The organism is Acinetobacter sp. SM34, assembly GCF_022012365.1.
Lineage (GTDB): Bacteria > Pseudomonadota > Gammaproteobacteria > Pseudomonadales > Moraxellaceae > Acinetobacter.
In genome coordinates this window covers 1-57,671 of the sequence record NZ_JAKLTP010000009.1, presented here as the reverse complement: position 1 = coordinate 57,671, position 57,671 = coordinate 1, and the positions used below count along the sequence as shown (strand labels likewise).

Genomic DNA, 57,671 nt, shown 5'->3' with positions numbered 1-57,671 from the left:
CAAGGCGATTAAAATCTCATCAATTTTTTTCTTGGCCATCACTTTTAATGCAGTTTCAGCATCATAGACTTTCAGTCTGCCCAACTGCTGTCCCGACAGAGAAGGGTCATCGTCGACAAACAAAACCGGCAAATGTTCATTGGAACGATACAGCGCGGCAGCGACTTGTTGTCCGGCATTACCTGCACCATAAATCGCCACACGTTTTTTCTGAATATCAGCCTGTAAATAGGAACGGATAATAAAACGGATAAAGCCGCGACTAAACCAGACCCAGGCAAACATCATGAAACCGAACATCAACGGAATAGACATCGGAATAAATGCATGAGTCAAATAGGCCAAAACATAAAGTCCAACCACAGACAATGAGGTGGCTAAGCCCAGTTTAATCATAAAAACTTCGTTGTAGGTCCGTACAATAAAGCGATAAATACCCAAAATAAACAAGGACGAAACAGCAATGATACTGACCCAGATTGAACCAAAAGGAAGATTGGGAACAACTTCTGCACCCAAATCAAATTTACGGATGGAATAACATAACCAGATGAGTACGGGGAAAATACAAAAGTCTAGAATAACAAGAAATGCTAATTTTACTGATCGTGGTGATTCTACAAATGGATGAATTATGGATTTCACTGGATGCGCCGTCTCATTCTAATGAATTTTTAATGAATCACGATTCTATTCGTAATTTAAATTGATATCCTATGGAGCAATGCACCGAATTCGGTGCATTGCTCTTGCAGAATTTAAACCGCTATTCTACAAATGACCTGTTCAATTGTGGTGACCGTTTTATCAATACTGACATCACTCAATGTCGGATGCACTAAAAACATTAAGCTGGTTTCACCCAATTGCTGGGCGTTGACTAAACGCTGTTTTGGTCGCCATGCTGTATCATCAAAGGCATGTTCCAAATAAACTTCAGAACATGAACCACTAAAACAAGGCACATTTAGAGCATTGATTTCCTGCATAATCCGGTCACGTGACCAGCCTTCAGGCAGTTGCTCAAGATTGACTTGTACATAACACTTATAATTGGCATGGGTATAATCATCATTTGGATAATGCACCTTAAAATAAGGGCTGTCTGCAAATGCGGCCAAAATACGTTTCGCATTATCGGTACGTTTTTGAGTCCATTCGGCCATACGTTGCAACTGAATCCGGCCAATCACAGCCTGCATTTCCATCATGCGCCAGTTGGTGCCGAATGAATCATGTAACCAGCGGAATCCTGGTGGATGCTGTTTGTTATAGATACTGTCAAAATTTTTACCGTGATCTTTATACGACCACATTTTTTTCCACAGGCTCTCATCATTGGTGGTAACCATACCGCCTTCACCGCCAGTGGTCATAATCTTGTCTTGACAGAAAGACCATGCCCCAATATGCCCAATTGAACCTGCCGACTTGCCTTTATACATGGCACCATGTGCCTGCGCACAGTCTTCAATGACATACAGGTCTTTTTCCTGTGCTAGTTGCATAATGGGATCCATATCACACATCCAGCCCGCTAAATGTACACAAATAATGGCTTTGGTATTAGGCGTTAAAACTGCTTCAATGGTGCGACGCGAAATATTCTGTGAGTCCAGTTCAACATCGGCAAAAACTGGATTGGCTCCAGCAGTCACAATCGAACTGGCAGATGCCAAAAAAGTCCGAGAAGTGACAATCACATCATCCCCCGCACCAATATTGAGTGCCTTTAAAGCAACATCCAACGCCACAGTACCGTTGGTTAAGGCAACTGCATAGTGCGTGCCTGCAAACTGGGCAAATTCTTTTTCAAACTCACGACATTCTTGACCCGTCCAATAATTCACTTTATTCGAAAGTAAAACTTTTGAGACAGCATCAGCTTCTTCTTGGGTGAAACTTGGCCATGGTTCAAATGCAGTATTTAACATTATTTTTCCTAAACTAAAGATAAAGCTTAACTTTTCTCTAATATACGCGCAGGGTTACCGATCACGGTGACCCCAGCTGGTATACTTTTTGTAACAACAGCTCCCATACCCACAATAGCCCCCTTACCAATCACCAAAGGTTTATCGGGTGTACCCTGTTTAATCACTGCACCAGTACCAATATAAGCATGATCTTCAATATGGATATTGCCATTACACTTCGCACCAGGTGCAAAAGTCACATAATCACCAATCACACAGTCATGTGCCACATAGCTGTAAATATTGGCGTGGAAAAATTTTCCAATCTTAATATTGGATGTCAAACAGGTAAAAGGACATAGTAAACTACCTTCACCAATTTCAACTTCATCTAAAATTATGGTATTACTCGCCTGAATATCTAAATGTTGAACATGATCTTCTGTTAGGCGCTTTACCAGTTTTTCACGAATTTGACTATTTGCTATGGCAATTGTAACTGCCTTATGCTTGCTGGGCTTAGAGAGAAATTCTGTATAGCCTAAAACAGCATAACCATTTAAAATAATACCTGTCTGACCATCATCAATAAATACAAAATGATCTTTATTTAATGTGGGAAACTGTTGGCGAACCAAAGGCATAACTTCTTTGCCAAAACCACTCGCACCATAAACACCAATATATAAAACTGTCATTATTTTTCATCCTTGTTTTGCGTTCCAGTAAAACGTGTCATTGTTGCCTCTCCTTCAGCGCTGATATCATCTTTGGCTAATACTTTATGTACCGTTTTTAGCATGATTTTAAAATCGAGCCAAACGGACTGATTTTCGACATACCAAGTGTCGAGCTTAAATTTTTCTTCCCAGCTAATAGCATTACGTCCATTGACTTGTGCATAACCGGTCATGCCAGGACGAACATCATGTCGTTTAGCCTGCTCTGCATTATATAAAGGCAAATATTCCATCAATAATGGACGTGGCCCAACAATACTCATGTCCCCTTTAATTACATTCCAAAGTTCTGGCATTTCATCCAGACTGCTAGAACGCAACATTTTACCAAAAGACGTTAAACGTTCACTATCAGGTAAAATATATCCTTGTATATCAATAGCATCTTTCATTGTACGGAACTTTATCATCTCAAATGGTTTACCATTCAGCCCAGGACGCACTTGTCGAAATAAAATAGGCGAGCCTAAATTTTTTTTTACCTTATAAGCAACATATAAATACAGTGGAGAGAGTAAAATAAAGGCTATTGAAGCGATAATAATATCAATTAAACGTTTTAACATTTATAAACCCAAAATATTCATTAATCGTTGGTTGACTTTTTCTGCATCAAATTTTTCTTGAGCTATTTTATAACTTTCATAACCCATCTTTTCAATCTGATCAGGATGTTGAATAAAATACATCATCTTTTCAGCTAATACTTCATGAGCCCATCTTGGAACAAGAAAGCCATTTACACCGTCTATAACAGTTTCACGACACCCTGGAACATCAGTTGTTATAATTGGCCGACCTATAGCCATTGCTTCTTGAGTACTACGAGGCACCCCTTCACGATAAGAAGGCAAAACAAAAACATGATTATTGGCAATCCAGTCTTTTACATTATTAACATGCCCAGGGTAATTTATAATATTAGAAGCAATTAACTCCTCTAATTCAGATTGTTTTAATGCTCCTAAATTATACTGATCAATAGCACCTAAAACAGTAAACTGCGTTTCAGGATATTTTCTCTTAACTAATTTAGCAGCCTGAACAAATTCATGAATTCCTTTTTCTTTCAACAAGCGTCCAATAAATAAAAATTGGATAGGCCTCTCAATTTTTATTACTGGTTGATATGGGTAATGTTTCAAATTTAGACCAATCCCACCTAAAATATCTACTTTTTTTACTTTTATAGAATATTTTTCTAGTAAGTCTTTTGGATCATCTGGATTTAAAAAAATAAGCTTATTTAATTGTGGTAAAGCTATTTTATAAAGTAAAATTTGAACTCTTTTTATCAGTTGTGTTTTTTTGCTTAAACCTTCGGGTTGTTCGGTAAAAGTATAACCTAAACCTTCAAGCATCCCTATAACTTGAGGAACTTTAGCGATTTTCGCAGCAATTGTTCCAAAAATAACAGGCTTACTAAAATATAAAAATACTAAGTCTGGTTTAATTTTTTGGATTTTTGTTGAAAGCTGATAAGTTGCAATAATGTCTGCACATGGGTTTAATCCACCTCGATTTAAATCGTAAGTTACAGGTATAGCACCGAGCTGCTCAATTTTTTTTAAATCTTCTGATGTATACTCTGAAGTAAAAGCATAAACCTGATGTCCATGTTTTAAAATTGTATTGATTAAATCTGCACGAAAACCGTAAAAACTTGAAGCCACAGTACCAATAATAACAATCTTCTTCATCATTTAAAACCTCAAAAGTCCAGGTTTTTTTGAATCACTATAAAAATTTGGATTATATATTAATCCCAACATGAGCCAAAATAAAGCTATAATGAACGTATTAAAGGCTACCAAAGTAAAACTTGAGAAAACCACAAATATAATACATCCAATAATTTCTTTATTTTTATAATAACCTGTTAAAATCAATGAAAAAAATAAAATAATCAATGATATCAATAAAACAAACCCACCTTGTGCGTAAAAATAAATAAATTGACTATCGGGTGAATGTGTAAGAACTAATTGAGGTGGTACAAGTGTACCCATAGGATACTTTTCTAAGTCTTTTACAATATTTATCCATGCATCAAATCTACCTTCTAGATTTGTAGATTGACTATAATCACCTTTAAAAACACTTTCGATTTCCAGTAATCTTTCTTGATAGTATTCATTTGAAAAAACATTAAAAAAATATGATAACCCTAAAAATCCCAACACAATATATAGTATAGATTTTAAATACTGTTTAACACTTATTTTCTTAAATTTTAATAAATAAACAAACCCAAGCCCCAAAAAAATACCAATTATACTTGTTCGTGAGATAGACAATAAAACACAGATTAAACTTAAAATTATATATATATCATTTTTTACAGTTTTATCAAGATGGCGTTTAAACAAAAATAAAAAAAGACTTACCCCCCCCATAAAGACCTAAAGCATTCGGATTAACAAATATTCCAGTAGCTCGAGCACCAATTTCCTCAACACCCATCATTACTTGCTTATTCCTCATATAATCAGCTATGTAGGAAAATATGCCAAAAAAATCAATGCCAAAAGAAAAATTTAAAAATTGAGACACACTAAAAAAAGTACAAAAAATTAATATAATTTTTAATGGTATAAATATAATATCAACCTTAATTAAATAACCAAAGTATATAAAAGTAATTGGAATTATAACATATATATAATTCTGAGCTAAATTTGATAAATCACCACTTACAAAAACTCCAATAACACTAAGAATTAGCATCAAAAAAAACCAAATATAAACTATAAAAAATCTTTTAATAAAAATAACTTTGGGATATTTTAAAAATATACTCAGTAATGAAAAGACACTTAAAAACATATACCATGGCACAACAGTACTACCAATTTTAAAAAATAAAATCTCAGACATTAAACAAAGGATCATACTGAGTAGATAATTAATTTCAAAAAATGAAAGTTTATTGATCTGCATTAGATATACTACTTAAATGATTATGTAAATTAGAAAGAATATTCTTTTTATCAATATAAGTAATGGCTTCATCTCTAATATATTCTTTAGAATACTGACTCATTTCTTGAGAAAAATTTAAAATATTATTAATTTTAGCCTCACCTGAGTAATAAAATTTAAAATCTTTTGGAAAAATATCAGTATGACCTGAATAAACTGGCAAACCATAATTAAAATACTCTCTTACTTTTAAAGTACTTCCTTCCTTGACACCCTTTCGATAAAGACCAAAAGAAGCCAAAGCAACATCACAATTTTCTGCTATTTTTTTAATATAATCAATATTTTGTAAACCATGAAGAATAATACGATTATCATTATCGGCAATTAACTTATCTTGTTTGTAGACAAGATTACCTATAAGATGTAAATTAAAATCAGATGTACTTTTTTTAATATCCTCTAATAATAAATCCAACCCATGCCAATCCACAAATTCACTTGCAACAAATAAAATATTTACTTTATTATCATTTTTTTTATTATCAAATATCTTTCCCTCTTTAACCAAAATCCCATTTGGGTAAACATAACATTTTTTGTTTTTTTTAAATGCTCTTAATTTTTCATGATCTACTATTTCTTTTGTAACACCCACAATACCATCATTTAAAGTAATAGAAATTTTACCCATTATTTTTTCAAGGAATACCCTAATATGTCCAATAATGCTTTTATCCGTCTGTAATTCATAAATTTCAATAGTATGATGAACAGTAAAAACTTTATTTTTTCTCAAAACCAAAAATATCAATAAAAATAGATCATGAACACTATAACGAGTTAATATAGCATCATATTTTTCAGACACTCTCCAAATCCAAAAATAATATTCAATTTTTAAACCAATCCATCCGAATAGTTTCATAAACTTATTATTAAAACATCGATTACTAAAATATTTTGATTCTTTTATGATTGGACTTTTACAATTATATCCACTAGGTAAAAAGTATATAACATCCCAATCTAACATCAGATCTTGAGAGGCTATTTTCTCTTCCATCATTTGTTTTAAAATACCTGGAGATGGTCTAGTAAGGCATGCAGAATGTAAGAACTTCATAGAATTTCCTTTAATAAAATTTATTTCTTTATAACATAAAATTTTATTAAAGAAAGTAGCTGAATCAAATATGTTTTAAAAAATAATAAGCCCAGCAATAAAAAGCTTAACCAAATTATATAATAATAGATAGAAGTACTTTGGAAATAGCATTGGGCTATTGTCGCAACCAATAACATCATACTTAATATAAAATACTTTATTGAAGGTAAATGTTTCCAAACCATATTAGAAAAAGATGTTTTTAAAACAAAAAACAACCAGAATGATATTGACGTTGAAATTGCAGCTCCTGATGAACCGAGCTTTGGCACAAGAATTATACATAATACAATATTATTTATAACAGCTAAAAGTGAGGCATATAGTGAAAATCTTATCTTTCTAGTTAATACTATACCAATACTTGTAACTTCTGATAGAGTGTAAAATAAAGGACCCAAAATACAGGCCATTATTATAAATTTAATTTTAATATAATCAGTGGGTAAAAAATAAGGAATTACCCAAGAAAATAATGCAACAAAAACAATAATAAAGTATATACAGGCAAACAGCATACTTGATATTTCTACTATTTTTTTCAATTCTACTCTATTTTCACTCTCCCATTTAAGTAATGTTGGTGCCCAAATAGTATTAAAAATACTGGCAAGTATTGTTACACCTGTAGCAAGTGTCATTGCAACAGAATAAACACCTAACTCTATATAGTTAGAGTAGTATCGTAAAGAAATCCTATCAATAAAATTCAACCCTAAAACTGCAAATCCTCCAAAAAATAATGGCATTCCATAATGTAATAAACTTTTTATTTTTTCTATATCAAGTTTTTCATTTATACAAGGTATCCAACTATTTCTGGTATTCCAACCATAAATAATTGCACCTATGAACAATGCAAAACAATTTATACTCAACAATAAATCAGCATTTTTATCTATACTAGATATCGCTACCAATAAAACAAAAACCAAAACAAGTATCTTTGGTAATAATTGACTCATTGAGAAAGCTAATGCTTTATTTTGCAATCTTAAAATTAAAGAAAAATATCGAATTAGCAAAGCAGAAATAAAGCAAATTAAGATTATTAAAGAAAGATATAAACTAGAAATATCAAACAATATCTTGGATAAAATTCTAATATCAATAGAAATTACCAAAAAAGTAAAAATAAGAAAAATAAGAAAAGTCGGATAAATTGCATTTTTTAATAAAAATGGTTTATTTTTTTCACCATAGTATTCTCTAACATATGATTGATCTAAACCTAATCCAAATAATAAGACAGCAAGACTTATGAATACTTGTAACATTGAGATACGACCTACATCTTCAACATTAAATACCCAAGTAATAATCGGAAGGCTAATTAATCCTAATAATCCAGAACCTATTGGACCTATAGCATAATTCAAAACTTGCCTAATATTCATAACAGTTTCTACAAAGAATTACTGAACAAAATATGATTCCAGATGACAATATTATTGCTCCAACTTGATTCATTTCTTATATATTTCTTAATAACTGTAGTGTTTTCTAAAGAATTTTTAGCATTACTCTCTATTAAGTCAATAAGTGCCTTACCTACATCTTCCTTCATATCAATTAGAACCATTTTAGGTTTAAATTGAGTTATTGTCTCATAAGGCAGCCAAGCACCAGTAAGAACCCACCCACCCGCATATAACGTTTCTTGCATTGATCCACTAAATTGATCTGTAGGCTGAATATTGATCAAAATATCAGTATTAAGTCTTAGTTTTGCAACTTCCTGAAAATTATAAAATTTATCTAATACAGTATATTGAATATTATTGTGTTTTTTTAAAATATCAACAATCAATTTCTTGCTTTCTTTATTCCCATACCCTAATGGAAATACCAAATGAATTTTCTTTAATATATTTGGATTAAAGTTAATAACTTGATTAATTACTAATAACTGTTGATGCGCAAGATGTGCATTATAACCCACCATGATTTTAACTCTGTCTACCGGCAAACCAAAATCACTACAAATTTGAGTATAATTCTCTCTTTGCAATTTATCAATTTCATCTAGTACTGGCAGGCCAAATCTAGCAACATTTAATTTGGCATTAATAGATTTTCTCTTCTCTAAAAAGATATCCCTTGTCTTTGGGTTAGTAAAAACAATATTATCCACATTTTTGTAAATAATATTCTGTAAAAATATTTTAATTCTTGAAGTAACTCTATAAAAGTCACTCCCCCATACTACAGCTACAATTTTTTTAGTTTTTTTCTTTAACTTAAATATATGGGGGGCTAAAAAAAAATAGATAAAATGAATGACTATAACATCATAGTTATTATCCATTTGGTCAATTATATCCCTTCTAAATTCAATAAAATTCTTAAGAGCAGAAAAATTAACACCTAGTTTCATTTGAAAGTTTTTTTCAAATCTCACTGCTAGATTATTATGTTCTTTACCAAATGAAATTAAATCTACGACTACTCCTTTTTTATAATATTGGTTAATAAAATCTTTTACAAATATTGAATCCCCATCCCCTATTACAAGCATTTTTTTCATTACTTTATCCCACTTAATACTGTAACTATCTTTTCTTGCTCTTCCAAAATTAAATAAGGATGCATCGGCAAACTCATTACACGTTCAGCCACAGCGTCCCCTACTGGCAAAATCGCATTTGCATCTGCCACAGCGGGCTGCTTATTTAACGGAATAGGGTAATGTACCGCAGTTGGGATTCCTTTAGCCTTGAGTCTCTCTTGAACTTCATTACGCTTATCTACCTGGATGGTATATTGCGCCCAAGCACTTTGATTGTGTTGTTCAATAAAAGGCGTAGTAGAAATACCAGATTCATTAAACAATTTGGTATAAATTTCTGCGACACGCTGACGTGCCTTCATTTCATCATCCAAAATTTCAAGTTTTGGAAGTAAAATAGCAGCTTGCAATGTATCTAAGCGACTGTTTACCCCGACACGAATATGGTGATAGCGACGATCTTGCCCATGACGTGCAATCTGACGAATCACTTTAGCAAGTTCTTCATCATTAGTAAAAATAGCCCCACCATCTCCATAGCAACCTAAAGGCTTACTTGGGAAAAAGCTGGTACAGGCAACAGTACTTAAATTACAGCTTTTACGACCTTTATATGTTGCACCAAAACTTTGCGCAGCGTCCTCAATCACAGGAATACCATACTTTGCAGCAATCGCATTGATAGCATCAAAATCTGCACACTGTCCATATAAACTTACAGGAATAATAGCTTTAGTACGTGAAGTAATCGCAGCTTCTAATTTTTCCACATCTAAATTATAGGTCTTTGGATTAACATCTACATAAACAGGTATCGCACCCAATACAGCTACTGTTTCTGCCGTTGCAATATAAGTGAAACCTGGGGTAATTACCTCATCTCCAGGTCCGATACCAAATGCCATTTGCGCAATCTGTAAGGCATCTGTTCCATTGGCACAAGTAATACAATATTTTGCACCTACATAGGTAGCCAATTTTTCTTCTAACTCTACTACTTCAGGTCCTAAAATATACTGGCCATGAGCCAATACACGCTGAATACCTGCATCAATTTTAGCCTTAATACGTGACTGTTGTACTTTTAAATCAATAAATTCAATCATTGCTAAGAGACCTTTTGAAGTTCTTTAAAAACTTTTGATGTGGTATAGCAAAGTTACCCGTCACTGTTTCACCCTGTTTCACCCCACGAGTAACAACTGAACCCAAGGTAATAAAACAATTATCTTCCAATACAATACGATTCGTAATTACTGCAGAAGGGCCAATCCATACATTATTACCAATATTTACATTTCCACCGATCATTGCGTGAGCAACAATCAAACACTCTTTACCACACTGTACCCCATGAGCATAATGAATAAAGGCATCCAATTTGGTACTTTCACCAATTATTGTTGGTCTATATGAAAAACCTTTTGCCACATGACTATTCGCACCAATCTCAACATTATCATGAATAACAACTTTACCATTATGCGCTACAGATAAAATTCCGTGAGATGTCTTTTTATGTTCAAATCCATCAGTACCAACTACACTACCAGCACGAATAATTACATTATCACCAATAATTACATCAGAAAGAATGGTTACATTTGGATCAATTTTACAGTTCTTACCAATTTTAACTCCCACAGGGCTAATATATGCTTGAGGGCTTATTTCACTACTAGAATCTATAACTGTTGATTGTCTTTCCTGATTCTTGGCCAAATAATCAACAATAGAAAAAAAGAACCATTTTGGCTCATCAACTATTATTAAATCAATATCTGCTCGGATTAAACCACTTAAAGCTATTTCCTGAGTACAAAAAATACCTTTGATGCTGTTATTATTATTTAATTGAGATACATATTTCTGATCTTCAATAAATGATAATAAGTTGTTTTCTGAGACAGTGACTAACAATCCCACATCATCGTAATCAAATATATTTCGGAAAAACTGTTGAGTCGCTTGAAAAACTAAATCATTTGTAATTTTCATCAGTTTTTCACTTTTTTCAACAATGGATGCGGATTTGCTGGATTTTCAACTAAAGGTGCAACACGAATCACTTCAACTGTTTCAATTGCAGCGCGGTTTTCTTCGACTCCGTAACCTTTACCATCTAAAATACGTTGGTAGCTTTGAGTATGCAGGTCAGTAAAGCCACCTGAAAATTCAAGTTCTTCATTTTCAATGGTAATACTACGATAAGTGAGCTTCTCACCTTGTACGGCATTTTCAGGTAAATTATTGGCATCAATAGACAAGAACCAGCGCACACGGGCACGCTCATACTCTAAATAGCCTGATGCCGTTTTTTCATCACGAAAATGCACTTCATTTTTTACAATTTTGCCAAAAATAAAATGCAGCATGTCATAAAAATGCACACCAATATTTGTTGCAACACCACCCGATTTATTATCTACCCCTTTCCATGATTTCAAGTACCACTTACCACGGGAAGTTAAATACGTCAGATCTACGTCAAAAACTTTACCCTCTGGTGCTGCTTGAACTTTGTCTCGTAAGGCAATAATTGAAGGGTGTAAACGTAACTGTAAAATTGAGTTTACTTTTGCGCCATATTGTTTTTCATATTCAGATAATAAATTTAAATCATCAGAATTTAAAACTAAAGGCTTTTCACAAATCACATCGATGCCATTTTTTAATGCATATTTCATATGCGGCGCATGTAAATAGTTTGGTGAGCAAATCGCCACATAATCCAGCTTTTCACCTTTTAATTTCTGATCTTCTACATAAGCAGCAAATTCTTCAAACTCGGTAAAAAACTCTGCTTCTGGAAAATGACTATCCATAATGCCGACAGAATCATTAACATCCATCGCAACAGCCAGAGTATTACCGGTTTCTTTAATTGCTTTTAAATGGCGAGGTGCAATGTATCCAGCTGCACCAATCAGGGCAAATTTTTTCATATTTTTCACTTCAATATAACTTAATAACTTAGGACTTAATATTTAAAGACGGAATACAGTAAAGCCCTGTACTGCCATGTCATCACGATTGAATAAACTTTTCACATCTGTCAATACTGGTTTTTCATTCTTCACATAACTGCGTAACTGCTCAGGACTGAGCGTGCGAAACTCATGATGCCCTACCGCAACGACCAAACTATCAACGGGATGATCTGCATCAACTTGAGTGAGCTCAATGCCATACTCATGCTTTACTTCTTGTGGATCAGCCCAAGGGTCACAAACAGCGACTTTTATGCCCCATTGAGCAAATTCTTTAATGACATCAATAATTTTACTGTTACGAATATCTGGACAATTTTCTTTAAAAGTAATCCCTAAAATACCCACTGTAGCCTTGGTGACATCGATATTATTTTTAACCATTCTTTTAATGGTTGCGCGGGCAACATAACGTGCCATATTGTCATTAATACGACGTCCAGCCAAAATTACTTGTGGGTTATAACCGACTTCTTCAGCTTTATGGGTTAAATAGTACGGATCTACACCAATACAATGTCCACCAACCAAGCCCGGACGAAATGGCAAAAAGTTCCATTTACTACCCGCCGCTTCCAATACATCTAAAGTATCAATACCTAAACGAGCAAAAATAACCGACAATTCGTTCACTAAAGCAATATTTAAATCACGCTGGGTATTTTCAATCACTTTAGCTGCTTCAGCAACTTTAATACTGGAAGCTTTATGTGTTCCTGCGGTAATAATGCTGGCATAAACCTGATCTACAATATTGGCAATTTCCGGGGTACTACCACTAGTGATTTTTTTAATTTTAGTCAGAGTGTTTATTTTATCCCCTGGATTAATACGCTCTGGGCTATAACCAGCAAAAAAGTCTTGGTTAAATTTAAGACCCGATACTTTTTCCAATACAGGTATACACACTTCCTCAGTTGCACCGGGATAAACAGTTGACTCGTAAACCACAATGTCGCCTTTGGTAAGCACTTTTCCGAGTGTTTCGCTAGCTTTTCTTAACGGGGTTAAATCAGGTCGATTCACATCATCAACAGGTGTCGGAACTGTCACAATAAAGAAGTTACAACTTTTTAAATCTTCTAAATTGGCTGAATAAGTTAGATAAGTCGAGTGTGCTAATTCTTCTGATGAGACTTCTAAAGTATGGTCTTGCCCCGCTTGTAATTCTTCAATCCGTTTTTGGTGAATATCAAAACCCACTACTGGTATTTTTTTTCCAAATTCAACCGCTAAAGGTAAGCCGACATATCCTAGGCCAATCACGGCAATCTTGAGTTCTGACAGAGTTAGCATTTTTGAGCCTTGCTTATTTATATAATCTAAGAGGTAAATAAAAACAACTAGAACTATAGCAGAAAATCAAGTCTTTTCTGTTGCCAATTTATATAAAAATCAATAAAAAATAGATTTAATTTTCTTTAAAATAAAGTAGCGTTTATTCTGTTTAAGTTAGTTTGATGTTTTAGATATTCAACACCTATCACATAAGTATTAGCAATAAATAGATTACAATTTGTCATATTTTTTTTGTGATGAGAAAGGTAGAATAGATTAAATTCAAGTTTTTAATAATTTTTACAATAGGGTTTAGAGTGAGAAAAATTCAATACACTGCTTTATTGGTTTTAAGTTGCTCCGTAGCAGGCTGTGCAATCACTTCTGGTTTACAAACTTATGACTTACCAAATGAAGGAGTTTACCAAACGGATTTAGGCACTCAGGTGAATGTCATTAAACTCACTCAAGAATCTTTATTTGCCGTACAACCTGCAGAAATCAACCTGCGTCAAGATTATGCACATTTATTTAATAATTCCGCTAAAAGTTATAAATTGAGTCCAGGAGACATCCTTTCCATTTATTTATGGGCTTATCCCGATATTACACCGCCAACCACAACTATTAGTAATGAACAATCGGTACAAGCCAACGGTTATCAGGTTAATCAAAATGGCTATATTCAATTTCCCATGATTGGCCGTTACAAGGCAGCAGGAAAGTCATTAACCCAAATCAACCAGGAGTTACGCAGTCAATTAGCGCGTTATTTAAAAACACCGGACGTGATTGTGCGGGTATTGTCTTATCAAGGACAACGCTTTTCTGTACAAGGCAATGTGATGAAAGGCGGACAATTTGCATTGAGTGATCAACCGATTAGTGTATATACCGCTTTAGGCATGGCCGGGGGGGTGAACTCTCAACAGGGTGACAATACCTCTATTACCCTAGTCAGACAAGGTCATACTTATCAACTGAATAGCATTGAACTGGAAAAAGCAGGACTGTCTTTACACAACCTGCTGATACAACCAAATGATACCTTGTATGTCAATTCACGTGAAAACCAGAAAATTTATGTCATGGGAGAGTCAGGCAAAAACCAGTCCCTACCGATGCGTGATCAAGGCATGAGTCTCAGTGATGTGTTGGGGGAAAGTTTAGGTTTAAATCCGCTATCTGCCAGTCGAAGTAAAATTTATGTGGTTCGTAGCAATGCGGTTGACAGCTCCACTGAAGTTTATCAACTGGATTTAAGCAGTATTGCCGATTTTGGTTTGGCCAATAAGTTCAAAATGCGCAGTAATGACATTGTCTATGTCGATGCCTCCGGTCTAGCACGTTGGCAACGTGTCGTGAACCAAATGATCCCATTCTCTAGTGTTCTGTATCAACTGGATAACTTGGGGAAATAATGCAGATACAAAATATTTTGGTAGTCTGTGTGGGCAATATCTGTCGTAGTCCGATGGCTGAATATTTGTTAAAACAGCAGTATCCGCAGCTTTATATTGAGTCTGCCGGTATTTCCGGTTTAACCGGTCATCCAGCAGATCAAAAGGCCAGTCTTTGTATGCAACGTTTAGGAATTGACATGAGTCCTCATGTTGCGAAAAAACTGAATAGTGACTTGATTAAAAAAGCCGATTTGATTTTGGTCATGAGTCAAAATCAACAAAAGCATGTAGAGCAGACCTGGCCTTTTGCGAAAGGAAAAACTTTCCGATTAGGGCATTGGCAAAGCAGAAATGTTCCCGACCCTTTCCAGCATGAGCAATGGGTCTTTGATGAAACCTGCCAGCTCATACAAGAGTGTATTTGCGACTGGACACAACATATTTAACTTTTTGATAGCAAGATTATGAGCCAAAATACCGATACTGAAGATACAATTGATTTAAAAGAGCTATTTTTCTCGCTGATTGCTCAATGGAAGCTGATTGCCCTGTGTGTCATTTTAAGTCTGGTGTGTGCCTTACTGTATTTAAGAGTTACACCGGATACCTACTCAGTTGATGCACTGGTGCAAGTAGAGGAAAGTAAGGGAACTTCTGCTGCGTTATTGGGTGATTTATCCAATATGATTGAGCAGAAGCAACCCGCTCAAGCTGAAATAGAACTGCTAAAATCCCGTTTGGTACTGGGTTCGGTCATTAAAAACCTAAACCTCGACTTAAAAATTTCAGGCACAGAAAACAGTTTTTTTGATCGTTTATTACATCCGCATGATTATCAAACCCAATATCAGGCTAAATCGGTACTATTTAAAGATGATGCCAAATCCTTCGAGATGCGTCAGTTTGATATTCCAGCTGCATATTTAGATAAAAATTTGCTGCTTAATTTTGAGAATAATACATTTAGCCTGACAGATCCTGCCACCAAGCAGGTAGTTTTGAGCGCCCCGATCAATCAGAATAATCAACATCATTCCGAATATGGCACTTGGAAAGTGGCCATTTACACCCAAAGCCAACTGGCAGACCGTTACAACATTCAAAAAATGTCTTTGCCAGCCACAATAAATTCGATTACCAGCAACTATTCTGTGGCAGAAAAAGGCAAACTGACCGGTATTTTAGGCCTCAATTATCAAGGTCAGGATAAACAACATATTACCCAAGTGCTCAATTCGATCCTGATCGCCTATAGCCAACAAAATATTGAACGCCGCTCTGCTGAAACAGCTCAAACGCTGAAGTTCTTAGATGAACAACTCCCTGATTTAAAAAAACAGCTTGATGTGGCCGAACGCGAATTTAACAAATTCCGCCAACAATATAATACGGTGGATGTAACCAAAGAATCGGAATTGTATTTGACGCAAAGCATTCAGCTTGAAACCTCCAAAGCTGAACTGGAGCAGAAGCTGGCAGAAGCTGCTGCTAAATACACCAACGAACATCCAGTGATGCAGCAAATGACTGCCCAACGAGAAGCCATCAATAAAAAAATTGCTGAGTTAGATGGTACTTTAAAGCAGCTACCAGATTTGCAACGTCGCTATTTACAATTATATCGTGAAGTTGAAGTCAAACAGCAACTTTATACGGCCTTGCTAAATTCTTACCAACAACTGCGGATTGCCAAAGCAGGTGAAATTGGCAATGTTCGTGTAGTGGATACTGCAATTGAACCGATTAAACCTATTGCACCGAAGAAATTACAGATTCTGATTTTATCCATCTTTCTGGGCGGTTTTCTTGGAACCTTACTGGCCCTACTATGCAACATGATGCGTTCAGGAATCAAGGATTCCAGTCAGATTGAAAATGAACTGGATTTACCTGTTTATGCCACCGTTCCTCGCTCACCGGTTCAAGAAAGCCGGATTAAGCTGCTGAAAAAGAAAAAACATATTCCTATTTTAGCCATTAAAAATGGTGATGATATTGCCATTGAAAGCTTACGCAGCATGCGTACTGCCATTCACTTTGCATTAAGTAAGGCTAAAAATAATATCATCATGATTTCTGGCCCTGCTCCAGAAGTGGGTAAGTCATTTATTTCGACCAACTTAGCGACAATTTTGGCACAAAGTAATAAGCGGGTATTAATTATTGATGGCGATATGCGTCGTGGTTATTTACATAAGTATTTCAACCATGACAACCAATCCGGTTTGGCTGAATATTTAAATAGTCAACAAACACTTGAAAGTATTGTTAAATCTACTGACGTTCCCCACCTGGATGTAATTACTCGTGGCAAAAGTCCTGTGAATCCTTCAGAGCTTTTAAGTTCAGCAAAATTCTCGGAACTTTTAGAACAAATTTCACCCCGCTATGATCACGTTATTATCGATACCCCACCTGTACTGGCAGTAACAGACGGTATTATCATTTCACAATATGCGGGTGTAAATTTAGTCATCGCACGATATGCAAAATCACAGATGAAAGAACTTGAATTAACCATTAACCGATTTGAACAAGTGGGTGTCAAGGTCAATGGCTTTATTCTGAATGATATTCAACGTGGCTCGGGCGCTTATGGCTATGGCTATGGCTATGGCTATAACTATACTTATGGTTATAAGGCCTCGAAAGATAATGATTAAATCTTTTTTATCGATATCGTTTAAAGCGGTGTAGGCTAAAAGCCAGTGGAAATCACTGGCTTTTGCTTTTGAGGCTTATTTTTATGGAAATAAAAAACAGATATTTTATTGTATGAGAAATGTTTTATATATTCAGACTGTTATAGAATAGTGAAGTTGATAAGAATATATTGGATTTCTGTACAACACGATTCGCTCGAAACGTGCTGGATAGAAAAGTCTGCTAAAATTAATGCAACTTTTTTAATATAAAATGATTTTGGGAAAACCTATGAGTAAAGCCTTACCCATCGCTGTCGCTGTTATTTTAGGCGGTGCTGCACTTGTACCTGTTTATTATGCAACTCAAAACCCGGCTACTGCGACATCAAAAGCATCAAAAAATGCCTCTGCTGTTGAAAAAATCAGTTATGCACTTGGTTATGAAGTCGCACATCAAACACCACCTGAATTAGATATTAATAGCTTTGTTACAGGTGTACGTGAAGGTCATGCTCGTAATAAACCGGCTTATACAGAACAAGAACTTCAACAAGCCTATCAGCAGTTCCAAAAAGAAATGCAACAGAAACAGCTTGATCAAGCAAAAACAGCTCAATCATCAAGTGACAATTTCTTGGCTGAAAACAAGAATAAACCAGGTGTAATCACCACGGCTTCAGGTTTACAGTACAAAATCATCAAGGAAGGTACAGGTAAGCAGCCGACTGCAACTTCTGTTGTTACCGTGCATTATAAAGGCCAACTGGTCGATGGCAAGGTATTTGACAGTTCGATTGAACGTGGTCAACCTATTGAATTCCCCCTCAATCAGGTGATTCCAGGTTGGACTGAAGGCTTGCAACTGATGAAGGAAGGCGGTAAAGCCACCCTTTATATTCCTTCACAATTAGGCTATGGTGAACAGGGCGTTCCTGGCATGATTCCTGCCAATAGCACCCTTATTTTTGATGTTGAGCTGATTAAAGTAAAATAAAAAATGAAGGAGAGCTTTTGCTCTCCTTATTTATCTTGAGATAAGAAAATGAAAACACCTATAACACTACTTTGTTTATGCATGTGCACCACGGTAAGTTTTGCAAAACCGGTGACCAATACCAGCAGTTTAAAGGAACAAGTTGGTTACAGCTTTGGTTATTTAATGGGACGTAGCAATGCTGAATCGTTTAAAGATTTAGATCTGGAGGCTTTCATCCTTGGTTTAAAGACAGCCACTGAAGGCGGTAAATCTGCCCTGACCGATGAGGAAATGGCTCGTGTTCTGAATCAACAGAAAAAACAAAGTGAAGCCAAACAACTGATTGAATTAAAACAAAAGGCCGAGGAAAATGCCAAGACTGGAGCTGAATTTTTAGCTGCCAATGCCAAAAAAGAAGGCGTTCAGACCACCAAATCGGGTTTGCAATATCAGATTTTAAAACAGGGTAATGGCAAATCACCAAAGGCCAATTCCATGGTGAAAGTCAATTATGAAGGCCGATTGATTGATGGAACGGTATTTGACAGTTCAATTGCCCGAAATCAGCCAGCGGAGTTTCAGCTGAGCCAAGTTATTCAGGGCTGGACTGAAGGTCTACAGCTCATGAAAGAAGGTGCCAAATATCGCTTTTTCATTCCAGCGCAACTGGGTTACGGTCAAATTGGTTCTGGGGATGTGATTGAACCGAATAGCACCTTAATTTTTGATGTTGAACTGCTTGAGGTATTACCTAAATCCAGCAAATAATGGATTAGTCCCTTTTCACTAGAAAATAGCGAGTGAGTCAATCTCAGTCTCCCCCAACAGTCATGGCTGCTCGCTTTTTATCAGGAATCATATTCCTCATCCCCCATCATGCGCTTACCCATTAAAGAAGCCATTATTGCTAAATTTTGCCTCTCAATTAGCTATCTCTCCATCCCTCTTAGATAAAATTAAAAACTATATTTATTCAATATTTAGATTAATTATGTAGCGAATTAAAAGCATGTTTCAATTTATGCATAATAGTATGCCGTCAAAATTGACCGATCTTGTACAATCATTAAAGAAATTCATTTCTATATTTTAATCAATACGTTTTTTATTCATTACAAGGATTGAATCAATGACTTTCAGCATTAAAACCCGCGAAATTCAGTACACCGCGCCAGACGGAACACATTTGATCGGATACTTTGCCGCACCTGAATCGGAAAAACCGCTCGCGGGCATTATTGTTGCGCCAGAATGGTGGGGACGAAATGATTACACCGAACAACGTGTGCACGAGCTGGCCGAACACGGCTATGCGGCTCTTGCCATTGATATGTACGGAGATAAAAAAGTCACCACGGCTGTGCCTCAGGCCAGTGAATGGATGATGCAAACCTTTGAAGATCCTGAAACAATTGTGACTCGTGCGTCCTCAGGTTTAGCCACATTAGCTGCGCAAGAAGAAGTAAATGCAGATAAACTCGCAGCTGTAGGCTTTTGTTATGGTGGTAAGGTGGTACTTGATCTGGCACGTTCCGGAGCAAATCTACAGGCTGTAGCGACCTTTCATGGCAACTTGACCCCGAAAGCCCCGGCACAACCCGGACAGGTGAAGGCAGAAATTTTAGTTCTTCACGGAGAACTGGACAGCATGGTCAGTCTGGAAGATGTAGCGCGCTTTAAAGACGAAATGCATGCTGCTCAAGTTGAGCATAAAGTCATTATCTTTGAAGGTGCTAAACATGGCTTTAGCAACCCGCTTGCAGACGAGCGTGCCAAAGCCAATGGAGTTGACCTGGGTTATAACGCGGCAGCTGAACAGCAAGGTTTATCTGCCATGTACCAATTATTTAAAAAGCAACTTGGTGAATAACGATGAAGGTGAAAATGGCTCTGCTATTTTTACCCATCCAGTGACATGGATCATTTAAGAGAGGATAGAACAATGACTGAAAATAATTGCCCATATTGTAACTTTGATGAATATGACATCATTGATAAAAATGATTTCGGTGTAATTTTACCCGAGCCAAATGCTTTATCTAAAGGTCACTCGGTTATTGTTCCTCTGCGCCATATCAGCTCTTTTTTTGATATTACAGATAAAGAACGTAAAAGTTTGATGTCCCTGCTTGAGCTTGCCCGTAATGAATTAAAGTTACGTTACCATCCTTCAGGTTTCCATATTGGCTTTAATGATGGTGCGGTGTTTGGTCAGGCGGATGAACATCTGCACATCCATATTATTCCACGCTATGAAGGCCAAACCCTGAAACTGGATGAGCGTTGGGGCATGCTTAGCGAATAAAAATGGATTGGGCTTTATCAATCAAAAAATGATGCTTCGGCATCATTTTTTTGCTTCTAGCACCACCGCAGTCCCAGACAATTTTCGTTATACTATTCATCTATTCCCAATCTACGGTTCACATGTCACAGTTTTCTTTTGCCGATGCCCTGCTTTCCTGGTTTGATATTCATGGTCGTCATGATTTGCCCTGGCAAGTGGTAGACGATCCTTATAAGGTCTGGGTCTCTGAAATCATGTTACAGCAAACCCAAGTTAAGACCGTGCTGCAATATTTTGAGCGTTTTATTGAGCGCTTTCCCACAGTTGAAGATTTAGGACAGGCCAGTTGGGATGATGTGGCACCGTATTGGGCCGGTCTGGGGTATTATGCCCGCGCTCGTAATTTGCATAAAGCTGCGGGAATAGTGGCTCGTCAAGGTCATTTTCCCTCAACACGTGAGGAATGGATGGAACTTCCCGGTATTGGCCCATCCACTGCAGGGGCATTGATGTCACTGGGTTTGCGTCAGTACGGCGTGATTATGGATGGCAATGTCAAACGAGTATTGGCGCGTTTCTTTGCCATTGAGGATGATCTGTCCAAGCCTGTGCATGAACGTGCCATGTGGCAGCTGGCAGAACAGCTTTGCCCGGTTGAGCGTAATCATGACTATACCCAGGCGATTATGGATCTGGGTGCGACTATCTGTACGCCGAAAAAACCGTTGTGTTTATATTGCCCGATGCAACAGCACTGCAAAGCACATCAGCAGGGGCTAGAAACCGAACTGCCATTTAAAAAGGCCAAAAAACCTGTTCCGGTAAAATCAGCACAAGTTTTGCTGATTCAGTCGCATGGTCAATGGTTATGGCAACAACGCCCCAATAGTGGACTATGGGGCGGCTTATGGTGCCTGCCCATTATTGAAGATGCTGCCGAATTTGAGCAGCTGTGCCAATCTTTAGGCTTAAAAAAACTACTGCATCGCGCTGCAATCAGCCATAGCTTTACCCATTTTACCTGGCAACTGGAAGCCCTGTGTTTTGAGCTGGATGCTGATCAGCAAGAATATCTTGCAATCGAGCTGAATGGCACATGGTTAACGCCACAAAAGGCAACAGCCATGGGCCTGCCCACTGCAATGAAAAAATTGATCTCTGCTGTAAATTTATGACATAGTCAGGCATAAGACTTTAAAAGAATTTTCATAGTAATAAGCATGAAAAAAGGATGCCGCGTGCTACGTTTTATTTCGACCTTATTTTTGGGTTTGAGCATTTTATGGATTGCAGCATGTACCTCGACGCCGAAAAAGCCTTCCACTACCCCACTTCCTCCAGCTCAGGTGCAAAAGCTGAAGAGTATGCAACTGAAATCATCCTTGCCTATTCCTGTACAAAATATCAAGGCCAAACAGTTAAAAGATACCTGGGGCGCTTCCCGAAGTAGTGGCCGCACCCATGAAGGCATTGACATTATGGCTCCACGTGGAACAAAAGTGTTTAGTGCCACAGAAGGCCTCATTGCCGACTTACGCAATAACAATTTGGGTGGTAAAGTGGTTTGGATTTTGGGACCGGGTGGAAGCTGGCATTATTATGCGCATCTTGATGATCATAAGCGCAATTTAAATGTTGGTGATTATGTGAAAAAGGGCGATCTCATCGGCTATGTCGGCAATACCGGCAATGCACGCCATACTGCCCCGCATTTGCATTACGGCATTTATCTTGAGGGTAAAGGTCGTGGTGTGGTCAATCCCTATCCGTATTTACGTTAATTTTTAGGAACTATTCATGTCAGAAGCGTTGATCAACCGTTTGGTCGAATTTGCTGAATCAGGCAACCAGCAAAAATTTGTTTTGGCGGGACAAACCTACCAGGGCTGGGTGATGGAAATTACCGAAGAAGCGCTTTTGATCAGTACCGGTTTTGCCGAAAAAACCGGTAAGGACATGTGGATACAATTCACCGATTTACCGCAAGCCGAACTGTATTACTGGGATAATCAGCAAGATCAATGGACCGAATTTACTCTATAAGTAGCTGAGGAGCATCACAATGTCGATTCAACGCTGTGGCTGGTGCTCAAATGATCCTGCCTATATGGCCTACCATGATCATGAGTGGGGCCAAGCCAGTCATGATGAAGCGCATTTATTTGAAATGCTGTGTCTGGAAGGCCAGCAAGCAGGTTTATCCTGGATTACCGTGCTGAGAAAACGCGATAGCTATCGGCAGCATTTCTTTCAATATCCCATTGCCGAGATTGCCCAGTTCAGTGATGCAGAACTTGAAGACAAACTGCAGGATGCCGGCTTGATCCGGCATATCGGCAAGCTCAAAGCGATTCGAGACAATGCCATTGCCTGGCAACATTTAATACAACAATTAAAACAACAACACAGCAATGTCAGCGACTGGTTATGGAGTTTCGTCAATCAGCAGGCTGTAGTCAATGATGTTCCTGATTATCGTCAGGCACCGGCCCAAACCGATATTAGCCTTGCACTATCCAAAGCCTTAAAAAAGAAAGGCTTTAAATTTGTTGGACCCACCACTTGTTATGCCTTTATGCAGGCTGTGGGTATGGTCAATGACCATGAAAATCACTGCGCGTTTAAAACAAGTTCATCATTAAAATGATCATGAAAGGATTTTGCCATGAGTAATAATATTATCCATGCCTATGCAGCCATGCAGGCCGGTGCAGCACTAGAGCCCTACCAATTTGATGCCGGAGAACTGCAGCCGCATCAAGTGGAAGTTAAAGTCGAATATTGTGGTCTATGTCATTCCGATATTTCCGTAATCAACAATGACTGGAAATCTTCGGTTTATCCTGTGGTGGCAGGACATGAAATTATTGGCACCATTACCCAGCTGGGTTCAGAAGCCAAAGGCCTAAAAGTAGGTCAGCGCGTAGGTATTGGCTGGACTGCAGAAAGCTGCCAACATTGTGATCCCTGTATTTCAGGTCAGCAAGTCATGTGTACTGGTGGACAGGTCGCTACGATTGTTGGACATGCCGGTGGATTTGCCGACAAAGTCCGTGCCGGCTGGCAATGGGTGATTCCTCTACCCGAAGATCTGGATCCCGAAAGTGCAGGCCCTTTACTGTGCGGCGGGATTACGGTTTTTGATCCGATTATAAAACATCAAATTCAAGCCATACATCATGTGGGTGTGATCGGGATTGGCGGCTTAGGTCATATGGCGATCAAACTGCTGAAAGCCTGGGGCTGTGAAATTACCGCCTTTACTTCAAATTTGGACAAGACTGAAGAACTGAAAGCCATGGGTGCAGATCATGTGGTGAATAGCCGCGACCTTCAGGACATTAAATCACACCGTGGTAAGTTTGATTTATTGCTGAGTACCGTTAATGTCACTCTGGACTGGTCGGCCTATTTAAGCACTCTAGCTCCAAACGGGACGGTACATATGCTGGGTCTGGTGCTTGAACCGATGCAGATCTCAGCTGGTTCGCTAATTGGGGGTGCTAAATCAGTAACTGGTTCACCGACAGGTTCTCCTGCTGCACTGCGTCAGTTATTGAAATTTGCTGCACGTAAAAATATTGCACCGCAAATTGAAGTTTTTCCGATGTCGCAACTCAATCAAGCAATTGAACACCTACATTCCGGTAAAGCCCGTTATCGTATTGTGTTAAAAGCTAATTTCTAATTTTTCTTTCATCTTGCTAAATTTTAGTCTACCCAACCGATACAGTTGGGTAGATTTCCATAGATACTTCACATTTAAATCGCTTATAAATATCCTGCAAGCTTCCGCGCAAGAAACTCGATGAATAGATGCACCCGTTTCGGCAGGTGCTCTTGCCGATAATAAACCGCATGGATTTTTTGCTCACGTAGATGAATTTGATCTTCAAATAAGGCGTTCAGGCGGCCGGTCTGTAAATCTTCTTCCACCAAAAAACGTGATAAACAGCTGATTCCGATTCCTTCTAAAGTCAGCTGGCGAACTGTTTCACCACTGGATGCCTTGATTTTAGGATGTACGCTAAAATCTTCACCATGCAACTGAATTGGCCAGCTATTTAAATGTGTCGGTTGACTAAAACCCAGTAAGGTATGCTGCGATAAATCTGCAGCGGATTGCGGTATTCCCTTCTGTTCTAAATAGATCGGACTGGCCACAATATAGAGTCGGCTTCTGCACAATAATTTGGCGCGCAGACTTGAATCCTGCAATTCACCAAAACGGATTGCGACATCGGTTGTATGTTCCAGTAAATCAATGATCTGATCATGAGTATTCAGTTCAATTTCAATATTCGGATAATGCTGAATAAACTCCTGAATCAGCGGCACAATTACATGCAAAATAAAGGGTGTGGCGGAGTCCACCCGAATCAGACCGGAAGTATCACTATCCGATTGCAGCAATGCATCTTCGGCTGCAGCCAGATCATTGAGAATTTTACGGGCTTTTTCTAGAAATAACTGCCCTTCCTGGGTCAATTTAAGCTTACGGGTAGTCCGTTCCAACAAGGTCACATTCAGCTTATTTTCAAGACGCTGCAAAGCACGACTGACTCCTGAGGTAGTCTGTGCTAAGCGCTCGGCTGCCATGACAATCGAGCCGCTATCTACAATGGTCACAAAGGCCTGTAATTCATCGATGGTCGATTTCATATTCCGCTCATTTATTGATTTTTAATCAATAATATTTTGCAAATTCACCTATTTTTTAGCAACAATAAATTGTTCAAAATTGCGATCATCTTAAAACTTAAATACTGAGTCTATTATGGTTGTTCCATCGGCAATCATTTGGGCGGTAAGTTTGTCGACCTGTCTTTAGATAAAACCCTGATTGGCTTTTTAATACTGTTAATGCTGATGATGCTCTTTTCTGTTTTAGCGACGACGGCTATCGGTGCAGGATTAGCTTTAGTCATTTGGGGTGCTGCTGCCTTTGCTGTGGTTTCTCCCCTACAAATACGGGTAATGTCAGTTGCACACGATGCACCAAGGCTGGCATCTTCAGTCAACATTGGTGCCTTTAATCTCGGTAATGCCTTAGGTGCAACCGTACTGAATATGGGACTGAGCTACACTGCGGTTTCATTTTCTGGTGCCGGACTCAGTCTAGGTGCTTTACGGTACTGATTCAAATCAAACTCGTAGCTCACAAAGCAGTAGATTATCAGTCCTGCTGATAAAATACAGCGAAGAAAAAGTCCGCATCATGCGGACTTTTTATTTTTCCTGATTAACGTAAAGCTTCAGGCAACAGCGGAATACTCGAGGACTTGACGAGTTCTGCCTTCATCTTCTGCAGCATCTGATACGGCTGCTGCTGTACAAACATATTCACAAAGGTTAAAGGAATAGAGCCTTCCGGATTGGCATAACCATACGTTGAAACTTTAACCTTATTATTGGCTAACTTCTGAAAAGTCCAATCGCCTTCATAATGGGTTAAACGAATATAATCTGGATTTTTCGGATAGCCTTTATCGACTGCCTTATTTTTAATGCTGATGATGCCTTGTGCATCTTTCATCATTTTACCTTGTACCACTAAATCGCGATCTTTCAGCGGAAAAGGAAAATCCAGCACCATATACAATAAAAACTCACCTTTTTTATCGTCGCGTGAAAGGACTTTGATACTGCCCATATACGGCACCCATTTCACCGCATGGTCGACATCTAGAATCAGACCAACAGCTTTTTCAACAGGCGTATCGTAGGTGGTTTCAGCTTTATATAAAAATACCGGGTTTTGACTGTTTTGATAGGTCCAAACCTTAATATTATTCTTGTTAATACTGAGCTTGGCATTATCTACAGGTTTAGCCTGTGCAGTAGCAAGCATTGCTACTGCACAAGCCATGAATATCACTTTTTTCATTCCATTGTGCTTCTTATTTTAATTTTGCTGTGTATTGTTATAAATGATTTTAACGATTTTTTATACCTTAATATCGTTAAAACCCAGTACATCTTTCATGTCATATTTACCCGCTTCGCGGCCCACCACCCAAGCTGCGGCACGTACTGCACCTGCAGCAAAGTTCATACGGTTGGTTGCTTTATGCGTGATTTCAACACGTTCACCTTCGCCAATAAACATTACGGTATGCTCACCGACAATATCACCACCACGAATAGTCTGGAAACCAATACTTTGACGTTCGCGTGGACCCGTATGCCCTTCACGATGATAAACCGCATCTTTTTTCAGGTCACGACCTAAAGCACCGGCAATGGCTTCACCCATCATTAATGCTGTACCTGACGGTGCATCGACTTTATGACGATGATGCGCTTCAATCACTTCAATATCAACAGTATCACCAAACACTTTGGAAGCAAGTTCCAACAGTTTAATAGAAACGTTCACGCCAACCGAATAGTTTGCTGCATAGACCACAGGAGTTTGAGTTGCGCTGTCATCCAGGAAGGCTTTTTGTTCGTCATTCATACCGGTAGTACCAATCACAATTGCCACGCCTGCTTCACGGCATAATTTTAAATGCTGGGCAGTTGCAACTGGTGCAGTAAAATCAATCACCACGTCACAGTCTTGCAAAACGTCTTGCAGACTACCCACCACTTTTACACCAACAGCACCAATACCTGCCATCTCACCGGCATCTGCACCAATCAGGCTGCTTTCAGGGCGTTCAACTGCTGCTGCAAGTTGATAACCTGCTTCTTTCACTGCCTGAATAAGGATGCGTCCCATACGGCCGCCTGCACCCAATACACCAATGCGTGGAGCTGCTGACATAACATATTCCCAATGTTGATTCTAAATTGTTCTTACTATATCAAAACTCTGTAATAACACTAAGTTTCAGTCTGAAATATTTTATTGAAAAAAAAAGAGAAACTGGTCCTTACTAATACTTATGCCCAGGCACAATGTAACAGCTCAGCCTCAACTGGTTCATGTCTTGAAAGTTCAGCGTTAAAAATAAATGATTTTGCTGCTGATTTTCATCTCCCTGTAAACATCACTGCGCAAACTACGCAACACGAACGATCAAAAGATGAATTATAAGGAGATCAGCATGAATTCGAAAAAAATCGCGTTAACCGTTTTTGTGGCAACACTGGTTACCACAGCATGGGCAGAACCTACAGTCCAAGCAGGGGATACTTTAGAAAGCTTGTCGAAAGTTAAAATTAACGTCAGCACACATCCGACTATGCAAGATCACGGCTCAGAAAAAAAACCGGTAACAACTGAGCCAACTCCCCATTCGGAAACAGTATCGCAACTGATAGATGTCGAGGCTATTGACAAACCGATCATCGAATAATCGCTTAAATAGCTATAAAAAAGGGGGAATATTCAAGATTCCCCCTTTTTTCAAACTATATCTGAAATCAATCAAACAGACCAAAGAACGATTTTTTCTTTGGAGATGATTTATTGTCATCACCATCCATCGTTTCTTGCAATTCTTTTAATAACTCACGTTGACGAGCAGTCAAGTTCACTGGTGTTTCTACCACTACGCGGCAAAGCAAGTCACCCTGCATGCTAGTACGTACCGGTTTAACCCCTTTACCACGTAGACGGAACATTTTGCCAGTTTGAGTTCCCTCAGGAATTTTCAGGCTGACACGGCCATCCAACGTTGGAATCTGAATTTCTTTACCCAAGGCAGCATCAGCAATGCTGACTGGCACATCCATATACAGGTCTGCACCATCACGCTGGAAGATTTCATGCTCACGCACCACCACTTCTACGTACAAATCACCGGATTGACCATCACGAATCGCTTCACCCTTACCGCTTAAACGTACACGGTCGCCATTGTCCACTCCTGCGGGAATGGTCACTTCAAGGGTTTGCTGACGGTCTTTTACGCCTGAACCATGACAGGTGTTACATGGGTTCTTGATGATTTTGCCTTGACCGCGACAAGTGCTACAAGTCTGCTGAACAGAGAAGAAACCTTGTTGCATGCGCACTTGACCTGCGCCATGACAGGTTTTACAGGTTTCAACATCGTTCGGGTTTTTAGAACCTTTACCATCACAGGCCTCACAAGGTGCCGGTGCAGTAAAGGTAATGGTTTTTTTCACACCCTTAACCGCTTCTTCAAGCGTTAATTCAATAACGTAGCGCAGGTCTGATCCGCGACGTGCACGTTGCTGACCACGGCTACCGCCGCCACCAAACGCACCACCAAAGATGTCGCCAAACTGGCTAAAGATGTCTTCTGCGCTGAAACCGCCACCGAAGCCACCACCGCCCATGCCGCCTTCAAAGGCGTTATGCCCCATACGGTCATACATGCTGCGTTTTTCGCTGTCGGATAAAATTTCATAAGCTTCAGCAGCTTCTTTAAATTTTTCTTCAGCTTCAGGGTTGTCCGGGTTACGGTCTGGATGATATTTCATCGCCAACTTACGGTAGGCTTTTTTAATTTCATCATCACTAGCGGTTTTAGCGACGCCCAAAACCTCATAATAATCACGTTTAGCCATGTCTGGCGATGCTCCTCACGGAATTTTATTTAATACTTAACTGTGGAGTGAAATTGGGGATGGAAACAAATTTTACAAGGGGACGAGGGGAAAAAAATTTATCCAGCTTAGAAAACGGCTTTATTTTTGAAGAATCGGGAAATCCCTTTCAGCCAGGCATTCAACAGGAATAAAAAGGCAATCATGGCGAAAACCACGCCTGCAACAGTACAACCTTTTACCCAAACTGCACTATCCCAATAAAAGAAAATCAGCGGAATAAACCAGAGTGCTGCAAAACACACCAGAATCATATAAATCACAATATTACGCATAATCCAGAGGGCTTGGGCTTCAAGCCAGACCTCCACTTCATCCACCTGTGTGACTTTTCGCGCAAACCAATAAGCAAATATGCCACTAATCACAGTAAATAACGCGAAAAACATCAAGACATAGGAAATCGCAACGGAACGGCGAAGTCGGCTTAAGTTGTCTTGCTTCATGTGCGTTTCAACCCCATTTACCGCATGTTTAGAGTTTTAATATGCAGTAAATTGCTTGATAAAAATGTATACAAATATTAGGTGCTACTATATTGAAATTTTCAACATTTCGCACCTGATTATTGTCAAAAAATTACTCCGTTTGGCTATTTTTTTGCACTTTAAACCATTGTGCATACAATGCAGGTAAAAAGAACAAGGTGAGCAGGGTCGCCACAATCAAGCCGCCCATAATGGCAACGGCCATTGGACCAAAGAAAATACTGCGTGATAAAGGAATCATCGCCAGTACTGCGGCCAGCGCTGTCAAGACAATCGGACGGCAACGACGCACGGTTGCATCAATAATGGCATTCCAGGGATCATGTCCAGCCTGAATATCCTGTTCAATCTGGTCAATCAGGATTAAAGAATTGCGCATGATCATGCCCGATAGTGCAATGGTTCCCAGCATCGCCACAAAACCAAAGGGTTTATTCAGCAATAATAGAAACAGCACTACCCCAATCAGCCCTAAAGGTGCAGTTAAAAACACAATAAATGCGCGTGACATACTCTTGAGCTGAATCATTAACAAGGTCATCACCACCGCTAGGAAGAACGGCATACCGGCATTGACCGAGTTTTGTCCACGTGCTGACTCTTCTACTGTACCGCCCACTTCAATCAGATAACCGCTTGGCAGTTCGGCACGCAGCTGATCCATTTGATCGGCCAGTTCATTCACTACGGTAGCCGGCTGCAAGTTGGTGCGAATATCGGCACGTACGGTAATGGTCGGCAAACGGTTACGATGCCAAATCAGGCCATCTTCAAATTTATATTCAATTTTGGCAATTTGCGCCAATGGCACCGAGCCCCCATTGGCAGTGGGTACGGCCAGACTGGACAGTGATTCCACACTGATCCGTTCGTTCTGATCACCACGTAAACTGATGTCAATCAGTTCACGTTTTTCACGATACTGGTTAATCACGGCACCGCTGATGGAACTGTTCAGGAATTGTGATAAATCTAAGCTCGACACGCCCATTTGACGGGCACGGTCCTGATCAATATTCAGCTGAATGACCTTACTTGGCTCGCCCCAGTCCAAATGAACATTGGTGGTATTCGGATTATCTGCAATGACCGCCGACACTTTATGCGCCCACTGACGCACCAGATTCAGGTCTTCACCGGAAACGCGGTACTGCAATGGATAACCGACTGGCGGGCCATTTTCCAATAGTGAGACCCGGGTACGCACATCCGGCAGCAGTTTGCGGATTTCCTGATCCAGGGATTTGCGGATTTCATCGCGGTCATCCAGGGAGGAAGCCAAGACCACAAACTGAGCAAAACTGGCTTGTGGCAATTGCTGATCCAGCGGCAAATAAAAGCGGGTGGAACCTGTGCCGACATAGGCCACATAGTTGTCGATGCCCTGTTTGGTCGACAGGAATTTTTCCACTTTTTTCACCGCATTTTCTGTGGCCGTGAGCGATGCGCCTTCTTCCAGTTTTAAATCGACCAGAATTTCGGCGCGGTTGGAGGGCGGGAAGAACTGCTGCGGCACCAGTTTAAACATCAGCACCGACAGCACAAAAATACCGACCGTGGTGGCAATCACGGTTTTACGATAGGTCAGGCACTTATTTACCCAGGATCTAAACTTTTGATAAAACCGGGTTTGATAAGGATCATGATGTTCACCGGCATGATGCAGCACAGCTGGCGGTTCTGGCTGCTTGCGTAAGCGTGCCCATAAGCGCTGATACCACGGCGCTTTTTGCAGCAGGTCTTGATTAAAATCTGGCAGCAATTTATCGCCCAAATATGGGACAAAAAGCACTGCCGCAAACCATGACACTACCAAGGCAATGGTCACCACCTGGAAAATGGAACGGGTATATTCACCGGTACTGGATGCTGCAGTGGCAATCGGTAAAAAACCGGCTGCGGTAATCAAGGTGCCAGTCAGCATTGGAAAAGCCGTGGTTTTCCAGGCAAAACCGGCGGCTTCCAGCCGGCTATAGCCCTGCTCCATTTTCACGGCCATCATTTCAATCGCAATAATGGCGTCATCCACCAATAAACCCAGCGCCAGAATTAAAGCGCCGAGTGAAATTTTATGCAGTCCGACATCAAATATATTCATGCCGGCAAAGGTCATGGCCAGCACCAGTGGAATGGAAAATGCCACCACCAGACCGGTACGAAAACCCAGAGAAAAGAAGCTGACCAGCAACACGATAATCACCGCTTCTGTCAGCACTTTCATGAATTCATTCACACTACGTTTTACTGCAACCGGTTGATCGGAAACTTTTTTCAGCTGCATGCCCAAAGGCAAAGATTTTTGTAAATGGGCAAATTCAGTTTCCAGGTTTTTACCTAGAGCCAGAATATCGCCGCCTTTACGCATGGAAACTGCAATGCCAATACCATTTTCGCCCATAAAACGCATACGTGGCTGGGCCGGTTCGCTAAAGCCGCGATAGATCTCGGCAACATCACCCAGTTGAATGGTTTTGCCTGCCACCAAAAGCGGCATGTGCTTGAGTTCATCGACATTTTGCAACTGGCCACTCACCCGCATTTGAATGCGGTCGGTCCCTGTTTCAAAGAAACCAGTACTGGCCATGGTGTTTTGCTGTTGTAGCGCTTGCTGAATCGCGGTGACCGGGATGCCGAGTTGTGCCGCTTTGGTATTGGACAGTTCAATCCAGATTTTCTGGTCTTGCAGGCCCACCAGATTGACTTTTGCAACATCCTTGACACGCTGCAACTGCAACTGCAAACGGTCGGCATATTCCTTCAATATGGCATAGTCATAATCTTTGCCGGTCAAGACATAGATATTTCCGAAGGTATCGCCAAATTCATCATTAAAGAAAGGCCCTTGTACGCCACTCGGCAGTTGATGCTGGATGTCACCGATTTTTTTACGCACCTGATACCAGACATCGGGAATTTGACTGGAGCGTAATGAATCTTTGGCGACAAAAGTCACCAGTGACTCACCGGGACGCGAATAGGCCATAATGCGTTCGTAATTGCCGGTACTCATCAGTTCCTTTTCAATACGATCCGTCACCTGCAAGGACACTTCCTGTGCGGTTGCTCCCGGCCAATAGGTCTGAATCACCATCACCTTAAAGGTAAACGGCGGGTCTTCACTTTGCGCCAGTTTGGAATAGGAAACGATACCGACTATACCCAGCAGCAGCATGAAATAAAGGATCAGACCTTTATTTTTCAGTGCCCATTCCGACAGGTTAAAGTTCATGCCTAAATTCATGATGCAGCTCCTGCCGAAATTTTCACAGCACGATTTTCACGGTCAATCGGCTGGATTTTTTGTTTTTCACGCAATAAGTGCACGCCGCCAATCACCACATAATCTTGCGGATTCAGGCCAGACAATACCGGCACGCTGTCACGGCCATAGGCCCCCAATGTTACCGCCACCTTATGAATGGTCTGATCAGGTTTCACCACCCAGACATAAGCCTGCTGGTCATTGGCCGAGACACTGGACAAAGGCACGCTGAGTACATTGTTTTGGGTGTGGTTAAAAAACACCCGTGCACTCTGGCCCAGCTGAATGGCAGCGTTTCCTTCACGCAAGGCCACCTTGACACTAAAGGTACGGGACTGATCGGCTGCCGGAGAGATTTCCCGCACATAAGCGGAAAATTTGTCTTCAGGCTTGGACCATAAGGTTACCCACGCCGTTTGACCGACTTTAATTTCTGAAATGGCCTGTTCCGGCACGCCTATTACTACTTCACGATCGCCGGCAATCGCCATTTGGTACGCGGCTTGCCCCGCAGCGACCACCTGCCCCACTTCAATATTACGTGCGGTAATCACCCCGTTTTTATTGGCAATCAGCTGGTTATAACCAGTTTGGTTACTCGTAACCTGATAATTGGATTGTGCCTGCTTTAAAGCTGACATCGCCGCTTTATACTGGTTATCCACCGCATCATATTGCGAACGGCTTACGGCATTCATCGGCAGCAGTTGCTTAAAGCGCTGCCGTTCATCTGCAGCAATTTTTGCGGCCGATTGGGCACTTTCCAGTTGTGCTTTTGCTGCATTGAGCTGGAGCTGGGCATCTTTCACATCCAGTTTTGCCAGTACCTGACCGACCTTGACCTGATCGCCCACATCGACATAACGTTCGATAATCTGTCCGCCCACCCGGAAGGCCAAAGCCGTTTGCTGGCGTGCCTGCACATCTCCAGCATAGCTTTTCTGCTCGTTATGGGTACTGTTCGGCTGAGTCACCATCACAAACGGAACCTGTTCTGTTTCGGTTGCCTCCGTGCTGCAGCCCAATAAAGTCACAGTGCAAATAATCATCATGCTGAACAGGGCGGTTTTTACTGCAATCTTTACTGTGCTCATGAGGTTGGCTCTTATCTCAAAATGTTTTTTAGGGCAAAATAAGCATTATCTTAAACTGATCGTTTTTTAATTAATATACTTACCGGTACATTAATTGGGAATCGAGGGTCAAATCAATGACCTTTTTCATTTTTTTGGAAAAAATTGTGCAAATAAATGTGGGTCGCCCCAAAGACTTAGAAAAACGTCAGCGCATTTTAACTGCAGCAAAAAGCTTATTTTTAAGGTGTGGCTACCATGGTTCCAGCATGAACCAGATTGCCCAGGAAGCGGGTGTCACCAAACTGACGGTCTACAATCACTTTCAGGACAAAGCCAATTTATTTGTCTGTGCCATTGTTGCAACATGCGAAGAATTACTCAGTGCTCGCCCCTTAAACCTGCAAGCCAACAGTAATTTTTATCAAGAATTTGTGCATGCCTGTGAACTGGCCCTCAATATCACCAATTTGCCAGAAGCCATCAAACTGGAACGCTTATTGGTGGAACTGGCGGCGGAACACAATCCACTGGCACAGACATTTTATAATGCCTGCCATCTGCGTATGAATGCACTGTGGGAAAACTTTTTTCAGCAGGCTATCGAATTGGGCTTTATTCAGCCAGAAGCTTTAAAAAACCTGACCTTACTGATCCTTTCTTTACTGTTGGGCCTGCGCCATCATGAAGTGCTGCTTGGGGTGCGGGAAGTTCCAACTGCTGAAGAGAAACAGCAGATTATCTTGAACAGTATTGAGATCTTTATGCTGAAATATCAGAAAAAACCTTAAAATCTGTAATTCCATTTTCCTGACTGCACCAACGGCAACTCAATTGCGAGTTTTAGCAACAAAAGATACCGACTTTTGTCTGCCCCCTACTTGGAATGTCATTGAATCGGGGTATATTCAAAGGAGTAGCCTAGGAGAATGAAAAAAAATGATTCAACAAATTGATGCTCCACTGCGTGAGGATGTACGCTTACTTGGGAACTTACTGGGAGAAACCCTCAAGGAACATGCGGGACAAGATTTGTTTAATCAGGTGGAGCAGATTCGTGCCCTGTCCAAAGGCGCACGTGATGGGCAGGTAGAAGCCGAAAAGCAGCTTGAACAACTATTCCTGAGTCTGGAAGATGATGAGATTCTTCCACTTACCCGTGCATTCACCCACTTTCTGAATTTTGCCAATATTGCCGAACAATACAATGTGGTTCGAAGTCGCCGTAAGAGTGAATTTGATGAAAATGCACCATCTCCCAATCCGCTCGATCACCTGTTCAAGAAATTCAAAGATCATGAAATTTCCGCAGATACTTTATTCAAGCAGATTTGCGAACTAAAAATTGAATTGGTACTCACGGCGCATCCGACAGAAGTCAGCCGCCGAACTTTAATTCAAAAATATGATGACATTAATGATTGCCTGTTTAAGGCCGATCAACAAAAGCTGACTCCACGTGAACGCAAAGCTGTACTAGAAGAACTCAAACAACTGATTTGTTCTGCCTGGCAGACCGATGAAATTCGTCAGCACCGCCCTACGCCAGTCGATGAAGCCAAATGGGGCTTTACCACCATTGAACAAACCCTGTGGAATGCGGTTCCCAAGTTCATCCGCGAACTGGATGAAATGGTTGAAGATCACTGTGGCCAGCGTTTACCCTTAACCGTTGCACCGGTGCGTTTTGCCTCATGGATGGGTGGTGACCGTGATGGCAACCCGAATGTCACGCATAACATTACCCAGGAAGTATTGTGGTTATCGCGCTGGAAAGCGGCTGATTTATATCTGCGTGATATGGAAGACCTGCGCTGGGAATTGTCGATTCAGAACTCTAGCAATGAACTGATGCAGGCACTCGGTCATGCGCATCCTGAACCGTACCGTGAATATCTTCGCGATACCCGCGAACGCTTAAAGGCCACCCGTCACTGGCTTGCACAAAAGCTGCAAGGGCAAGATGCCGATGACAGTTTGGTGATTAAAAGCAAAGATGAATTATTGCAACCTTTATTGCTTTGCTACCGTTCACTGATTGCCTGCAACCTGCCTGAAATTGCCAATGGCAAACTGCTTGATTTTATTCATCGGGTCAACTGCTTTGGCATTGAATTATTAAAACTGGATATCCGTCAGGAATCCGGTCGTCATCGTCAGGCCATTTCTGCCATTACTGAATATCTGGGTTTGGGCAATTTTGAAACCTGGACCGAACAGGCTCGCCAAAACTTCCTGTTGCAAGAATTGCAAAGCAAACGCCCCTTACTGCCAAAACATTTGAATGAGCCGAAGCAGAGCCTAATTGAACATCCGGATGTGCAGGAAGTGTTTGCCACCATGCGTACGCTGGCAGAACAGCCTGAAGAAAGCTTGGGTGCTTATATTATCTCGATGGCGGAATACCCGAGTGATGTCTTGGCAGTGTTACTGCTGCAAAAAGAAGCCGGCATTAAGCACCCGCTGCGCGTCGTTCCATTATTTGAAACCCTGAAAGACCTCGACGGCGCAGCCCATACCATGAACACCCTGTTCAATATGCATTGGTACAAACAGCATATTCAGGGCAAACATGAAGTGATGATTGGTTATTCCGACTCGGCCAAAGATGCCGGATTTATGTCGGCCAACTGGGCGCAATACCGTGCGCAAGAAGAACTCACCGCGGTCGCACAACAACATGCCGTACAACTCACCTTATTCCATGGCCGCGGCGGTTCAATCAGCCGTGGCGGTGCACCGACCCAGCAAGCGCTATTTTCACAACCGCCGGGCTCGATTTCCGGTGCCATCCGCGTGACCGAACAGGGCGAAATGATTCGCTTCAAATTTGGCTTGGAAGGCATTGCGCTGCAAAACCTGGAAATTTATACCGCAGCTACTCTGGAAGCCACATTGCTTCCTCCGCCAGTGCCTAAAGATGAATGGCGTCAGTTAATGCACAGCATGACCGACCTGTCGGTACAGGTCTATCGTGAAACGGTGCGTGAAAATCCACATTTTGTGAAATACCTGCGTACCGTGACACCGGAACTTGAATTGCAAATGTTGCCGCTCGGTTCACGTCCTGCAAAACGTAAGGTTAGTGGCGGGATTGAATCCCTACGTGCCATTCCCTGGGTCTTTGCCTGGACCCAAATCCGTTTGATGCTTCCGGCCTGGCTGGGTACGGGCGCTGCGATTAACCAAGTGATCGATCAAGGCCAAAAAGATTTGCTGGATGAAATGCTGCAACAATGGCCATATTTCCAGACCCTGATTGATATGCTGGAAATGGTTCTGTCTAAAGCCGACGGTCATGTAGCGCTTTATTACGAATCGCATTTAACTGATGATGAAGATTTAAAAATCCTGGGCAATGAACTGCGTCAGCGCTTAAAAGATGCAGTAAAAACCTTGTTGGCTTTAAAAGGTGAATCACAACTGCTTAGCAGCAATGAGGTGCTGGACCAATCTATGCGGGTACGTAAACCGTATTTATTGCCGCTGCATTTATTGCAGGCTGAACTGATGAAACGCCGCCGTCGCTATTTGGCAGAACGTCAGGCCGAGCATACCCCGGTCGATCATGCCTTGATGGTCAGTATTGCAGGTATTGCAGCGGGACTGCGCAATACGGGATAAGCCTATTTTTCTAAGAACCAGCACACTCCTTGAGTGTGCTTTTTTTGACCATACAATAAAATTTTAATATTTTTTTATAAATGGAATAACAAAAATTCATGATAAATCAATGGTACAAATGATAATATTAGCTATTGATTTCACATTATTTTTAAAGGCTAAAACTTTTACCATTCGGTAAAAATATTTGAAAAGTCAGGGCATTAGTTTAAATAAAATTTTATTATAGCGATTAAATCTTCTAAAAAAGAAGCGTATGATGTGCACAATTTAGCTTTTGAGTGCTCAAAAAATGTCCAATTGGTTCCCCCAATGGCGTCCCTATAAAGGTAGCATCGATGCACATCCCGTAGGTACCAATGAATATCTCCCGCCTGCACAAAGTGTGGTTTTAGGCATACAACACGCTTTCGCCATGTTTGGTGCGACAGTACTCGCACCATTTTTGATGGGCTTTGATCCTAATCTGGCTATTTTAATGTCAGGGATCTGTACCATTCTGTTTTTCTTGATGACCGGTGGTCGTGTACCGAGTTATTTAGGTTCAAGTTTTGCCTTTATTGGTGTGGTCATTGCTGCAACCGGTTATGCCGCTTCGGGTACAGGTGCACCCAATGCCAATCTGGCCTTGGCCGCTGGCGGTATTATGGCCTGCGGTATTCTGTATGCCATTTTTGGTTTTATTGTGATGGCAACCGGCACCAACTGGATTGAGAAACTCATGCCACCTGTGGTAACCGGTGCCGTGGTGATGATCATTGGTTTAAACCTTGCACCTGTTACGGTAAAAGGTGTCGCTGGCAATAACTTTAATATGTGGATGTCACTGGTCACGGTGATGTGCATGGGCTCGATTGCGGTATTTACTAAAGGCCTGCTGCAACGTCTGCTGTTATTGATCGGTTTATTACTGGCTTATTTGGTCTATTACATTGTTTCCAATGTCATGGGGCATGGTATGCCGATTAATTTCACTCCCATTCAACAGGCTGCCTGGTTCGGTATGCCAACCTTCCATTCACCGGTATTCGATGCCAATGCCATTTTGATTATTGCACCTGTTGCCTTGATTTTAGTGGCTGAAAACTTGGGCCATATTAAGGCGGTGAGTGCCATGACTGGTGAAAACCTGGACCCACACATCGGTAAGGCTTTTGTGGCAGATGGTATTGCCACCACATTATCCGGTGGCGTCGGTGGTCCCGGAATGACCACGTATGGTGAAAATATTGGCGTGATGGCGGTAACCCGCGTCTATTCCACCATTATTTTTGTCTTTGCCGGTATCTTTGCAGTTTTCCTCGGACTATCACCCAAATTTGGTGCCATTATCCATACCATTCCGACGGCCATCTTAACCGGTGCCTCAATTGTGGTATTCGGTTTGATTACCATTGCCGGTGCAAAAATCTGGATTGAAAACAAAGTCGATTTTTCTAAAAACAAAAACCTGATGGTGGCTGCGGTAACCATTATTTTAGGTACCGGTGACTTTGCTTTGCAATTTGGTAACTTTAACCTGGGTGGTATTGGTACTGCGACCTTTGCCGCTTTAATCCTGAACTGGTTTTTTAGCTGGGGCGATAAATCATAATAACCATTTAAAATATTTTAAAAATTTCAGGCAGCCGCAAGGCTGCTTTTTTTATCTCTGATGCTGAGGAAATTTTAGTATGATGAGTCAAATTTCACTGAGCAGACTCAGCACATGCGTCTCGACTTTTTTGATTTGCAACTGTTCTTGAATATTGTAGAGACCGGCAGTCTCACTAAAGGTGCAGAACGCTGTTCGATTTCCCTGCAAGCCGCCAGTGAGCGGATTAAAAAAATTGAACAGCAGTTTACTGTGCATTTATTCATCCGCCATGCTTCCGGAGTCAAGCTGACCCTTGCTGGACAGGTTTTTGCCTCACAGGCTCAGGTGTTGCTGCATCAGGCTCAACAATTGCAACAGCAGATGCTGCCCTTCTCTACAGGTTCGCAAAGTGAAATGATGTTGTGGTGCAATTCCTCTGCACAAAGTGAATATCTGCCCCTGCTTTTGCCGCAATATCTGCTCGAAAACCCGAATATCCAGATTGAATTAAAAGAAGCGGAAAGTAACGATATTATTCAGGCACTGGAAAATGGCAGCGCCCAGCTTGGCTTGATTTCAAGTTTTTTTAATGCAAAAAATCTACAGACCCTGGAATTTTTCGATGATCCTCTGGTGCTGATTTGCCCCATGGATCATGAACTGCAGCATCAATCTGTCCTGCAATTGGCTGATGTACTGAATTACCCGTTCGTGGGCCTGATGCAATATCACTCCTTACAGCAATCGATTGAAACCCAGGCCAAATTACTCGGCTGCGCGATTCAGTACAGGTTACGTTTACCCAATTTTGCCGCCATTGCCCAGGTGGTGGCCAATGGTGTCGGGATTGCGATTATGCCAAAACGCGCGGCCAACCGTTTAAGTTCGGTTTATTCATTTCAGCAAATTGAACTGACGGGGGACTGGGCCAATCGCAAGCTGTTATTGGCAGCAAAAAACTTTGATGCCCTGCCGCTGTCTTATCAACATTTCAGTCAGTTTTTAGTTTCGCAAAAATCCCGGTTACTGAGCTGAATTAAAACTGATTCTTTTCCAGATAATTTTAGCGATGACTTTAGATCAGGCCAAACTGGTGCAGCACCATATACGCGCCAAAAATCACCAGGCCACAAAAGAACATCTTGCGAAACTTTTGTTCCGGAATGCGATAGCGGATTTTAGTGCCCAGCCACATTCCCACTAATGCAGGGAATAAGGCGATCAACGACATCTTATAGTCCATTAGAATATTTTCCACCGGATTTTGATGTAGAAATACGGCCAGACAAAGGGTTGAAGTGGTAAAGGCCAAGCCGAGTGACTGAACCAGATCATCGCGTTTTAAATGCAACGCTTGCAAATAAGGCACTACCGGAATCACCACCACCCCTGTAGCTACAGTTAATGCTCCCCCGAGATAGCCGATAATCGGAGATAAGCATTTTTCATGCGCGGCCAGATTGGGCATATTTTTCGCAAATAGGCCATACAATGCCAGCATTGCACCCAGTAAAGCCTCGCTCTGAAATTCCCCCTGCCCCAGCGTGGGAAAAGTACTCCAGATGGAACCGGCAATAATCCCGAGCAATAAGGGCCAAAAACGGCGAACCAGTTTCAGCACTTGTCCTTCGGCAAACAGTTGCCAAAAATTGGTGACCATCGACGGTACGATCAGCAGGGTTGCTGCTTGAAAGGGACTCATAAAAATCGTCAGCAAAGCCATGGAAACTGCAGGTAAACCCAGTCCTAAGGTACCTTTAATCATGCCGGCAATGGCAAATACCCCAATCACAAAGCCAATCATCTTCAGCATCCTTAAAAACTCAAAAGCTATGCTAGGTGAATGGAGTAGATTAAAAAATCACTGTTTTTGGGACTCAGCCTCAATAAAAAATTGAGGCTTTTCGGTCGTGGAATGTTAAAAACCAGCCCTATAAATATGACAAATTGTTAATTTTAGATTAATAATTAATCGATTGATTGCATGTTTACATAAAGATTCCATCAATTAATAAAACATTATTAAGCTGAGGTTAACTGCATGATTTGCGAGCTATATTATGGTCATTTTTTACCCTAATTTCGGCAAATTAAGCTCTTTTTTCGCCCAAAATTAAGTTTTTTTCAGGCTAAAACGGGTGGATTTTTAAACAGAACCTCTTTAAAGTACGCGCTTCGCATGAATAAGCTATGTAATAACATAGCATTTTTGCTATTTAGAGAAAAAATATTCGGGTTTTAGTTCTGAAAATGCTGTCTATTTTTTCTAAAAGCAATTGAAGATAAGGTAGAGATTTAAGAATGATTTATGATGGACATCATAGCAATATGATTAACACTGCAGATCAGAATACTGCGGTAATCTCCCAAAATTTCCAGAAGCATCAAGCAGGTTCAGGCACCAAAGATTCCAAAAATAAAGGTATTCCCTATCTGAATGTACGTAAATTCACGCAAAAGTTACACAATATGGCCTCAGCCACCAGTACCAAAAAATGTGCACGAAGCATCCGAATTGCACTACAGTCGGCTGGTGCGAGAATTTTAAACCATCCTGTGGCAGCTGCAGATTGGGGCAACACCCTGCAGACGATTGGTTATAAAAAAATCAATCCTTCTTTCGATAATCCGAAAGAAGGTGATATTTATATCATTCATCGTACCCAGAAGCATGTCTATGGGCATATTGCTGCCTATGCCGGTAATCAATGGGTTTCTGATTTCCGCCAAAAAAGTCATGCGGTTTATAAGAATGATCAGGTGCGCTATACCTATTACCGTTTAGCATAATAGGTATAAGTCATCAATAAGACACCTTTTCAGGTGTCTTATTTTTTATATGAGTTAACAGGATAAAATTAAGGTCTAATTTCTTTCAATTCACGTTGAATAAAACGCTGAATCATTTCACGGTATAAATGTTCCACCAGATCAGGATCGGTTCCCAGGTCTAACGCTTGTGCACGTACTTTCTGAATGACCTGCTCTACCCGTTCAGGAGATTGCACGTCCTGCACAGTACGCTTAAAACGCGTAGCCTGATCGACATAAAACTGACGGGTGGCAATCATCTCAATCAGTGCGGTATCAATTGCATCAATCTGTGCACGGGCCTGTTCTAAAGACTCACATTTCTCTTTCTTCATCTTTGCTATCATCATTTTCACTTTTATATTGGTCTTCTAAAACATTACTAAAAATACTTTCGATCATCCAGACCCGGTACAAACTATTAAACACATAACTTTGACCATCAATGCGCAGTTCGAGCACAGGAAAATCAGGCTGAGACTTCATTTCACAGAGTATGTCATTTTCTTTTAATTTGGCAGCAATATCTTCGGTCGTAAGTTGATTGATCTCTAAATCACTTTTGATTTGATCAAAATGTGACTTAAATGACAGGTCTTTGCCTTTGGTCCAGACTACCTGCAAAATGCTGTACATGGCTTCCACACGCTGCTCTTCAGGCACGCTATAGAACAGTTTCGCCATCTCATAAGTCGCTTGCTGGGTAGGACGACAAAATGGGGTAAATTTCACTTCGGTACGTTTTGAAAGACGAGTCGCTAGCCCCCAATCAAACAAATCGCGTCGATGATAAGACAATGGATAAACATTCAGTTGGATATTATAAAAATTGGCCAGTTCTTCTTTAATATAGGCCAACAATAGCCAGGAAATTGGATCTTCCAGGGCAATATATAAATCCAGTTCCGGATCCAGCGCCTGAATTTCATTCAGTTCTTCTGCATCGCTAATCAGATGTTCACGCCACTCGATATGATTAATCAGGAAAATGGGATTGCCGGTCAGCAATTTTTGTTGTTTTAAACGGCGGGTCAAACGCAGCAGATCATCTACTGCATGATACTTGCGCTCCCCAAATTCAAAATAGCTGACCAGCACTTCATCATCGTTAAAAATTCGTTCCGGAAAATTTTGCGCTGGATGATGGCGGCTTGCCATGGCATGCAAGGTACGCAATTTGCCATACTGTTTTTGCCACAGCATGTGGAACACATCTTCGAGTAAATACAGGAAATCCTGGCCGCGTAAGGGAGTATTGCGAAGGATGGTTTCTGCTTGAGCAATGGCCTCAAGCGGCGGCTGTTCGGGGGTTTCATGAAAACTAAAACGATGCTGTTTGGACAGAATTTTGGCATCGTTCAGGCAGTAACTTTGCCACTCCATTTCTGACATGTTATTGGGAGGTTCTGCCGTTCGACTGGAAATGATCACCTTTAAGGGTTTGATCTCATCACTCAAAATTTCTTCAAGTTCAGGTAACTGCTGTGCAGCCAGGTAGCTATAGACATCATCCAGACGCAAGTGGATGGTTAAACCCTGCTCCGTAGATAATTCCACCTGACGAGTCGGCTTTTGGTAAAACCAACTCGATCGAAGTGGATCAAACCAACGGCGTAACAGTGACATGAGATCAGCCTCGAAAAAAAACCCTTGTGTGCTACAAGGGTTTATAACAATTTGTTAGGTAATGATCAATTATACATCTAAATTTAGATCGGTCACTGCCCCTTTTTCAGCACCTGTAGTCAATTTGGCAAACTTCGCCAAAGCGCCAAAGCGATAATTCGGTTCAGGCTTGACCCAGGCTGCTTTCCGCACTGCCAGTTCTTCATCGGAAATATGCAGCGTCATTTCACGGGTTTCGGCATTAATGGAAATTTTATCGCCATTTTTCACCAGTCCAATTGGCCCGCCTTCATAGGCTTCCGGGGTCACGTGACCAATCACAAAGCCATGGCTACCACCAGAGAAACGGCCATCTGTCAGCAACGCCACAGATTTACCGAGTCCTTTACCAATAATGGCAGAGGTCGGTTTCAGCATTTCTGGCATGCCGGGTCCGCCTTTCGGCCCTTCGCCACGAATCACCACCACTTCGCCTTCTTGCACTTCGCCGTCCAGAATGCCGCGCATGGCACCAATTTCACCTTCAAACACACGTGCCGGCCCTTCAAAATACAGACCTTCTTTACCGGTGATTTTTGCTACCGCGCCGGTGGGTGACAGGTTGCCTTTTAACACTACAAGGTGAGAGTCTTTTTTAATCGGGGCATCAAAGGGCAAAATAATTTGCTGACCTTCAGGATAATCTTCGACATCGGCCAGATTTTCAGCCAAGGTTTTACCGGTGACAGTCATACAGGAACCATCCAGCATGCCAGCATTTAACATGCGTTTCATCAATGGCTGAATACCGCCAATCGCGATCAGTTCAGACATCAGGTATTTGCCTGATGGACGTACATCTGCCACCACCGGAATATCTTTACCTATGCGAACAAAGTCATCCAGTGACAGTTCTACACCTGCGGTATGCGCCATGGCCAATAAATGCAGCACCCCATTGGTCGATCCACCCAGTGCAATCAGCACTTTAATGGAGTTTTCAAATGCCGCCTTGGTCATGATGTCACGCGGTTTAATATCCAGACGCAACAGGTTCATCACGGCCTCACCGGCACGCAGACAGTCGATTTTTTTCTCTTCTGAAACCGCTTCCTGTGCTGATGAACCCGGCAGGCTCATGCCTAAGGCTTCAATGGCAGAGGCCATCGAGTTGGCGGTATACATGCCGCCACAGGAACCCGGTCCCGGTAGCGCCACTTCTTCAATCTGCTTGACCTGAATTTCGTTGATCTCACCTTTGGCATGCTGGCCCACAGCTTCAAACACCGAAATCATGTCGGTATGGCCAGCACCCGGTTTAATGGTTCCACCATAAATAAACAGCCCCGGGCGATTTAAACGCGCCAGCCCCATAATGCAGCCCGGCATGTTTTTGTCACAGCCGCCAATCGCAATTACCCCATCATAGGCCTGACAACCCACCACCGCTTCAATGGAGTCGGCAATAATTTCACGAGAGACCAATGAGTATTTCATGCCTTCGGTACCATTCGAGATTCCGTCTGAAATGGTAATGGTATTGAAAATAATGCCCTTACCATTTGCGGCATTCACGCCTTTTTCCACTTCACGCGCCAAGCCATCAATGTGCATATTGCACGGCGTGACATTGGCCCAGGTTGAGGCAATGCCAATAAAAGGACGGCTAAAGTCGGCATCTTTAAAACCGGTGGCACGCATCATGGAACGTGCCGGTGCATTTTCAATCCCTTCATAAACGGGTGCTGAATGTTCGCGGATATTGTCTTTACTCATTGGTTTCTTCCTTGGCGATGACCGATTTTCAGCTTCAGTCTTTGGCAATTTATTCTAAGATCATTGTATAGAAATACCACTCGTGAAGAAAACATATACTCCAGATAAACTCATATCAGATTGAATATTCAAGAACTTAAAATATTAATCGTGACAGGTGACAGGATGTCACCTGTTGTGCTGTGGTATAGGGATATACCATCAGCACAACAAAGGCTTTTTGTTACTTTTGAGCCTTCAAAAGTAAAACATCGTCTACGCAATGCTATTGCAAGAGCACAAAGTAAAATGCGACCGTGCTATTTTCAATAATCAATAAAAAAGCACCCCATCTGGAGTGCTTTCTAAAATTTGTAAAAACTACAAATTAAATTTCACGTACCGCACCTTTCGCCGCACTGGTGGTATGCATGGCATAGGCTTTCAGGGCTTTGGAAATTTTACGTGGACGCTCTTCCACTGGATGCCAGCCTTTGGCTTCTTGCGCTTCACGGCGAGCGGCCATGGTGGCTTCATCTACAGCCAGGTTGATGGTACGGTTTGGAATATCGATTTCGATTAAATCGCCATCTTCAACCAGACCAATGGCACCGCCCTCAGCCGCTTCAGGAGACACGTGGCCAATCGACAGACCTGATGAACCGCCAGAGAAACGGCCGTCAGTCAGCAAGGCACATTCCTTACCCAAACCTTTCGATTTCAGGTAACTGGTTGGGTACAGCATTTCCTGCATGCCCGGGCCACCACGTGGACCTTCGTAACGAATCACTACGACATCACCAGCTTTAATTTCGTTGCCCAGGATCGCCTCTACCGCAGAATCCTGGCTTTCAAATACGCGAGCAGTACCGTTGAATTTCAGAATTGAGTCATCTACACCGGCAGTTTTGACGATACAGCCATCCAGCGCAATGTTGCCGTAAAGCACAGCCAGACCACCGTCTTTCGAGAAAGCGTGTTCTGCATTACGGATCACGCCATTTTCACGGTCGCCATCTAAACGTGAGTAGTAACGGTCTTGCGAGAAAGCCGTTTGCGTTGGTACGCCGCCCGGTGCTGAACGGAAGAACTGGTAAACTTCTTCATTTTCAGTACGGATGATGTCCCATTTATCCAAAGCATCTTTCAGGGTTGCCTCGTGGACAGTACCGACTGAGGTATCCAGCAAACCGGCACGATCCAGCTCACCCAGAATCGACATAATGCCGCCGGCACGGTGCACATCTTCCATATGCACGTCATTTTTCGCCGGAGCAACTTTACACAGTACCGGCACTTTACGAGACAAACGGTCGATATCATCCATAGTGAAATCAACACCCGCTTCATTGGCAGCCGCCAACAAGTGCAGTACGGTATTGGTTGAACCGCCCATGGCGATGTCCAAAGTCATGGCATTTTCATAGGATGCTTTGGTTGCAATTGAACGTGGCAATACGCTGTAATCGTCTTGTTCATAATGACGTTTAGCCAACTCAACAATTAACGAGCCTGCACGTTCAAATAATTTTTTACGGTTGGCATGGGTTGCCAAAGTTGAACCGTTACCTGGCAATGACAGACCCAAAGCTTCAGTTAAGCAGTTCATTGAGTTTGCGGTGAACATGCCTGAACATGAACCACAAGTTGGACATGCAGAACGCTCGTATTCAGCTACTTCTTCGTCGGTATAGTTGTCATCTGCCGCAACAATCATCGCGTCAATCAAGTCGATGGCTTTGTCGTTACCACGGATTTTGACTTTACCCGCTTCCATTGGACCACCAGACACGAATACCACCGGAATGTTCAGGCGCATCGCAGCCATGAGCATCCCCGGGGTGATTTTGTCACAGTTAGAAATACACACCATGGCATCGGCACAGTGCGCGCTAACCATGTATTCCACAGAGTCTGCGATCAAGTCACGTGAAGGTAATGAATACAGCATGCCGTCATGCCCCATTGCGATGCCGTCATCTACTGCAATGGTGTTGAATTCTTTAGCCACACCACCTGACGCTTCAATTTGACGAGCCACGAGTTGACCAAGGTCTTTTAAATGAACGTGACCTGGAACAAATTGCGTGAATGAGTTGACTACAGCAATAATTGGCTTGCCGAAGTCTTCATCTTTCATTCCAGTTGCGCGCCATAAGCCACGCGCACCCGCCATGTTTCTTCCGTGTGTCGATGTTTTTGAACGATAGTCAGGCATTGTGTTATTCCAACAAAGTTGTGCTTGAGTTGAATGAGCTCATTCACTCTGGCGAAATCTTACGATCGAGAGATGAAATCAGCCGAATTTTAAACATATCATACTACAAGTCATTGTTTTTAAAGATGACTAATTCATGCTATAGAATGCTTGATATATCTATGGATGTGTCTCGACGATCTGACGACAAAAATCTTTAACTGAAATCTACTATACCGCCATCCCCGGCCAGACAATGCAAAACTTTCATGAATAATTTTTAAATTTTGCATAATTTTTTTTTATAAAAATAAGCGTCTTCTCTATGCGTTAAGACTCAATTTAGGTGAATAAATGCTTTTGCCTTATAATAGACATCACGTTTATTTGGAAGCTTTTGTGTGAAAATCATCTTTGCGGGTACACCAGAATTTGCAGCCACTGCATTGGCTGCACTGCTTAAAACCGAACATGAAATTGTTGCGGTCTATACTCAACCGGACCGCAAAGCTGGACGAGGACAAAAACTCACGGCTTCTGCCGTTAAACAATTGGCACTTGAACATAACATTGCAGTATATCAGCCTCTGCATTTCAAATCTTCAACTGAAGAAGGCTTGGCTGCTCAAGCTGAACTGGCTGCGTTAAATGCTGACGTGATGGTGGTGGCTGCTTATGGTTTAATTCTACCGCAAGTGGTGTTAGACACACCTAAATATGGTTGCTTGAATATTCACGGATCTTTATTGCCACGTTGGCGCGGTGCGGCACCAATTCAACGTGCCATTGCCACAGGTGATGCTGAAACTGGTGTGACCATTATGAAAATGGCCGCAGGTTTAGATACCGGTGATATGATGTTTAAAACCATCTGCCCGATTGAAGCAAGCGACACTTCAGCAAGCTTGCACGACAAACTTGCTGAACAAGGTGCAATGGCGATCGCTGCTGTTCTAGAAACTGACCAAAGCTTGCAGCACTATTTAGACACGCGTGAAGTGCAAGACGAAGCTCTTACCGTATATGCACATAAACTTTCAAAAACAGAAGCTAAAATTGATTGGTCAATTGATGCTGTGCAAATTGACCGTAATATTCGCGCGTTTAACCCGTGGCCAGTGGCATTCATTCAGTTAGATGAACAAAACAACTTGCGTGTTTGGCATTCAGAACTTTCAGAAGCCGATGCCCCTCAAGCTCAAGCAGGTGAAATCCTTGCCATTGATAAAAAAGGCGTACATGTTGCCTGTGCCAATGGCAGCGTGATTATTTTAAGCTCGCTACAATGGCCGGGTGCGAAACCGCTTAACCCTGTACAAATTTTACAAACCCAAAAACTGACTATTGGACAAATTTTATAATGAAGCAATCTCCCAACGCCTCTACCCGAGATCTTAATTTACGTGCTCAGGTGGTGAAGACGTTATTGGCTGTCCAAAATGGTCAATCGCTGCAATCTGTGCTAGCGCAGCAAATGAACATTGTGTCAGACAAAGACCGTGCTTTGTTCCATGAATTGGTACTGGGTTGTTTACGTCAATGGTATGCATTGAAACAGCTGACTTTACCTTTGCTTTCTAAACCAGTTGATAACCAAGTGGTTGAAACATGTTTGTACCTTGGTTTATACCAATTATTGTGTACACGTGTAGCTGCTCACGCTGCGATTTCTGAAACTGTAGAAGCTGCAAAACAACTCGGTATGGGAAGTCTCAGTGGCTTAATCAATGCGATTTTACGCCGTGCGACACGTGAAACTGAGCAGTTCTATGACGTACTTGAGCAAGCCACCAATTTACCAAGCTGGTTATCTAAACGTCTGAAAAAAGACTGGGGCGAACAGTTTGATGAACTCAGCTATGAGCTTAAACAAATTGCGCCACTGACCTTACGTGTCAACACACGCCAAGTCAGCCGTGACGAATATCTGGATATTTTGGAAGATGAAGGCATCGATGCACATCGCTGTGAAATTTCAGAAGTCGGTATTGTGATGGATGAAAGTTTGCATGTTCCTAGCCTTCCGGGCTTTGAAGCAGGCGGTTTTTCGGTACAGGATGAACACGCGCAACTCTGCGCAACTTTACTACCAAACCTTGATGGTAAATTTGTGATTGATGCCTGTGCAGCACCGGGCGGCAAGACGGCGCACATTTTAGAGAAGTTCCAGCCTAAGAAACTCATCGCGCTAGACCAAGATGAAAAACGCCTGAAGCGCGTGGTTGAAAACCTTGATCGTTTGGTTTTAGACGGCAAGCATGTCGAAATCAAAACCGCCAATGCTGTGACTTATACGGCACCTGAACTCGCAGATTGTATCGTGCTGGATGCACCATGTACGGCTGTTGGTGTCATGCGTCGTCACCCAGATATCCGTTTACTGCGTCAATCTGGCGATATTGCCAAAACAGTAGTTTTACAAAAGCAAATTTTGGAAAACATGTGGCAGCAACTGAAAGTCGGTGGCACCTTACTTTACATCACCTGCTCGATTTTAAAAGCAGAAAATGAACAGCAAATGGTCGAGTTCTTCGCCACCCATCCAGATGCCAAAGAAGTGAAAATTGAAGCCGATTGGGGCATTGAACAAATTCACGGTCGTCAATTATTCCCGAAAGTGGGTTATGGCGATGGTTTCTTCTATTGCCGAATTGAAAAAACGGCTTAAGCTGAAATGCAAAAAAAGGTGGCTTTTGAGCCACCTTTTTTATTGGTGTGTTCCGTCCTGCCAGAAAGGTCAGCGCAAATACGATCCAGACTTGGTGCTGCTGCAAAATGGTGTGCATTGCTATGCTCCATTTTAAAAACAAGAAAGTCATCATCTTAAATGATAATGACTTTCATTTGTAACAGTATGAACTGAAGTATTCGCGGATTTAAAGCGTATGCTGATCTTTGACTTCTTCCAGCACCTCATCCAGCTCTTCTGGATGTTTCATCAAGTGCAGAATGGATAACACCAGTCCGCCCCACAAAAACAGCATGGAAATTATCATCATGATGATTGCAGAAGTATTCATGTTTATTCTCCTAGCGATCTTTCATTTTGGCTAAAACAAATGCCACCACAGCACAGAAAATCACGCAGCCCCAACCAAACAGCCACTGCATACTGACACTATAATCACCATAGCCTTTTAATAACAAGTGATAAATGGTCATTACTAAAGTAACTAACAAAATCAAAGAGGTAATCACGGTTAAAGTGAAATCCCAACCTTTGCCCAATTGCACAGTTGAAATGGCATTCACGTGATCCCGGATCTCGGCCAGTGCCGAACGCTTGAACCAGGCAATACTGATAATTGAAATCAACGCACCACCGATAATGCCAATGTTATTAATGAAGTGATCAATGATATCCACCAGTTTAATCGAATTCACGCTGGAAAATAAAATGATCGATACAGCAGCACTACCGCCACCGACAATGGTGACCGCTTTCTTGCGGCCCCATTTCAGCTTGTCCATCATGGCAGCAATTGGAACTTCCAAAATACTGACCATAGATGAAATCCCTGCGACAAACAGTGAAGAGAAGAACAGGATACCGAACAGGTCTGCACCCGCACCCAGGCTGGAAATGATTTTAGGGAACGCAATAAATGCCAGACCAATACCGCCACTCACCACATCCTGAACATTGCTGTTCGCGGTATAAGCCATAAAGCCCAGCGCCGAGAAAATACCGATACCGGCTAGAATTTCAGTCGAAGCATTGGCAAAGCCCACGATTAAACCCGAACCGGTTAAATTGGTTTTCGGCTTTAAGTAAGAGGCATAAGTCACCATGATCCCGAAACCGACTGAAAGCGAGAAGAAGGTATGACCATAGGCTGCCAACCACACCTTGTAGTCCATCATGGCTGCCCAGTTCGGGGTAAAGAAGGCATTTAAGCCATCGACCGCACCCGGTAAACGAAGCGCTTGAATCACCAGAATAGTAAATAAAACAAATAGTAATGGCATGAAGATCTTGTTGGAAAGTTCCACGCCCTTTTTCACCCCACCGTATAAAATCACCAGGGTTAAGGCCCAAATTCCTGCCAATGGCCAGAAAATATGGCTGACAAAACGTGGGTCAAAACTTGCGGCTTCGGAGGTTTGTAAATAGGTTTTAAAGAAGAAACCTTCCGGATCACTGCCCCACATCTGACCAATGGAGAAGTACACATAACTGCCTGCCCAGGTCAAAACGCTGGCATAGTAAAGGCCAATGATGATACACACACTCACTTGCCACCATCCCAGGGTTTCACCGCCACGGAACAGTTTGCGATAGGCTTTTGGCGGTGAACTATTACTTCTATGCCCTACTGCATAATCGAGAAATAACAGCGGTAAGCCAGCAGTAATTAAAGCAATCAAATAAGGGATAAGAAACGCGCCACCGCCATTTTCATAGGCCACGTAGGGGAAACGCCAAATATTACCTAAACCGACAGCCGATCCGACCGCAGCAATAATAAAGCCGGATCGTGATGACCAGTTTTCACGAGAATCTGTCATAAAACACCTAAACCTTAGGTATCTTTAGATGCTGCTTGTTATCTGGGTTATATCGCGAGCAAAAAAAGTACCTTTAAAAATAATTCTTGTGTCTGATTTAGAGGTCACACCTTGTGGGTGCCGTGTTCTAAATGGCAAACAGATCAGCCTGAAATTGAATCTTGGTTAAAAATTTAAATCCAAGCTCATCTTTTGTATGAATTTAACAATACTCACTTTTAAAAATAATTTCTGTAATTTCTCTACGACGCATCTATTTTTTATAATATATTGAATGCGAATATTCATTTAATCGGCTAATTTATACGCCATTCTGACCATTCAATAAAAAACTTTTTGGAAAAAATTAATTTAAAATAAAAACTTAGGGTTATTCAATAATCTCATTGTCCGTTATTTTATAACGTTTTAAAAATAGACAATGCAGTCATGGCATTTTCAAATATTTTGCCCTCTGCTTTGGATTAAATTTGCTTTAATTTTGACAAATAACCACAATGCAATTTTATATCATTCACTATATGATGCGCTGAGTTGGATCTCAACTCATGCTATTTAAGTAACAAAAAGATTTTCCAAAAATAATGGATTACACAACTTCAGGATTCTCATGCAACCATTCAAAATTCTTTGCCTAACCCTTGGACTGGGTGCTTTCAGTTCTGCTCAAGCCGACGTGATTGCGGTTAAAGGCAGTATTGATTACTGGAACTATAGCACCGATTTAACCCAGCCGGCATCGCCACTTCCACAAGCACAAATGCAAGATGATCACGGTCTGTCATTCTCGGTTGCAGTCGAACATCCGGTGCCATTTTTACCCAATGCAAAAATTAAGCATAGCCATTTACAGGCAAACAGTGAGCAAAGTTTTGCCGGGGTAAACAGCCATCAGGTCGATCTCACTTATACAGATTTCATTCTCTATTACGAAGTGCTGGACAATATTGTCTCTGCCGATGTGGGCTTTGGGGCCAAACGCCTGAGCGGAGATATTGTTCAGAACGTTACCAACACCTTGGACGTGAGTAGTACGATCCCTATGCTTTATGCCCAGGCTGGGGTAAAACTGCCCTTTACCGGTCTAAGTGTGGGCGCCGAAGCCAGTTTTGCTGCACTGAATGATGAGCAAATTACCGATGCTCAAGCAGAATTCAAATACAACTTCATCGATAGCGTGTTGGTGGACGTGGGTACTAAAGTCGGATATCGCATTTTGGACATTCAGCTGGAAGAAGGTTCAAATGCAGAAACCAAACTTAAATTTAAAGGCCCCTATCTTGGCGTAGAAGCACATTTTTAAAGCAATACTGTGCGCTTTTGCTTACACAGACTGCAGAAAATGAAGGCTAGGCCTGAAACTGAATTCAGACTATATTGAACTCATACAGAAACAGGATGTTTCTAAAAAACAAAAATAATAAAAGTATAAAGCAGCTGGACGCTGAGGTAGAACAGGAGTGATACCTTTAACGAATACGAAAAAGCCTCGACAGGATGTCGGGGCTTTTTTATGGCTGCACTATTACATATTTATCACATCTAAAATAAAAAAAGCCTCTCGAAAGAGGCTTTTGCTATTCAATCAGTTCACTGCAAAAACTTAGCTGCTATAAGAACGACGAGGTTTTGCCGCGGCCAAAACGGCTGGTTGTGCTTCAACTTGAACTTTTTTAGGTGTACGAATCAAGAATATGGCAATTGCCCCAATAATTCCAGGAATGGCAACAGCGATAAAATTCCATTTATGCGGCAGCTCCATACCCAAAAGCATGCCAATCACGATTGGACCGACAATCGCCCCGGTACGGCCCACTGCCGATGCCCAGCCTATACCCGTTGAACGTACTGCCACCGGATAATACTGTGCAACATAACTATACAGTAGAATGCTGCTGCCAATTGAGGATGCACCTGCCAGACTGACCAGTAAATAAATAACCGGCTGTGGCGAATTGAAGCCTAATCCAACTAAAGAAAGTACGCCTACAATTAACATACTGATCAGAACGCGTTTAAAGTCAAAACGGTCAGCTAAAACCCCTCCACTGATTGTTCCAATCACTGCTCCCACATTCAATGCCAGTAAAAACATTAAGCTGCTGCCTAAAGAATAACCCGCTGCCATCATCAGTTTTGGCAACCAGCTGCCTAATGCATAAAGCATTAATAAGCACATAAAGAACGCAAGCCAAAACAGGAATGTTCCTACAGCACGATTTTCAGTGAACAATTCTTTTACTGAGGTACTTCCGCTTTGATCATTCGAAGCTAAAACCAATTGTGTATCTGCTGATACTTGCGCAGCCGGCTCAACTTTTTGTAAAAAATAACGCGCCTGATCTTGTTTCTTTGCTTTAACCAGAAATATTAAAGATTCCGGCAGGAATTTCCAGAACAATGGCACAAACAGTAAAGGAATAACCGCTATCTGGAACATGATTTGCCAGCCATAGTCTGCGGTAAACCATGTTCCGCACAAAGCTGCCATAATCCCGCCCATGGCATAGCCGCTGAACATGGTGGTCACTAAAGTACTGCGCACACGTTGCGGTGCATATTCGGAAGTTAAAGCCACTAAATTCGGCAATACGCCGCCAATGCCCAGACCTGCAACAAAACGTAATATTCCAAATTCTAGTGGATTAGAGGAAAACCCGCCTAAAAAAGTAAACAGACTGAACAATGAAACGCAAATTAAAATCACTTTTTTGCGGCCAATTTTGTCCGCCAGCATGCCAAAGCCCATTGCACCAAACATCATGCCAGCTAAGGCGGTACTCGCCAACATACCGGCCTGTACGGCACTCATGCCCCATTCTTTCATCAGTAAGGGCAAGACCACCCCATTAATTGCTAAATCGTAACCATCAAATAAGACGATAAACAGGCACCACAGCACAAGTTTCAAATGAAACGACTTAAACTTGGCTTGGTCCACTACAGCATTTACATTCATTGTTGTCGCTGTCATTTGTACTCACCTCCAGTTGTGAGACTTAAGTTTCAACTTACAATGGGTTTTAGGCGGAATTTTGTCCAAAACCTGAAAGGCATAAATCCATACCTTCAAAGTATGACAAATATTTTTTGGCAGAAAATGTCAGACCCCAATAGACTAAAATTAAGGCTTTTTGTTACATTTTTTGGGGTGAACTTTCGTTCACTGTTATTTTTATCATTTAAAACAATATATTAAAAAATTTAAAATTCCGTATTAGACTAAAGAAGGTTTGATTGAAAGATTGTCAGAGTTTGTAGAGCGAAGATCATAAAATGACAAGAGCAAGTTTTCTCACATCATGATCTAATTCCCCCGCTTTTAAGTAAAGAAAATTGGACAGATCTATAACGTGAAAGCATAATTTAATAAAAACTACACTGACTGGCCGGAATATGAGAATTGTGAGAGATGATGGCAGCGATACTTCAACAGTTTGCATAAAAAAGCCTCGACAGAAGTGAGGGCTTGTTCTTTGATCTAACCGTTATATTTCAGTACAGCTCAATCTCTTTCTTATTGGCAATACAAAGCTGCTGAAACCTATGTCGATGGTTAAACACGCTTGATTTTATAGAGAAAAATATTCAGTTCTACAGCTAAACACTCTGCCCATCTGTTGGCTTGGATGATCAATGCCAAAGTCAGTGTAGATGAAGCACTGCATAAACTTTTTATCATCCAACCTTGAAAGAAGGCTTACATCCAGCACTTAAGCACGCAAGTCGTCTGTTACCTTATCCGTCCTGATTTCCTTTTCACATAGAACATTTACAAAGCGCTGACTATGTGCAATTAGCCGATCCAACCAGCGATGTGCTGCAAGTAATTCCAGGATTCTGGCTGCACCAGAATGATGACTGGCAGCATACTGATTGATCTTTTCACGAAGCTCAGCATGATGCTGTTTAGTCCAATTTTCGAGAAAAATCAATTCATCGTGCAGTAGTCGATTTTTCTCATCCATCGACAAATCCGCTGCAGCATGCCAATAATTACCAAGAATTTCACCGAAGTCTAATGCAACCTGATAAAGAGCAGGCTGCGTCCGGATATCCAAACTATAAAACAACTGTTCCAAATCACTGCGTAACACGTTTAGATAAACCATTATTCTAAGCAATGCCAATAAATTTTTTTGCTCTTCAGTGTTTTCAGGTACCGATATTTTTGTTAAATATTCCTTAAGTTTTTTGATGAGTTCATCTTGCTGCTTAAGTTGATTGGCTGCAACCAGCTTCCCATCTTTAAACGCTTCAATAAACCATCTATATTGTTGCCAAATAATTTGAAAGATTACATGTTCTGCATTCGCTATAGCTACCGCAGGAACTGAAAGGCTAGATTCATCAAGAGACTGAATCAAACTGTCTTCATCTGATGGAATCAGTTTAGTCAAAAACTGCTTAAATTGATCAATAAAAGGCATTAATAAAACTGCCCCGCATAAACTAAAAGCAGTATGAAAAGCAGCCACAATCACCACCGCATCCCAAGAAGAGAGCCATCCACTTCGTGGGTACAGCCAAAGAAACAAAGGATACAATACAAAAAATGCAAATATGGCACTCATAATATTAAAGCCTACATGCACGGCAGCCGTTCTTTGTGCATTGCTATTGGCACCGATGGCGGCTAGTACTGCAGTAGCCACAGTTCCAATATTTTCTCCAATGACCAGCAAAAGTGCTTGCTCCAGCTGAATGACCTGACTAGCCAATGCAGTAATTGTCGCTGTAATTGCGGCACTTGATGACTGCAAAATTACTGTCATAACCAAGCCAATCATGACCAGTAAAAGCTTGGAGAAAAAGCTTTCAGTGGTGAATACTGAAAGATCCATACGATCAGACAGACCAGACATCGCTACTTGCAATAATTCAATACCAAAGAAAAGTAAACCAAAGCCTGCAATCACCAACCCTGTCAGGGCAGCCCGGCCCTGAGCCAAAATTTTTAATAATGCTCCTAATGCAATCATAGGTAAGGCAAACTGCCCAATTGAAAATTTTACACCTAAGAGTGCTACCATCCAGCCTGTGCTGGTCGTGCCAATATTCGCACCAATAATTACCCCAACCGACTGTGCAAAGGTTAGAATCCCAGCACTCACGAAACCAATCGTCGCGAGCGTTGTGGCGGTTGAAGACTGAACAATTAGGGTAAAGATAATGCCTGAACTCATTGCTTTTAGAGGTGAGCCAGTGAACCTTCCTAGCCATTGTCTAAGTGATTCACCCGCTATATCTTTCAAGCTATCGGTCATCAAAGTCATGCCCAGCAGAAATAAGCCTATCCCACCACAGAGTTGTATGAATACCTCAAACACGCTCACCTCTTTTTTATAATTTTCATCATTTAAATAAGATAACTGAGAATCAACTCAGCTTAACAAATCATTTGTAGTTTATAG

At 41.3% G+C, this 57,671-nt stretch carries 51 protein-coding genes and 1 pseudogene (1 of these 52 running past the window's edge); 22 read left to right on the top strand and 30 right to left on the bottom strand.

Annotation, left to right across the window (positions count from 1 at the left end):
* The 14 genes from LZZ98_RS09120 to tviB form a co-directional block, all read right to left on the bottom strand.
* Positions 1-645 carry the start of a polysaccharide biosynthesis protein gene (locus LZZ98_RS09120; protein WP_237787579.1) on the bottom strand. It extends 1,230 nt beyond the left edge of the window, so the window shows 645 of its 1,875 coding nt (coding positions 1-645); its start codon is at positions 643-645; its stop codon lies off the left edge, out of view.
* Between the two features lie 113 nt (positions 646-758).
* Positions 759-1,934, bottom strand: a complete 1,176-nt coding sequence (locus tag LZZ98_RS09115) for a DegT/DnrJ/EryC1/StrS family aminotransferase (RefSeq protein ID WP_237787578.1) — start codon at positions 1,932-1,934, stop codon at positions 759-761.
* 26 nt (positions 1,935-1,960) lie between these two features.
* A complete protein-coding gene (locus LZZ98_RS09110) occupies positions 1,961-2,614 on the bottom strand; it encodes an acetyltransferase (protein WP_237787577.1) in 654 nt (217 codons plus the stop codon).
* Positions 2,614-3,222, bottom strand: a complete 609-nt coding sequence (locus tag LZZ98_RS09105) for a sugar transferase (protein WP_237787576.1) — start codon at positions 3,220-3,222, stop codon at positions 2,614-2,616. Before LZZ98_RS09105 ends, LZZ98_RS09110 begins: the two co-directional genes overlap by 1 nt.
* On the bottom strand, positions 3,223-4,359 hold the full coding sequence (locus LZZ98_RS09100) for a glycosyltransferase family 4 protein (protein WP_237787575.1): 1,137 nt from the start codon (positions 4,357-4,359) through the stop codon (positions 3,223-3,225).
* Positions 4,360-5,052 carry an O-antigen ligase family protein gene (locus LZZ98_RS09095; protein WP_237787574.1) on the bottom strand — a complete coding sequence of 231 codons (693 nt, stop codon included), beginning with the start codon at positions 5,050-5,052 and terminating at the stop codon, positions 4,360-4,362.
* Positions 5,018-5,533, bottom strand: coding sequence for a hypothetical protein (locus tag LZZ98_RS09090; protein WP_237787573.1), 516 nt, complete (start codon positions 5,531-5,533; stop codon positions 5,018-5,020). Before LZZ98_RS09090 ends, LZZ98_RS09095 begins: the two co-directional genes overlap by 35 nt.
* Positions 5,534-5,582: 49 nt before the next feature.
* Complete coding sequence (locus LZZ98_RS09085) at positions 5,583-6,704, bottom strand: glycosyltransferase (protein ID WP_237787572.1); 1,122 nt, start codon at positions 6,702-6,704, stop codon at positions 5,583-5,585.
* A 20-nt stretch (positions 6,705-6,724) separates the two neighbouring features.
* Entirely contained in the window at positions 6,725-8,143 is a 1,419-nt protein-coding gene (locus LZZ98_RS09080) for a lipopolysaccharide biosynthesis protein (protein WP_237787571.1), read from the bottom strand.
* Positions 8,144-8,151: 8 nt separating this feature from the next.
* The gene (locus tag LZZ98_RS09075) at positions 8,152-9,273 is read right to left on the bottom strand and encodes a glycosyltransferase (protein ID WP_237787570.1); all 1,122 of its coding nucleotides are present in this window, start codon (positions 9,271-9,273) and stop codon (positions 8,152-8,154) included.
* Entirely contained in the window at positions 9,273-10,361 is a 1,089-nt protein-coding gene (locus tag LZZ98_RS09070) for a DegT/DnrJ/EryC1/StrS family aminotransferase (RefSeq protein ID WP_237787569.1), read from the bottom strand. Before LZZ98_RS09070 ends, LZZ98_RS09075 begins: the two co-directional genes overlap by 1 nt.
* Positions 10,354-11,253, bottom strand: coding sequence for a UDP-3-O-(3-hydroxymyristoyl)glucosamine N-acyltransferase (locus tag LZZ98_RS09065; protein WP_237787568.1), 900 nt, complete (start codon positions 11,251-11,253; stop codon positions 10,354-10,356). The genes LZZ98_RS09070 and LZZ98_RS09065 overlap by 8 nt, the downstream gene beginning before the upstream one ends.
* Complete coding sequence (locus tag LZZ98_RS09060) at positions 11,253-12,200, bottom strand: Gfo/Idh/MocA family protein (protein ID WP_237787567.1); 948 nt, start codon at positions 12,198-12,200, stop codon at positions 11,253-11,255. Before LZZ98_RS09060 ends, LZZ98_RS09065 begins: the two co-directional genes overlap by 1 nt.
* Before the next feature lie 42 nt (positions 12,201-12,242).
* On the bottom strand, positions 12,243-13,541 hold the full coding sequence (gene tviB, locus LZZ98_RS09055; protein WP_237787566.1) for a Vi polysaccharide biosynthesis UDP-N-acetylglucosamine C-6 dehydrogenase TviB: 1,299 nt from the start codon (positions 13,539-13,541) through the stop codon (positions 12,243-12,245).
* 299 nt (positions 13,542-13,840) lie between these two features.
* On the opposite strand from tviB, the gene LZZ98_RS09050 reads away from it, so the two are divergent.
* The 12 genes from LZZ98_RS09050 to ahr all read left to right on the top strand — a co-directional run bounded on the left by LZZ98_RS09050 (position 13,841) and on the right by ahr (position 24,522).
* The gene (locus LZZ98_RS09050) at positions 13,841-14,944 is read left to right on the top strand and encodes a polysaccharide biosynthesis/export family protein (protein ID WP_237787565.1); all 1,104 of its coding nucleotides are present in this window, start codon (positions 13,841-13,843) and stop codon (positions 14,942-14,944) included.
* Complete coding sequence (locus tag LZZ98_RS09045; RefSeq protein ID WP_237787564.1) at positions 14,944-15,372, top strand: low molecular weight protein-tyrosine-phosphatase; 429 nt, start codon at positions 14,944-14,946, stop codon at positions 15,370-15,372. Before LZZ98_RS09050 ends, LZZ98_RS09045 begins: the two co-directional genes overlap by 1 nt.
* Positions 15,373-15,390: 18 nt before the next feature.
* Positions 15,391-17,589, top strand: a complete 2,199-nt coding sequence (locus LZZ98_RS09040; protein ID WP_237787563.1) for a polysaccharide biosynthesis tyrosine autokinase — start codon at positions 15,391-15,393, stop codon at positions 17,587-17,589.
* 271 nt (positions 17,590-17,860) lie between these two features.
* Positions 17,861-18,565 carry an FKBP-type peptidyl-prolyl cis-trans isomerase gene (locus tag LZZ98_RS09035; protein WP_086176560.1) on the top strand — a complete coding sequence of 235 codons (705 nt, stop codon included), beginning with the start codon at positions 17,861-17,863 and terminating at the stop codon, positions 18,563-18,565.
* A 48-nt stretch (positions 18,566-18,613) separates the two neighbouring features.
* On the top strand, positions 18,614-19,315 hold the full coding sequence (locus tag LZZ98_RS09030; RefSeq protein ID WP_237787562.1) for an FKBP-type peptidyl-prolyl cis-trans isomerase: 702 nt from the start codon (positions 18,614-18,616) through the stop codon (positions 19,313-19,315).
* A gap of 361 nt (positions 19,316-19,676) precedes the next feature.
* Complete coding sequence (locus LZZ98_RS09025) at positions 19,677-20,417, top strand: dienelactone hydrolase family protein (protein ID WP_237787561.1); 741 nt, start codon at positions 19,677-19,679, stop codon at positions 20,415-20,417.
* Between the two features lie 72 nt (positions 20,418-20,489).
* Positions 20,490-20,852 (top strand): HIT family protein, encoded by a 363-nt coding sequence (locus tag LZZ98_RS09020; RefSeq protein ID WP_237787560.1) that lies wholly within the window; start codon positions 20,490-20,492, stop codon positions 20,850-20,852.
* 122 nt (positions 20,853-20,974) lie between these two features.
* Entirely contained in the window at positions 20,975-22,009 is a 1,035-nt protein-coding gene (gene mutY / locus LZZ98_RS09015) for an A/G-specific adenine glycosylase (protein WP_237787559.1), read from the top strand.
* 63 nt (positions 22,010-22,072) lie between these two features.
* Positions 22,073-22,615 (top strand): M23 family metallopeptidase, encoded by a 543-nt coding sequence (locus LZZ98_RS09010; protein ID WP_237787645.1) that lies wholly within the window; start codon positions 22,073-22,075, stop codon positions 22,613-22,615.
* Positions 22,616-22,631: 16 nt separating this feature from the next.
* Positions 22,632-22,877, top strand: coding sequence for a hypothetical protein (locus LZZ98_RS09005; RefSeq protein ID WP_237787558.1), 246 nt, complete (start codon positions 22,632-22,634; stop codon positions 22,875-22,877).
* 19 nt (positions 22,878-22,896) lie between these two features.
* Positions 22,897-23,481 (top strand): DNA-3-methyladenine glycosylase I, encoded by a 585-nt coding sequence (locus tag LZZ98_RS09000; RefSeq protein WP_237787557.1) that lies wholly within the window; start codon positions 22,897-22,899, stop codon positions 23,479-23,481.
* An 18-nt stretch (positions 23,482-23,499) separates the two neighbouring features.
* Entirely contained in the window at positions 23,500-24,522 is a 1,023-nt protein-coding gene (gene ahr / locus LZZ98_RS08995; protein ID WP_237787556.1) for an NADPH-dependent aldehyde reductase Ahr, read from the top strand.
* 83 nt (positions 24,523-24,605) lie between these two features.
* Here ahr and LZZ98_RS08990 read toward each other — a convergent pair whose 3' ends face one another.
* On the bottom strand, positions 24,606-25,496 hold the full coding sequence (locus LZZ98_RS08990) for a LysR family transcriptional regulator (RefSeq protein WP_237787555.1): 891 nt from the start codon (positions 25,494-25,496) through the stop codon (positions 24,606-24,608).
* Between the two features lie 117 nt (positions 25,497-25,613).
* Between LZZ98_RS08990 and LZZ98_RS08985 the strand changes: the two are divergent.
* A pseudogene (locus LZZ98_RS08985) lies at positions 25,614-26,023 on the top strand (MFS transporter); the annotation flags it as partial.
* A gap of 53 nt (positions 26,024-26,076) precedes the next feature.
* Here LZZ98_RS08985 and LZZ98_RS08980 read toward each other — a convergent pair.
* The gene (locus LZZ98_RS08980; RefSeq protein WP_237787554.1) at positions 26,077-26,721 is read right to left on the bottom strand and encodes an START domain-containing protein; all 645 of its coding nucleotides are present in this window, start codon (positions 26,719-26,721) and stop codon (positions 26,077-26,079) included.
* A gap of 60 nt (positions 26,722-26,781) precedes the next feature.
* Positions 26,782-27,603, bottom strand: coding sequence for a 4-hydroxy-tetrahydrodipicolinate reductase (gene dapB / locus LZZ98_RS08975; protein ID WP_237787553.1), 822 nt, complete (start codon positions 27,601-27,603; stop codon positions 26,782-26,784).
* A gap of 283 nt (positions 27,604-27,886) precedes the next feature.
* Here dapB and LZZ98_RS08970 point away from each other — a divergent pair, with 283 nt between their 5' ends.
* Positions 27,887-28,138: a hypothetical protein gene (locus LZZ98_RS08970; protein WP_237787552.1), complete on the top strand. Its 252-nt coding sequence runs from the start codon at positions 27,887-27,889 to the stop codon at positions 28,136-28,138.
* A 67-nt stretch (positions 28,139-28,205) separates the two neighbouring features.
* Here the strand turns inward: LZZ98_RS08970 and dnaJ are convergent, their stop codons facing one another.
* The 4 genes from dnaJ to LZZ98_RS08950 all read right to left on the bottom strand — a co-directional run bounded on the left by dnaJ (position 28,206) and on the right by LZZ98_RS08950 (position 34,201).
* A complete protein-coding gene (dnaJ, locus tag LZZ98_RS08965) occupies positions 28,206-29,318 on the bottom strand; it encodes a molecular chaperone DnaJ (RefSeq protein WP_237787551.1) in 1,113 nt (370 codons plus the stop codon).
* A 107-nt stretch (positions 29,319-29,425) separates the two neighbouring features.
* Positions 29,426-29,803, bottom strand: coding sequence for a hypothetical protein (locus LZZ98_RS08960; protein WP_086176574.1), 378 nt, complete (start codon positions 29,801-29,803; stop codon positions 29,426-29,428).
* Positions 29,804-29,936: 133 nt separating this feature from the next.
* Positions 29,937-33,074, bottom strand: coding sequence for an efflux RND transporter permease subunit (locus LZZ98_RS08955; RefSeq protein ID WP_237787644.1), 3,138 nt, complete (start codon positions 33,072-33,074; stop codon positions 29,937-29,939).
* 8 nt (positions 33,075-33,082) lie between these two features.
* The gene (locus tag LZZ98_RS08950; RefSeq protein ID WP_237787550.1) at positions 33,083-34,201 is read right to left on the bottom strand and encodes an efflux RND transporter periplasmic adaptor subunit; all 1,119 of its coding nucleotides are present in this window, start codon (positions 34,199-34,201) and stop codon (positions 33,083-33,085) included.
* A 146-nt stretch (positions 34,202-34,347) separates the two neighbouring features.
* On the opposite strand from LZZ98_RS08950, the gene LZZ98_RS08945 reads away from it, so the two are divergent.
* From LZZ98_RS08945 to LZZ98_RS08930, 4 genes are all read left to right on the top strand, one after another.
* The gene (locus LZZ98_RS08945) at positions 34,348-34,971 is read left to right on the top strand and encodes a TetR/AcrR family transcriptional regulator (protein WP_237787643.1); all 624 of its coding nucleotides are present in this window, start codon (positions 34,348-34,350) and stop codon (positions 34,969-34,971) included.
* A 148-nt stretch (positions 34,972-35,119) separates the two neighbouring features.
* Complete coding sequence (gene ppc, locus LZZ98_RS08940) at positions 35,120-37,804, top strand: phosphoenolpyruvate carboxylase (RefSeq protein WP_237787549.1); 2,685 nt, start codon at positions 35,120-35,122, stop codon at positions 37,802-37,804.
* Positions 37,805-38,096: 292 nt separating this feature from the next.
* Positions 38,097-39,398, top strand: a complete 1,302-nt coding sequence (locus LZZ98_RS08935) for a solute carrier family 23 protein (protein ID WP_237787548.1) — start codon at positions 38,097-38,099, stop codon at positions 39,396-39,398.
* A gap of 114 nt (positions 39,399-39,512) precedes the next feature.
* Positions 39,513-40,415, top strand: coding sequence for a LysR family transcriptional regulator (locus LZZ98_RS08930; RefSeq protein WP_237787547.1), 903 nt, complete (start codon positions 39,513-39,515; stop codon positions 40,413-40,415).
* 40 nt (positions 40,416-40,455) lie between these two features.
* Here LZZ98_RS08930 and LZZ98_RS08925 read toward each other — a convergent pair whose 3' ends face one another.
* Complete coding sequence (locus LZZ98_RS08925; RefSeq protein ID WP_237787642.1) at positions 40,456-41,184, bottom strand: sulfite exporter TauE/SafE family protein; 729 nt, start codon at positions 41,182-41,184, stop codon at positions 40,456-40,458.
* 497 nt (positions 41,185-41,681) lie between these two features.
* Between LZZ98_RS08925 and LZZ98_RS08920 the strand changes: the two genes are divergently transcribed.
* Complete coding sequence (locus LZZ98_RS08920; RefSeq protein ID WP_442862705.1) at positions 41,682-42,170, top strand: CHAP domain-containing protein; 489 nt, start codon at positions 41,682-41,684, stop codon at positions 42,168-42,170.
* Positions 42,171-42,238: 68 nt separating this feature from the next.
* Here LZZ98_RS08920 and LZZ98_RS08915 read toward each other — a convergent pair whose 3' ends face one another.
* The 4 genes from LZZ98_RS08915 to ilvD (LZZ98_RS08900) form a co-directional block, all read right to left on the bottom strand.
* Positions 42,239-42,526: a chorismate mutase gene (locus tag LZZ98_RS08915; RefSeq protein ID WP_086176579.1), complete on the bottom strand. Its 288-nt coding sequence runs from the start codon at positions 42,524-42,526 to the stop codon at positions 42,239-42,241.
* Positions 42,507-43,817: a hypothetical protein gene (locus LZZ98_RS08910; protein WP_237787545.1), complete on the bottom strand. Its 1,311-nt coding sequence runs from the start codon at positions 43,815-43,817 to the stop codon at positions 42,507-42,509. Before LZZ98_RS08910 ends, LZZ98_RS08915 begins: the two co-directional genes overlap by 20 nt.
* 69 nt (positions 43,818-43,886) lie before the next feature.
* Complete coding sequence (gene ilvD / locus LZZ98_RS08905; RefSeq protein ID WP_237787544.1) at positions 43,887-45,572, bottom strand: dihydroxy-acid dehydratase; 1,686 nt, start codon at positions 45,570-45,572, stop codon at positions 43,887-43,889.
* A 367-nt stretch (positions 45,573-45,939) separates the two neighbouring features.
* Positions 45,940-47,769 (bottom strand): dihydroxy-acid dehydratase, encoded by a 1,830-nt coding sequence (gene ilvD, locus LZZ98_RS08900; RefSeq protein ID WP_237787543.1) that lies wholly within the window; start codon positions 47,767-47,769, stop codon positions 45,940-45,942.
* 380 nt (positions 47,770-48,149) lie between these two features.
* On the opposite strand from ilvD (LZZ98_RS08900), the gene fmt reads away from it, so the two are divergent.
* Positions 48,150-49,109, top strand: coding sequence for a methionyl-tRNA formyltransferase (fmt, locus tag LZZ98_RS08895; RefSeq protein ID WP_237787542.1), 960 nt, complete (start codon positions 48,150-48,152; stop codon positions 49,107-49,109).
* The gene (gene rsmB, locus LZZ98_RS08890; RefSeq protein WP_237787541.1) at positions 49,109-50,416 is read left to right on the top strand and encodes a 16S rRNA (cytosine(967)-C(5))-methyltransferase RsmB; all 1,308 of its coding nucleotides are present in this window, start codon (positions 49,109-49,111) and stop codon (positions 50,414-50,416) included. Before fmt ends, rsmB begins: the two co-directional genes overlap by 1 nt.
* 208 nt (positions 50,417-50,624) lie before the next feature.
* On the opposite strand, the gene LZZ98_RS08885 is transcribed toward rsmB, so the two are convergent.
* Positions 50,625-50,768, bottom strand: a complete 144-nt coding sequence (locus tag LZZ98_RS08885; RefSeq protein WP_086176585.1) for a methionine/alanine import family NSS transporter small subunit — start codon at positions 50,766-50,768, stop codon at positions 50,625-50,627.
* A 10-nt stretch (positions 50,769-50,778) separates the two neighbouring features.
* A complete protein-coding gene (locus tag LZZ98_RS08880; protein WP_237787540.1) occupies positions 50,779-52,257 on the bottom strand; it encodes a sodium-dependent transporter in 1,479 nt (492 codons plus the stop codon).
* A 610-nt stretch (positions 52,258-52,867) separates the two neighbouring features.
* Between LZZ98_RS08880 and LZZ98_RS08875 the strand changes: the two genes are divergently transcribed.
* Positions 52,868-53,560 carry a TIGR04219 family outer membrane beta-barrel protein gene (locus LZZ98_RS08875; protein ID WP_237787539.1) on the top strand — a complete coding sequence of 231 codons (693 nt, stop codon included), beginning with the start codon at positions 52,868-52,870 and terminating at the stop codon, positions 53,558-53,560.
* Between the two features lie 300 nt (positions 53,561-53,860).
* Here LZZ98_RS08875 and LZZ98_RS08870 read toward each other — a convergent pair whose 3' ends face one another.
* Together LZZ98_RS08870 and LZZ98_RS08865 are read right to left on the bottom strand one after the other, a co-directional pair.
* Positions 53,861-55,231: an MFS transporter gene (locus LZZ98_RS08870; protein WP_086176588.1), complete on the bottom strand. Its 1,371-nt coding sequence runs from the start codon at positions 55,229-55,231 to the stop codon at positions 53,861-53,863.
* Positions 55,232-55,970: 739 nt separating this feature from the next.
* Positions 55,971-57,587: a Na/Pi cotransporter family protein gene (locus LZZ98_RS08865; RefSeq protein ID WP_237787538.1), complete on the bottom strand. Its 1,617-nt coding sequence runs from the start codon at positions 57,585-57,587 to the stop codon at positions 55,971-55,973.
* Positions 57,588-57,671 lie beyond the last annotated feature (84 nt).

What these genes read in the sequence shown, in the direction of transcription:
- LZZ98_RS09115 (WP_237787578.1), bottom strand. Translation starts at nt 1,934, where the DNA reads ATGTTAAATACTGCATTTGAACCATGGCCAAGTTTCACCCAAGAAGAA.
- LZZ98_RS09110 (WP_237787577.1), bottom strand. Translation starts at nt 2,614, where the DNA reads ATGACAGTTTTATATATTGGTGTTTATGGTGCGAGTGGTTTTGGCAAA.
- LZZ98_RS09105 (WP_237787576.1), bottom strand. Translation starts at nt 3,222, where the DNA reads ATGTTAAAACGTTTAATTGATATTATTATCGCTTCAATAGCCTTTATT.
- LZZ98_RS09100 (WP_237787575.1), bottom strand. Translation starts at nt 4,359, where the DNA reads ATGATGAAGAAGATTGTTATTATTGGTACTGTGGCTTCAAGTTTTTAC.
- LZZ98_RS09095 (WP_237787574.1), bottom strand. Translation starts at nt 5,052, where the DNA reads ATGGGGGGGGTAAGTCTTTTTTTATTTTTGTTTAAACGCCATCTTGAT.
- LZZ98_RS09090 (WP_237787573.1), bottom strand. Translation starts at nt 5,533, where the DNA reads ATGTCTGAGATTTTATTTTTTAAAATTGGTAGTACTGTTGTGCCATGG.
- LZZ98_RS09085 (WP_237787572.1), bottom strand. Translation starts at nt 6,704, where the DNA reads ATGAAGTTCTTACATTCTGCATGCCTTACTAGACCATCTCCAGGTATT.
- LZZ98_RS09080 (WP_237787571.1), bottom strand. Translation starts at nt 8,143, where the DNA reads ATGAATATTAGGCAAGTTTTGAATTATGCTATAGGTCCAATAGGTTCT.
- LZZ98_RS09075 (WP_237787570.1), bottom strand. Translation starts at nt 9,273, where the DNA reads ATGAAAAAAATGCTTGTAATAGGGGATGGGGATTCAATATTTGTAAAA.
- LZZ98_RS09070 (WP_237787569.1), bottom strand. Translation starts at nt 10,361, where the DNA reads ATGATTGAATTTATTGATTTAAAAGTACAACAGTCACGTATTAAGGCT.
- LZZ98_RS09065 (WP_237787568.1), bottom strand. Translation starts at nt 11,253, where the DNA reads ATGAAAATTACAAATGATTTAGTTTTTCAAGCGACTCAACAGTTTTTC.
- LZZ98_RS09060 (WP_237787567.1), bottom strand. Translation starts at nt 12,200, where the DNA reads ATGAAAAAATTTGCCCTGATTGGTGCAGCTGGATACATTGCACCTCGC.
- tviB (WP_237787566.1), bottom strand. Translation starts at nt 13,541, where the DNA reads ATGCTAACTCTGTCAGAACTCAAGATTGCCGTGATTGGCCTAGGATAT.
- LZZ98_RS09045 (WP_237787564.1), top strand. Translation starts at nt 14,944, where the DNA reads ATGCAGATACAAAATATTTTGGTAGTCTGTGTGGGCAATATCTGTCGT.
- LZZ98_RS09040 (WP_237787563.1), top strand. Translation starts at nt 15,391, where the DNA reads ATGAGCCAAAATACCGATACTGAAGATACAATTGATTTAAAAGAGCTA.
- LZZ98_RS09035 (WP_086176560.1), top strand. Translation starts at nt 17,861, where the DNA reads ATGAGTAAAGCCTTACCCATCGCTGTCGCTGTTATTTTAGGCGGTGCT.
- LZZ98_RS09030 (WP_237787562.1), top strand. Translation starts at nt 18,614, where the DNA reads ATGAAAACACCTATAACACTACTTTGTTTATGCATGTGCACCACGGTA.
- LZZ98_RS09025 (WP_237787561.1), top strand. Translation starts at nt 19,677, where the DNA reads ATGACTTTCAGCATTAAAACCCGCGAAATTCAGTACACCGCGCCAGAC.
- LZZ98_RS09020 (WP_237787560.1), top strand. Translation starts at nt 20,490, where the DNA reads ATGACTGAAAATAATTGCCCATATTGTAACTTTGATGAATATGACATC.
- mutY (WP_237787559.1), top strand. Translation starts at nt 20,975, where the DNA reads ATGTCACAGTTTTCTTTTGCCGATGCCCTGCTTTCCTGGTTTGATATT.
- LZZ98_RS09005 (WP_237787558.1), top strand. Translation starts at nt 22,632, where the DNA reads ATGTCAGAAGCGTTGATCAACCGTTTGGTCGAATTTGCTGAATCAGGC.
- LZZ98_RS09000 (WP_237787557.1), top strand. Translation starts at nt 22,897, where the DNA reads ATGTCGATTCAACGCTGTGGCTGGTGCTCAAATGATCCTGCCTATATG.
- ahr (WP_237787556.1), top strand. Translation starts at nt 23,500, where the DNA reads ATGAGTAATAATATTATCCATGCCTATGCAGCCATGCAGGCCGGTGCA.
- LZZ98_RS08990 (WP_237787555.1), bottom strand. Translation starts at nt 25,496, where the DNA reads ATGAAATCGACCATCGATGAATTACAGGCCTTTGTGACCATTGTAGAT.
- LZZ98_RS08980 (WP_237787554.1), bottom strand. Translation starts at nt 26,721, where the DNA reads ATGAAAAAAGTGATATTCATGGCTTGTGCAGTAGCAATGCTTGCTACT.
- dapB (WP_237787553.1), bottom strand. Translation starts at nt 27,603, where the DNA reads ATGTCAGCAGCTCCACGCATTGGTGTATTGGGTGCAGGCGGCCGTATG.
- LZZ98_RS08970 (WP_237787552.1), top strand. Translation starts at nt 27,887, where the DNA reads ATGAATTCGAAAAAAATCGCGTTAACCGTTTTTGTGGCAACACTGGTT.
- dnaJ (WP_237787551.1), bottom strand. Translation starts at nt 29,318, where the DNA reads ATGGCTAAACGTGATTATTATGAGGTTTTGGGCGTCGCTAAAACCGCT.
- LZZ98_RS08960 (WP_086176574.1), bottom strand. Translation starts at nt 29,803, where the DNA reads ATGAAGCAAGACAACTTAAGCCGACTTCGCCGTTCCGTTGCGATTTCC.
- LZZ98_RS08955 (WP_237787644.1), bottom strand. Translation starts at nt 33,074, where the DNA reads ATGAACTTTAACCTGTCGGAATGGGCACTGAAAAATAAAGGTCTGATC.
- LZZ98_RS08950 (WP_237787550.1), bottom strand. Translation starts at nt 34,201, where the DNA reads ATGAGCACAGTAAAGATTGCAGTAAAAACCGCCCTGTTCAGCATGATG.
- ppc (WP_237787549.1), top strand. Translation starts at nt 35,120, where the DNA reads ATGATTCAACAAATTGATGCTCCACTGCGTGAGGATGTACGCTTACTT.
- LZZ98_RS08935 (WP_237787548.1), top strand. Translation starts at nt 38,097, where the DNA reads ATGTCCAATTGGTTCCCCCAATGGCGTCCCTATAAAGGTAGCATCGAT.
- LZZ98_RS08930 (WP_237787547.1), top strand. Translation starts at nt 39,513, where the DNA reads ATGCGTCTCGACTTTTTTGATTTGCAACTGTTCTTGAATATTGTAGAG.
- LZZ98_RS08925 (WP_237787642.1), bottom strand. Translation starts at nt 41,184, where the DNA reads ATGATTGGCTTTGTGATTGGGGTATTTGCCATTGCCGGCATGATTAAA.
- LZZ98_RS08920 (WP_442862705.1), top strand. Translation starts at nt 41,682, where the DNA reads ATGATTTATGATGGACATCATAGCAATATGATTAACACTGCAGATCAG.
- LZZ98_RS08915 (WP_086176579.1), bottom strand. Translation starts at nt 42,526, where the DNA reads ATGAAGAAAGAGAAATGTGAGTCTTTAGAACAGGCCCGTGCACAGATT.
- LZZ98_RS08910 (WP_237787545.1), bottom strand. Translation starts at nt 43,817, where the DNA reads ATGTCACTGTTACGCCGTTGGTTTGATCCACTTCGATCGAGTTGGTTT.
- ilvD (WP_237787544.1), bottom strand. Translation starts at nt 45,572, where the DNA reads ATGAGTAAAGACAATATCCGCGAACATTCAGCACCCGTTTATGAAGGG.
- ilvD (WP_237787543.1), bottom strand. Translation starts at nt 47,769, where the DNA reads ATGCCTGACTATCGTTCAAAAACATCGACACACGGAAGAAACATGGCG.
- rsmB (WP_237787541.1), top strand. Translation starts at nt 49,109, where the DNA reads ATGAAGCAATCTCCCAACGCCTCTACCCGAGATCTTAATTTACGTGCT.
- LZZ98_RS08885 (WP_086176585.1), bottom strand. Translation starts at nt 50,768, where the DNA reads ATGAATACTTCTGCAATCATCATGATGATAATTTCCATGCTGTTTTTG.
- LZZ98_RS08880 (WP_237787540.1), bottom strand. Translation starts at nt 52,257, where the DNA reads ATGACAGATTCTCGTGAAAACTGGTCATCACGATCCGGCTTTATTATT.
- LZZ98_RS08875 (WP_237787539.1), top strand. Translation starts at nt 52,868, where the DNA reads ATGCAACCATTCAAAATTCTTTGCCTAACCCTTGGACTGGGTGCTTTC.
- LZZ98_RS08870 (WP_086176588.1), bottom strand. Translation starts at nt 55,231, where the DNA reads ATGACAGCGACAACAATGAATGTAAATGCTGTAGTGGACCAAGCCAAG.